46 protein-coding genes (1 of these 46 running past the window's edge) are annotated in these 57,671 nt (G+C 50.3%); 26 read left to right on the top strand and 20 right to left on the bottom strand.

Annotated features, from left to right (window positions below; translation table 11 throughout):
- The 10 genes from HMPREF3047_RS02690 to ftsZ all read left to right on the top strand — a co-directional run.
- A partial coding sequence (locus tag HMPREF3047_RS02690; RefSeq protein WP_070712115.1) for a tetratricopeptide repeat protein occupies positions 1 to 853 on the top strand: 853 nt, incomplete at its 5' end.
- 44 nt (positions 854 to 897) lie between these two features.
- Positions 898 to 2,235: a UDP-N-acetylmuramoyl-L-alanine--D-glutamate ligase gene (murD, locus tag HMPREF3047_RS02695; protein ID WP_070712116.1), complete on the top strand. Its 1,338-nt coding sequence runs from the start codon at positions 898 to 900 to the stop codon at positions 2,233 to 2,235.
- A gap of 243 nt (positions 2,236 to 2,478) precedes the next feature.
- A complete protein-coding gene (locus tag HMPREF3047_RS02700; protein WP_070712117.1) occupies positions 2,479 to 3,975 on the top strand; it encodes an amidase in 1,497 nt (498 codons plus the stop codon).
- Between the two features lie 271 nt (positions 3,976 to 4,246).
- Complete coding sequence (locus tag HMPREF3047_RS02705) at positions 4,247 to 5,509, top strand: FtsW/RodA/SpoVE family cell cycle protein (protein ID WP_070712118.1); 1,263 nt, start codon at positions 4,247 to 4,249, stop codon at positions 5,507 to 5,509.
- 4 nt (positions 5,510 to 5,513) lie between these two features.
- The gene (murG, locus tag HMPREF3047_RS02710) at positions 5,514 to 6,581 is read left to right on the top strand and encodes an undecaprenyldiphospho-muramoylpentapeptide beta-N-acetylglucosaminyltransferase (protein WP_063076124.1); all 1,068 of its coding nucleotides are present in this window, start codon (positions 5,514 to 5,516) and stop codon (positions 6,579 to 6,581) included.
- Positions 6,582 to 6,746: 165 nt separating this feature from the next.
- Positions 6,747 to 8,156 (top strand): UDP-N-acetylmuramate--L-alanine ligase, encoded by a 1,410-nt coding sequence (gene murC, locus HMPREF3047_RS02715; RefSeq protein WP_070585180.1) that lies wholly within the window; start codon positions 6,747 to 6,749, stop codon positions 8,154 to 8,156.
- An 87-nt stretch (positions 8,157 to 8,243) separates the two neighbouring features.
- Positions 8,244 to 9,158 carry a D-alanine--D-alanine ligase gene (locus HMPREF3047_RS02720; protein WP_070712119.1) on the top strand — a complete coding sequence of 305 codons (915 nt, stop codon included), beginning with the start codon at positions 8,244 to 8,246 and terminating at the stop codon, positions 9,156 to 9,158.
- The gene (locus HMPREF3047_RS02725) at positions 9,148 to 9,867 is read left to right on the top strand and encodes a cell division protein FtsQ/DivIB (RefSeq protein ID WP_070585175.1); all 720 of its coding nucleotides are present in this window, start codon (positions 9,148 to 9,150) and stop codon (positions 9,865 to 9,867) included. Before HMPREF3047_RS02720 ends, HMPREF3047_RS02725 begins: the two co-directional genes overlap by 11 nt.
- A 74-nt stretch (positions 9,868 to 9,941) precedes the next feature.
- Entirely contained in the window at positions 9,942 to 11,189 is a 1,248-nt protein-coding gene (gene ftsA, locus HMPREF3047_RS02730; RefSeq protein ID WP_070585172.1) for a cell division protein FtsA, read from the top strand.
- A 253-nt stretch (positions 11,190 to 11,442) separates the two neighbouring features.
- Complete coding sequence (gene ftsZ, locus HMPREF3047_RS02735) at positions 11,443 to 12,642, top strand: cell division protein FtsZ (RefSeq protein WP_070585169.1); 1,200 nt, start codon at positions 11,443 to 11,445, stop codon at positions 12,640 to 12,642.
- A gap of 119 nt (positions 12,643 to 12,761) precedes the next feature.
- On the opposite strand, the gene ispH is transcribed toward ftsZ, so the two are convergent.
- From ispH to carA, 14 genes are all read right to left on the bottom strand, one after another.
- The gene (ispH, locus tag HMPREF3047_RS02740) at positions 12,762 to 13,730 is read right to left on the bottom strand and encodes a 4-hydroxy-3-methylbut-2-enyl diphosphate reductase (protein WP_070712120.1); all 969 of its coding nucleotides are present in this window, start codon (positions 13,728 to 13,730) and stop codon (positions 12,762 to 12,764) included.
- A gap of 13 nt (positions 13,731 to 13,743) precedes the next feature.
- Complete coding sequence (gene lspA, locus HMPREF3047_RS02745) at positions 13,744 to 14,250, bottom strand: signal peptidase II (RefSeq protein ID WP_070712121.1); 507 nt, start codon at positions 14,248 to 14,250, stop codon at positions 13,744 to 13,746.
- Positions 14,251 to 14,398: 148 nt separating this feature from the next.
- Positions 14,399 to 15,298, bottom strand: a complete 900-nt coding sequence (glyQ, locus tag HMPREF3047_RS02750) for a glycine--tRNA ligase subunit alpha (RefSeq protein ID WP_003685919.1) — start codon at positions 15,296 to 15,298, stop codon at positions 14,399 to 14,401.
- Positions 15,299 to 15,379: 81 nt separating this feature from the next.
- Positions 15,380 to 15,562 (bottom strand): DNA gyrase inhibitor YacG, encoded by a 183-nt coding sequence (gene yacG / locus HMPREF3047_RS02755; protein ID WP_003682475.1) that lies wholly within the window; start codon positions 15,560 to 15,562, stop codon positions 15,380 to 15,382.
- A complete protein-coding gene (gene coaE, locus HMPREF3047_RS02760; RefSeq protein ID WP_070712122.1) occupies positions 15,559 to 16,179 on the bottom strand; it encodes a dephospho-CoA kinase in 621 nt (206 codons plus the stop codon). Before coaE ends, yacG begins: the two co-directional genes overlap by 4 nt.
- Complete coding sequence (locus HMPREF3047_RS02765; RefSeq protein WP_070712123.1) at positions 16,179 to 17,066, bottom strand: prepilin peptidase; 888 nt, start codon at positions 17,064 to 17,066, stop codon at positions 16,179 to 16,181. Before HMPREF3047_RS02765 ends, coaE begins: the two co-directional genes overlap by 1 nt.
- A 1-nt stretch (position 17,067) precedes the next feature.
- Positions 17,068 to 18,309 carry a type II secretion system F family protein gene (locus HMPREF3047_RS02770; protein WP_070712124.1) on the bottom strand — a complete coding sequence of 414 codons (1,242 nt, stop codon included), beginning with the start codon at positions 18,307 to 18,309 and terminating at the stop codon, positions 17,068 to 17,070.
- A gap of 80 nt (positions 18,310 to 18,389) precedes the next feature.
- A complete protein-coding gene (gene pilB, locus HMPREF3047_RS02775; protein WP_070712125.1) occupies positions 18,390 to 20,069 on the bottom strand; it encodes a type IV-A pilus assembly ATPase PilB in 1,680 nt (559 codons plus the stop codon).
- 392 nt (positions 20,070 to 20,461) lie between these two features.
- Complete coding sequence (locus HMPREF3047_RS02780; protein WP_070712126.1) at positions 20,462 to 21,523, bottom strand: DNA polymerase beta superfamily protein; 1,062 nt, start codon at positions 21,521 to 21,523, stop codon at positions 20,462 to 20,464.
- Between the two features lie 14 nt (positions 21,524 to 21,537).
- The gene (locus HMPREF3047_RS02785) at positions 21,538 to 22,296 is read right to left on the bottom strand and encodes a nucleotidyltransferase domain-containing protein (protein WP_070712127.1); all 759 of its coding nucleotides are present in this window, start codon (positions 22,294 to 22,296) and stop codon (positions 21,538 to 21,540) included.
- 91 nt (positions 22,297 to 22,387) lie between these two features.
- The gene (carB, locus tag HMPREF3047_RS02790) at positions 22,388 to 25,603 is read right to left on the bottom strand and encodes a carbamoyl-phosphate synthase large subunit (RefSeq protein ID WP_004518862.1); all 3,216 of its coding nucleotides are present in this window, start codon (positions 25,601 to 25,603) and stop codon (positions 22,388 to 22,390) included.
- Between the two features lie 25 nt (positions 25,604 to 25,628).
- Positions 25,629 to 26,381: an LEM-3-like GIY-YIG domain-containing protein gene (locus tag HMPREF3047_RS02795; protein WP_049344526.1), complete on the bottom strand. Its 753-nt coding sequence runs from the start codon at positions 26,379 to 26,381 to the stop codon at positions 25,629 to 25,631.
- A gap of 277 nt (positions 26,382 to 26,658) precedes the next feature.
- Entirely contained in the window at positions 26,659 to 26,916 is a 258-nt protein-coding gene (locus HMPREF3047_RS02800) for a SemiSWEET family transporter (protein WP_049225703.1), read from the bottom strand.
- 136 nt (positions 26,917 to 27,052) lie between these two features.
- Positions 27,053 to 28,183 carry a glutamine-hydrolyzing carbamoyl-phosphate synthase small subunit gene (carA, locus tag HMPREF3047_RS02805; RefSeq protein WP_070656162.1) on the bottom strand — a complete coding sequence of 377 codons (1,131 nt, stop codon included), beginning with the start codon at positions 28,181 to 28,183 and terminating at the stop codon, positions 27,053 to 27,055.
- A 481-nt stretch (positions 28,184 to 28,664) separates the two neighbouring features.
- Between carA and pilC the strand changes: the two genes are divergently transcribed.
- Complete coding sequence (pilC, locus tag HMPREF3047_RS02810) at positions 28,665 to 32,240, top strand: PilC family type IV pilus tip adhesin (RefSeq protein WP_070712128.1); 3,576 nt, start codon at positions 28,665 to 28,667, stop codon at positions 32,238 to 32,240.
- A gap of 277 nt (positions 32,241 to 32,517) precedes the next feature.
- Here pilC and HMPREF3047_RS02815 read toward each other — a convergent pair whose 3' ends face one another.
- From HMPREF3047_RS02815 to tal, 3 genes are all read right to left on the bottom strand, one after another.
- Complete coding sequence (locus tag HMPREF3047_RS02815; protein WP_070459495.1) at positions 32,518 to 33,252, bottom strand: LytR/AlgR family response regulator transcription factor; 735 nt, start codon at positions 33,250 to 33,252, stop codon at positions 32,518 to 32,520.
- Between the two features lie 238 nt (positions 33,253 to 33,490).
- Positions 33,491 to 34,378: a tRNA glutamyl-Q(34) synthetase GluQRS gene (gene gluQRS / locus HMPREF3047_RS02820; protein WP_070712129.1), complete on the bottom strand. Its 888-nt coding sequence runs from the start codon at positions 34,376 to 34,378 to the stop codon at positions 33,491 to 33,493.
- A 152-nt stretch (positions 34,379 to 34,530) separates the two neighbouring features.
- Positions 34,531 to 35,586 carry a transaldolase gene (gene tal, locus HMPREF3047_RS02825; RefSeq protein ID WP_070712130.1) on the bottom strand — a complete coding sequence of 352 codons (1,056 nt, stop codon included), beginning with the start codon at positions 35,584 to 35,586 and terminating at the stop codon, positions 34,531 to 34,533.
- Positions 35,587 to 35,720: 134 nt separating this feature from the next.
- Between tal and HMPREF3047_RS02830 the strand changes: the two genes are divergently transcribed.
- The 7 genes from HMPREF3047_RS02830 (at position 35,721) to raiA (ending at position 41,098) form a co-directional block, all read left to right on the top strand.
- The gene (locus HMPREF3047_RS02830; RefSeq protein WP_070459486.1) at positions 35,721 to 36,695 is read left to right on the top strand and encodes a KpsF/GutQ family sugar-phosphate isomerase; all 975 of its coding nucleotides are present in this window, start codon (positions 35,721 to 35,723) and stop codon (positions 36,693 to 36,695) included.
- 66 nt (positions 36,696 to 36,761) lie between these two features.
- The gene (locus HMPREF3047_RS02835) at positions 36,762 to 37,298 is read left to right on the top strand and encodes a KdsC family phosphatase (protein ID WP_003686818.1); all 537 of its coding nucleotides are present in this window, start codon (positions 36,762 to 36,764) and stop codon (positions 37,296 to 37,298) included.
- Positions 37,295 to 37,876 (top strand): LPS export ABC transporter periplasmic protein LptC, encoded by a 582-nt coding sequence (gene lptC, locus HMPREF3047_RS02840; protein WP_070712131.1) that lies wholly within the window; start codon positions 37,295 to 37,297, stop codon positions 37,874 to 37,876. Before HMPREF3047_RS02835 ends, lptC begins: the two co-directional genes overlap by 4 nt.
- On the top strand, positions 37,857 to 38,387 hold the full coding sequence (gene lptA / locus HMPREF3047_RS02845) for a lipopolysaccharide transport periplasmic protein LptA (RefSeq protein WP_070712132.1): 531 nt from the start codon (positions 37,857 to 37,859) through the stop codon (positions 38,385 to 38,387). The genes lptC and lptA overlap by 20 nt, the downstream gene beginning before the upstream one ends.
- Positions 38,388 to 38,457: 70 nt before the next feature.
- Entirely contained in the window at positions 38,458 to 39,192 is a 735-nt protein-coding gene (lptB, locus tag HMPREF3047_RS02850) for an LPS export ABC transporter ATP-binding protein (RefSeq protein WP_063069323.1), read from the top strand.
- A 186-nt stretch (positions 39,193 to 39,378) separates the two neighbouring features.
- Positions 39,379 to 40,734, top strand: a complete 1,356-nt coding sequence (gene rpoN, locus HMPREF3047_RS02855; protein ID WP_070712133.1) for an RNA polymerase factor sigma-54 — start codon at positions 39,379 to 39,381, stop codon at positions 40,732 to 40,734.
- Positions 40,735 to 40,783: 49 nt separating this feature from the next.
- A complete protein-coding gene (gene raiA / locus HMPREF3047_RS02860) occupies positions 40,784 to 41,098 on the top strand; it encodes a ribosome hibernation-promoting factor, HPF/YfiA family (RefSeq protein WP_070712134.1) in 315 nt (104 codons plus the stop codon).
- A 61-nt stretch (positions 41,099 to 41,159) separates the two neighbouring features.
- Here the strand turns inward: raiA and HMPREF3047_RS02865 are convergent, their stop codons facing one another.
- Both HMPREF3047_RS02865 and pgi read right to left on the bottom strand, forming a co-directional pair.
- Positions 41,160 to 42,449 carry an AmpG family muropeptide MFS transporter gene (locus tag HMPREF3047_RS02865; RefSeq protein ID WP_283122339.1) on the bottom strand — a complete coding sequence of 430 codons (1,290 nt, stop codon included), beginning with the start codon at positions 42,447 to 42,449 and terminating at the stop codon, positions 41,160 to 41,162.
- A 205-nt stretch (positions 42,450 to 42,654) separates the two neighbouring features.
- The gene (pgi, locus tag HMPREF3047_RS02875) at positions 42,655 to 44,295 is read right to left on the bottom strand and encodes a glucose-6-phosphate isomerase (protein WP_070712137.1); all 1,641 of its coding nucleotides are present in this window, start codon (positions 44,293 to 44,295) and stop codon (positions 42,655 to 42,657) included.
- Between the two features lie 251 nt (positions 44,296 to 44,546).
- On the opposite strand from pgi, the gene HMPREF3047_RS02880 reads away from it, so the two are divergent.
- From HMPREF3047_RS02880 to HMPREF3047_RS02910, 7 genes are all read left to right on the top strand, one after another.
- Positions 44,547 to 45,590, top strand: a complete 1,044-nt coding sequence (locus HMPREF3047_RS02880) for a LacI family DNA-binding transcriptional regulator (RefSeq protein ID WP_070645886.1) — start codon at positions 44,547 to 44,549, stop codon at positions 45,588 to 45,590.
- Positions 45,591 to 45,785: 195 nt separating this feature from the next.
- Positions 45,786 to 47,108: an MFS transporter gene (locus HMPREF3047_RS02885; RefSeq protein ID WP_070712138.1), complete on the top strand. Its 1,323-nt coding sequence runs from the start codon at positions 45,786 to 45,788 to the stop codon at positions 47,106 to 47,108.
- Positions 47,109 to 47,316: 208 nt separating this feature from the next.
- The gene (gene parC / locus HMPREF3047_RS02890; protein ID WP_070712139.1) at positions 47,317 to 49,620 is read left to right on the top strand and encodes a DNA topoisomerase IV subunit A; all 2,304 of its coding nucleotides are present in this window, start codon (positions 47,317 to 47,319) and stop codon (positions 49,618 to 49,620) included.
- 70 nt (positions 49,621 to 49,690) lie between these two features.
- A complete protein-coding gene (locus HMPREF3047_RS02895) occupies positions 49,691 to 51,277 on the top strand; it encodes a two-component system sensor histidine kinase NtrB (protein ID WP_070712140.1) in 1,587 nt (528 codons plus the stop codon).
- Complete coding sequence (locus tag HMPREF3047_RS02900) at positions 51,270 to 52,898, top strand: sigma-54-dependent transcriptional regulator (protein ID WP_070712141.1); 1,629 nt, start codon at positions 51,270 to 51,272, stop codon at positions 52,896 to 52,898. The genes HMPREF3047_RS02895 and HMPREF3047_RS02900 overlap by 8 nt, the downstream gene beginning before the upstream one ends.
- Before the next feature lie 48 nt (positions 52,899 to 52,946).
- Entirely contained in the window at positions 52,947 to 53,699 is a 753-nt protein-coding gene (locus tag HMPREF3047_RS02905) for a class I SAM-dependent methyltransferase (protein WP_070585113.1), read from the top strand.
- A gap of 102 nt (positions 53,700 to 53,801) precedes the next feature.
- Positions 53,802 to 54,485 (top strand): 2,3-diphosphoglycerate-dependent phosphoglycerate mutase, encoded by a 684-nt coding sequence (locus HMPREF3047_RS02910; protein ID WP_003679823.1) that lies wholly within the window; start codon positions 53,802 to 53,804, stop codon positions 54,483 to 54,485.
- Positions 54,486 to 54,621: 136 nt separating this feature from the next.
- Here HMPREF3047_RS02910 and HMPREF3047_RS02915 read toward each other — a convergent pair whose 3' ends face one another.
- The gene (locus HMPREF3047_RS02915) at positions 54,622 to 55,413 is read right to left on the bottom strand and encodes a DsbC family protein (RefSeq protein WP_070712142.1); all 792 of its coding nucleotides are present in this window, start codon (positions 55,411 to 55,413) and stop codon (positions 54,622 to 54,624) included.
- Between the two features lie 134 nt (positions 55,414 to 55,547).
- On the opposite strand from HMPREF3047_RS02915, the gene HMPREF3047_RS02920 reads away from it, so the two are divergent.
- On the top strand, positions 55,548 to 57,671 hold the 5' portion of the coding sequence (locus tag HMPREF3047_RS02920; RefSeq protein WP_070712143.1) for a primosomal protein N'. It continues 66 nt past the right edge of the window; only the first 2,124 of its 2,190 coding nucleotides appear in the window; it begins with the start codon at positions 55,548 to 55,550; its stop codon lies beyond the right edge, outside the window.

Genomic DNA, 57,671 nt, shown 5'->3' on the forward strand with positions numbered 1-57,671 from the left:
CGATGCACAGGCAGTGCAGTGGTATCGCAAGGCGGCAGAACAAGGGAATGCACAAGCTCAATCTAATTTGGGCTGGGTTTATGTCAATGGTCGAGGAGTCCGTCAAGATGATACACAGGCAGTGCAGTGGTATCGCAAAGCGGCAGAACAAGGGGTTGCAGAAGCCCAATATAATTTGGGTGTGGCGTATGCAGAAGGGCAAGGAGTCCGTCAAAACGATGCACAGGCTGTGCATTGGTATCGCAAGGCGATAGAACAAGGGCTTGCAGAAGCCCAATATAATTTGGGTGTGATGTATGCCAATGGGAAAGGAGTGCACCAAGACGATGCACAGGCAGTGCAGTGGTATCGCAAAGCGGCAGAGCAAGGACTTGCAGAAGCTCAATCAAATTTGGGTATGATGTATGCCAATGGGAAAGGAGTACGCCAAGACTATGCACAGGCTGTGCATTGGTATCGCAAAGCGGCAGAGCAAGGGTATGCTGCTGCCCAATATAATTTGGGTGGAATGTATGTTAAAGGGCAAGGCGTCCGTCAAGATTATGCACAGACAGAGCAGTGGTTTCGCAAGGCAGCAGAACAAGGGTATGCCAAAGCCCAATATAATTTAGGTTTGATGTATGTTCAAGGGCAAGGCGTCCGTCAAGATGATACACAGGCAGAGCAGTGGTTTCGCAAGGCGGCAGAACAAGGGCATGCCAAAGCCCAATATAATTTGGGTGCGATGTATGCTAATGGACGAGGAGCTCGGCAAAATCCAGTGATTGCCAAAGAGTGGGTTGGTAAGGCTTGTGATAACGGACTACAACAAGGTTGTGATGCTTATCGAAAATTGGATCAGGAAGGATATTGAATCCTTATTCAAAGGCCGTCTGAAAAACTTAGGATAAAACCAAAATGACTTTCCAAAACAAAAAAATCCTCGTCGCCGGACTTGGCGGCACGGGTATTTCCATGATTGCCTATCTGCGCAAAAACGGCGCGGAGGTTGCCGCGTATGATGCGGAGCTGAAACCGGAGCGCGTGTCGCAAATCGGTAAGATGTTTGACGGGCTGGTGTTTTACACGGGCCGTCTGAAAGATGCGCTGGACAACGGTTTCGATATTCTGGCGCTCAGTCCCGGCATCAGCGAGCGGCAGCCGGATATCGAGGCCTTTAAGCGAAACGGCGGACGCGTGTTGGGCGACATTGAATTGTTGGCGGATATTGTGAACCGCCGCGGCGATAAGGTGATTGCGATTACCGGCAGCAACGGCAAAACCACGGTAACGAGCCTGGTCGGCTATCTTTGCATCAAGTGCGGGCTGGATACCGTTATCGCGGGCAATATCGGCACGCCGGTTTTGGAGGCGGAATTGCAGCGCGAAGGCAAAAAGGCGGACGTGTGGGTGTTGGAGCTTTCCAGCTTCCAACTGGAAAATACCGAAAGCCTGCGCCCGACTGCGGCGACGGTGCTGAACATTTCTGAAGACCATCTCGACCGCTACGACGACTTGCTCGACTACGCGCATACCAAGGATAAGATTTTCCGAGGCGATGGCGTGCAGGTTTTGAATTCAGACGACGTGTTCTGCCGCGCCATGAAGCGGGCAGGGCGCGAGGTGAAATGGTTTTCGTTGGAACACGAAGCTGATTTTTGGTTGGAACGCGAGACAGGCCAACTGAAACAAGGCGATGAAGATTTGATTGCTACGCAAGACATCCCGTTGCAAGGTTTGCACAACGCCGCCAACGTTATGGCTGCCGTGGCTTTGTGCGAGGCCGTCGGTTTGCCGCGCGAAGTATTGTTCGAACACGTTAAAACCTTCCAAGGCTTGCCGCACCGCGTCGAAAAAATCGGCGAGAAAAACGGCGTGGTGTTTATCGACGACAGCAAAGGCACGAACGTCGGCGCGACCGCCGCCGCGATTGCCGGTTTGCAAAATCCGCTCTTCGTGATTTTGGGCGGTATGGGCAAAGGGCAGGACTTCACGCCCCTGCGCGACGCGCTTGTCGGCAAGGCAAAAAGCGTGTTCCTGATCGGTGTCGATGCGCCGCAAATCCGCCGCGATTTGGACGGCTGCGGTCTGAATATGACCGACTGCGCCACTTTGGAAGAAGCGGTTCAGACGGCATATGCCCAAGCCGAAGCGGGCGATATCGTGTTGCTCAGCCCGGCTTGTGCGAGCTTTGATATGTTTAAAGGCTATGCGCACCGTTCGGAAGTGTTTATCGAAGCGTTCAAAGCTTTGTAAGGCCGTCTGAAAGATGAAAAGAGGGTTGGTTTTACCGTAAACCATGTGTGTCATTGTCTCAAAGGTCGTCTGAAAACGTTAAGGCAGTTTCAGACGACCTTTTTGCAGCAACGGTAAACTTGTTCCTTGCCTTTATCCGGTGTTACTGTTTCTTAAAATTTGCCTATGCGGGCAAACAGCGAGGCGGAGGGCAGCTATGCCTGACCGACAAAACGTGTGTTTATCAATCCGAAAGGAAAACCCATGAATTTTCAAGACTACATCCGTTACGATGCCGTCGGTTTGGCAGAGCTGATCCGTAAAAAAGAAGTCTCCGCCGATGAAGTGTTGCAGGCTGCTTTAAACCGCTTGGACGAAGTCAATCCCAAGCTCAATCTGTTGGCGCACGATTTGCGCGAACGCGCGGCGGCGTGGCAGGGGTCGTCTGAAAATGCCGATACGCCGCTGGCGGGCGTACCGTTTTTGCTCAAAGACTTGCTGGCGGATTGGGAAGGCGCGCCGACATGGTCGGGTTCGCGTATGATGCAGCATTACATTGCCAAACAAAACAGCGATTTGACCCAAGCCTATCTCGATGCGGGGCTGCGCGTGTTCGGCAAAACCACTACGCCCGAATGGGGCGCGTATCCCGTTACCGAAACCGAAATTTACGGCATCACGCGCAATCCGTGGCATTTGGATTACACCGCGGGCGGCAGCAGCGGAGGCGCGGCGGCGGCAGTGGCTTCGGGCGTCGTACCCGCAGCGCACGGCAGCGACGGTGGCGGCTCCATTCGCTTACCCGCGCACAACTGCGGCGTGTTCGGGCTGAAACCCACGCGCGGCCGCAGCAGTTACGCGCCGAACGCATCGGAGGCATGGCAAGGTTTGGTATGCGACCATGTGTTGACCCGCAGCGTGCGCGACAGCGCGGTTTTGCTGGACATCGCCGCCCAAACCCAAGCCCGCGCCCTGTATGCCTGCCCGCCGCCGCCCGAAAACGGTTTTGCAGACAGCCTGAAACTAGAAACAGGTCGTCTGAAAATCGCTTTTTGGAAACAGACATGGTTTGGCGGCGGTAACGACGAAGGCACGGAAGCCGCGTTCGCCCATAGTTTGAAACTGATGCAAGACACGGGACACGAATTGGAAGAAGCCACGCCCGATTTTGTGCCGCCCGAACAATTAAACCGAGCCGCCCGCATCATCGTCATGGGTGAAACGGCAAAACTGTTCTACCAATATCAATACGAAACCGGACAAAAACTGCCGCACCGCCTGCTTGAGCCGACAACGTGGGCAATGATTGTGCAGGGGCGGCAAATCAGCGCGGGCGAAATGGCTTGGGCGCGCGACGTGATGTTGGCGCAGGAACGTGCCGCCAAAGCATTTTTTACGCGCTACGACGTGTTGATGACGCCCGTCTGCCCGCGCACCACGCCGAAAATCGGCGAGATGATGCCGCCACCCGCCGCGCAAAAAGCCATGCGCCTGCTGTTCGGCACGCTGCGTTTGGGTTTTCTGTTGAAAAACAACCCGTTTTTGGAAAAAGAAGCCGCCACGACGCTGCAATACGTCGGTTATACGTCGCCGCTGAACATGAGCGGCAACCCCGCCATGAGCGTGCCGCTTTACCGGCATAACGGGCTGCCTGTCGGTACCCAGTTCGCCGCCGCACACGGGCGCGAAGACACGCTGCTTAGCCTCGCCGCGCAGTTGGAACAGATACAGCCGTGGGCGGAAATACCGCAGTTGGCTTAGGGTTTGCATGGGATAAAAAGTAGCCTATTTCCCTGAAGAAAAGATTTATACAAGGCCGTCTGAAAACATAAAAGCGTTTTCAGACGGCCTTTTGCCGATATCAAAGGGTAGGGGAGGGCGCAAAGAATGTCGGAATCTGACATCTTTAAAGAATCTGAATTGTTGGTTTGGAAATAAACCTTTAAAATAACGTTAATTCATTTTTTCAGACGGCCTCTTGCCCATTTGCAGGCCGTCTGAATATTTTATTCAAGCCGTTACGGATGTTTTCATGATTAGTCTTTCCAAAATGCTTGACCGGCCGATTGCGCGCGATGGTCGGAAGTTTGATGTTTCTCTCTTGTGGATGGTCGTCTTAATGACGGTCTTCAGCCTGATTATGATTTATTCGGCTTCGATTGCGTATGCGGCATCGGAAGGGGGCAGCCAGTTTTCTTTTGTGTCTAAGCAGGCAATGTTTATCCTGTTTACGGTGGCCATATGCTTGCCGCTTTTCCTGCTGAAGATGAGTTTCTGGCGGCGGATTATTCCGTTTTATTTTGCTGTTTCGGGTTTGCTGTTGTTGCTGGTTTTGTTTGTCGGCCGCGAGATTAACGGCGCGACGCGCTGGATTCATATCGGGCCGCTCAACTTGCAACCGACTGAATTTTTCAAATTGGCGACGGTCTTGTATTTGTCCAGCCTGTTTACGCGTCGTGAAGAAATGTTGCGTGATTTGGATTCTTTGGGTTGGTCGTCTTTGTTTACCGGTATTGGCGATTTGGTGTGCAGCCCCTTTAAAAGTGAAGCTTGGGTAAGGGTAAAGGAACGCTTCCGTAAGTTTAAGACCTTGATTCTGCCGATTATGTTGGTGGCGGTCGGTTTGGTTTTGATTATGGGTCAGCCGGACTTTGGCTCGTTTGTCGTGATTGTCGTGATCACCATGGGTATGCTGTTTTTGGCAGGCTTCCCGTGGAAGTATTTTGCTGTATTGGTGGCAACCGTTGTGAGCGGTATGGGCTTGCTGATTTTGGCCGCGCCCTACCGTATGGCACGTGTGGCGGCGTTTTTGGACCCTTGGAGCGATCCTTTGGGTAAAGGCTATCAGCTGACCCATTCCTTGATGGCGATTGCGCGCGGCGGCTGGTTTGGCGAGGGCTTGGGCGCAAGTTTGGAAAAACGTTTCTATCTGCCTGAAGCGCATACGGACTTTATTTTTGCCGTCATCGGCGAGGAATTCGGCTTTTTCGGGATGCTGGTTTTGGTGTTCTGCTATGGCTGGCTGGTGTGGCGTGCGTTTTCCATCGGCAAGCAGGCGCGTGATTCGGGCTTGATGTTCAGCGCGTATATTGCTAACGGTATCGGTATTTGGATTGGTATTCAAAGTTTCTTCAATATCGGTGTAAACATCGGTATCCTGCCTACTAAAGGCCTGACTTTGCCGTTTATGTCTTACGGTGGTTCGGCTGTCTTTATCATGCTGGTGTGCATTACTTTGTTATTGCGCATTGATTATGAAAACCGCCAAAAAATGCGCGGTTATTCGGTGGAGTAAAACCATGAGCGGTAAAACTTTTATGCTGATGGCCGGCGGTACGGGCGGCCATATTTTCCCTGCATTGGCGGTTGCTGAGTCGCTGCAAAAGCGCGGCCATCATGTGATTTGGCTGGGCAGTCAGGATTCGATGGAAGAGCGTATCGTGCCGCAATACGGCATACGCTTGGAAACGCTGGCCATTAAAGGTATACGCGGCAATGGCATCAAGCGCAAGCTGATGTTGCCGTTTACGCTGTATAAAACTGTCCGCGCGGCGCAGCAGATTATTAAGAAACACCGTGTCGAGTGCGTTATCGGTTTTGGCGGTTTCGTTACTTTCCCCGGCGGCTTGGCGGCAAAAATTTCCGGTGTGCCGATTGTGATTCATGAGCAAAACGCCGTAGCCGGTTTGTCCAACCGCCAACTGTCGCGTTGGGCAAAACGTGTTCTGTATGCTTTCCCGAAAGCCTTTCAACATGAAGGCGGATTGGTGGGTAACCCTGTCCGTGCCGATATTGCGGCATTGCCTGTTCCTGAAGAACGCTTTGAAAACCGTCAAGGCCGTCTGAAAGTTTTGGTGGTGGGCGGCAGTTTGGGTGCGGATGTGTTGAACAAAACCGTTCCGCAAGCTTTGGCATTATTGCCTGAGGCTGCCCGTCCGCAAATGTATCATCAGTCCGGCCGCAATAAATTGGGCAACCTGCAGGCGGATTACGATGCATTAGGTGTGCAAGCCGAGTGCGTGGAATTTATTACCGATATGGTATCCGCCTACCGCGATGCCGACTTGGTGATTTGCCGTGCCGGTGCGCTGACGATTGCCGAGCTGACGGCTGCTGGTTTGGGTGCATTGCTGGTGCCGTATCCGCATGCGGTAGATGACCACCAAACAGCCAATGCGCGTTTTATGGTGCAGGCCGAAGCCGGTTTGCTGCTGCCGCAAACTCAACTGACGGCAGAAAAACTGGCCGAAATCCTCGGTGGATTAAACCGTGAAAAATGCCTGAAATGGGCGAAAAATGCCCGTACCTTGGCGTTACCGCACAGTGCGGACGATGTGGCGGAAATTGCCATATCTTGTACCGAATAAGCAGGCAGACTTTGTTCAAGGCCGTCTGAAAAGTTAATTAACGGCGTTTCAGACGGCCTTTATTGCTTTTGTTAAAATTCCTTTACAATAAAAGCATAGCGCAGAAGCGGATAGCCCTTTAAAATAACGCCTTTACGCACTAAAAACCAACCGGAACGCAACGTTATGATGAAAAATCGAGTGACCAACATCCATTTTGTCGGAATCGGCGGCGTCGGCATGAGCGGTATTGCCGAAGTTTTACACAATTTGGGCTTTAAAGTTTCCGGTTCGGATCAGGCGCGTAATGCCGTTACTGAGCATTTGAGCGCTCTCGGCATCCAAGTTTACCCAGGTCATACTGCCGAACACGTCAATGGTGCCGACGTGGTCGTTACCTCTACTGCGGTCAAAAAAGATAATCCGGAAGTTGTTGCCGCGTTGGAACAGCAGATTCCCGTGATTCCGCGCGCGTTGATGTTGGCAGAATTGATGCGCTTCCGCGATGGTATCGCCATTGCCGGTACGCACGGTAAAACCACAACCACCAGCCTGACCGCTTCTATTCTCGGCGCGGCAGGACTCGATCCGACTTTCGTTATCGGCGGCAAGCTCAACGCAGCAGGTACCAACGCCCGTTTGGGTAAAGGCGAATACATCGTTGCCGAAGCCGACGAATCTGATGCCTCTTTCCTGCACCTGACCCCGATTATGTCCGTCGTGACCAATATCGATGAAGACCACATGGACACTTACGGCCACAGTGTTGAGAAACTGCATCAGGCGTTTGTGGATTTCATCCACCGTATGCCGTTTTACGGTAAGGCCTTCTTGTGTATCGACAGCGAACACGTCCGCGCGATTTTGCCCAAAGTGAGCAAGCCTTACGCGACTTACGGCTTGGACGATACTGCCGATATCTATGCAACCGATATTGAAAACATCGGCGCGCAAATGAAATTTACCGTTCATGTCCAAATGAAAGGACATGAGCAAGAGCCGTTTGAAGTTGTTTTGAATATGCCCGGCCGCCACAACGTCCTCAATGCGTTGGCGGCTATCGGCGTTGCGCTGGAAGTTGGCGCATCGGTTGAAGCGATCCAAAAAGGCTTGCTCGGCTTTGAAGGTGTCGGCCGCCGCTTCCAAAAATATGGCGACATTAAATTACCAAACGGCGGAACCGCTTTGCTGGTGGACGATTATGGCCACCATCCTGTCGAAATGGAAGCAACCCTTTCCGCCGCACGCGGTGCATACCCTGAAAAACGCTTGGTCTTGGCTTTCCAACCGCACCGCTATACCCGTACACGCGATTTGTTTGAAGACTTTACCAAAGTCCTCAATACCGTTGATGCTTTGGTGTTGACCGAAGTTTATGCCGCAGGCGAAGAGCCGATTGCCGCGGCCGATTCCCGCGCCTTGGCGCGCGCCATCCGCGTATTGGGCAAACTTGAGCCTATTTACTGCGAAAACGTTGCCGACTTGCCGCAAATGCTGCTGAATGTTTTGCAGGACGGCGATGTTGTGTTGAATATGGGTGCCGGCAGCATCAACCGCGTTCCGTCTGCATTGGTGGAATTGTCAAAACAATCATAATAAACAGGCATATTTGCCTTTGAGGACAGATAGGTCGTCTGAACAATATTCAGACGGCCTGTATCAGTATTTAAGAAAGTGGAAATTATGCAGAATTTTGGCAAAGTGGCCGTGTTGATGGGCGGCTTCTCCAGCGAGCGCGAAGTTTCGCTGGACAGTGGCGCCGCTATTTTGGCTGCCTTGAAAAGCAAAGGCATCGATGTCCATGCGTTCGACCCCAAAGAAACCCCGTTGTCTGAATTGAAAACACAAGGTTTTCAGACGGCCTTCAATATTCTGCACGGCACTTTCGGCGAAGATGGCGCGATTCAAGGCGCGTTGGAGCTGATGGGTATTCCTTACACCGGCAGCGGGGTGGCTGCTTCCGCGCTGGGTATGGACAAATACCGCTGCAAACTGATTTGGCAGGCTGTAGGCTTGCCTGTTCCTGAGTTTGCCGTATTGCATGACGACAGCGACTTTGATGCCGTTGAAGAAAAATTGGGCCTGCCGATGTTTGTGAAACCCGCCGCGGAAGGCAGTAGCGTCGGTGTGGTAAAAGTCAAAGAAAAAGGCCGTCTGAAAAGCGTTTACGAAGAATTGAAACATTTGCAGGGTGAAATTATTGCCGAACGCTTTATCGGCGGTGGCGAGTATTCTTGCCCGGTATTGAACGGCAAAGGCCTACCGAGCATTCATATTATTCCGGCTACCGAGTTTTACGACTACGAAGCCAAATACAACCGCGACGATACGGTTTATCAATGCCCGTCGGAAGATTTGAGCGAGGCGGAGGAAAACCTGATGCGCGAACTGGCTGTGCGTGGCGCGCAGGCGATTGGTGCGGACGGCTGTTCGCGCGTGGACTTTCTGAAAGATACGGACGGTAAACTGTATCTCTTGGAAATCAATACCTTGCCTGGTATGACCAGCCACAGTTTAGTGCCAAAATCTGCAGGCCATACCGGCGTAGATTTTGCTGATTTATGTATTGAGATTTTGAAGACCGCTCATGTGGGATGATGCAGGCGCACTGGGTCGGCTGACCCGCCGGCTATTGGTGCTGATGACCTTTCTGTTGATAGGTTCGGGCATAGCTTGGCTTTACAATTCCAAATATTTCCCGGTGAAACAGATTGCCATTCAGGGCAAGCTGAAATATGCTTCCGGCAAAGAATTGCAAACCGTTGCACGAGAGCATATCAGGGGTAATATGTTCCGCGCCGATATTGATTCGGCGCAGGCCGCTTTTCAGGAATTGCCTTGGATTGACTCGGCAATGGTACGCCGCCGTTTTCCGGAAACCGTGGAAATTATCCTGACCGAGCGTGTGCCGGTTGCACACTGGCGCGCTGGCGGCTTGGTGGACAGTAAGGGTAATGTGTTTGCTGCAAGCCTGAAACAGGACCTGCCTATATTTGAAGGGCAGCAGGGGACAGGCAAAGACATGGTCAAACATTATGCGGACTTTTCCGGTATTTTGAGCCCGTTGAAACTGACCATCAAAGAATTGATCTACACGCCGCGTTCGGCATGGCTGCTTGTATTGAACAATGGCATTACCGTGCGCTTGGGGCGTGAAAACGAAATCAAACGTTTGCAGCAGTTTGCCCAGATTTGGCCATCGCTGCTGCGTAAAAAACAAAGTCGTATCGAGTATGTCGATATGCGTTATAAGGATGGTTTTTCAGTCCGTTACAGGCCGCCTGAAAACCCTTCCGACAGTGAATAGCCGATTAGACGTGAAGCAATCTTGTTTCAAAAATAATCAAACCGTCAGTCAGACAACATAGCGAACGAGCAATTATGGAACAACAACAAAATAAATATATCAGTGCCTTAGACATTGGTACGTCCAAGGTCATCGCCTTAATCGGTGAGATTCGGGAAGATAACGAAATCCACATTGTTGGCTTGGGTCAAAGCCCTTCACGCGGCCTGCGTGCAGGTATGGTGACCAACATTGACGCCACTGCGCAAGCCATTCGTCAGGCGGTAGAAGATGCCGAGCTGATGGCAGATACCAAAATTTCCCACGTCGTTACCGGTATTGCCGGTAACCATATCCGCAGCCTGAATTCACAAGGCGTGGTCAAAATTAAAGATGGCGAAGTATCGCAAGCCGATATCGATCGTGCCATCGAAACGGCCAAAGCCATCAATATTCCGCCTGATCACAACATCTTGCATACCGTGGTTCAAGAGTACATCATCGACAACCAACCTGGTGTGAAAGAGCCTATCGGCATGAGCGGCGTGCGTTTGGATACCCGTGTACACATCATTACCGGTGCGAACACTGCTTTGCAAAATATCCAAAAATGTATCCAACGTTGTGGCCTGCAAATGGATCAAATCATGCTTCAGCCTTTGGCAAGCGGTCACGCCGTTTTGACTGAAGACGAAAAAGATTTGGGCGTGTGCGTTATCGATATCGGTGGCGGTACAACCGACATCGCGGTTTATACCAATGGCGCAATTCGCCATACTGCGGTGATTCCCGTTGCCGGCGATTTGATTACCAAAGACTTGGCACAAGCCTTGCGTACGCCGCACAGTGCAGCTGAGTACATCAAAATCCATTACGGTGCTGCGATTCCGACTATGGACGGCTTGGATGAAATGATTGAAGTTCCTAGCGTTGGCGACCGTCAATCACGTCAAATTTCACGCCGTGTATTGGCTGAAATCATCGGCCCGCGCGTAGAAGAAATTTTGGAATTGACGCTGAACGAATTGCGCCGCTCCGGTTTCCCTGAAGAAGTGCTGACTTCCGGTATCGTTTTGACCGGTGGTGCTTCTATGTTGACCGGTATTGTTGAGTTGGCGGAAGAAGTCTTCAATCTGCCAGCGCGTATCGGTGTTCCACAAGAAATGGGCGGTGTATCTGAGCGTATCCGCAATCCACGCTATTCAACCGCCATCGGTCTTTTGCAGGCTGCAAGAGGAGAGGAAGACGGCGCGCCGGTGACAGGTGCCATTGTGGTTCATGATCAGGCTGAAAAAATCAGTCTGTGGGCAAGACTGATGAAATTCGTTAAAGACAATTTCTGATAAAAGTTTTCAGGGCAGGCGGTGTAGCAACCGTTTGTCCTGAATATTTAAGTGAGATTAAACGGTTTTAAATAATTGCTAAGTGAATAATTTAAAACTTGTATATTTTCTGTTAAAAAATGTAGTAAAAATATAACGCTGACAGCCGAATGGTAAGAAGATTTTTGCCAGTATCTGGATACTTCTTATATAATACGGATAATGAGTTATTTTTGAACCGTCCTTAATAAAGCGGGGCGCGGAGGATTATTGAATGGAATTTGTTTACGACGTAGCAGAATCAGCAACGAGCCCTGCTGTTATTAAAGTTATCGGTTTGGGTGGCGGTGGCTGTAATGCCATCAACAACATGGTTGCCAACACCATTCATGGTGTTGAGTTCATCAGTGCCAATACCGATGCGCAATCATTGGCTAAAAACAATGCGGCTAAACGCATTCAATTGGGTACAAACCTGACTCGCGGTTTGGGTGCCGGTGCAAATCCTGAAATCGGTCGCGCCGCTGCTCAAGAAGATCGCGAAGCCATCGAAGATGCCATCCGCGGTGCAAACATGCTGTTCATCACTACCGGTATGGGTGGTGGTACAGGTACCGGCTCTGCTCCTGTTGTGGCTGAAATCGCTAAAGAAATGGGTATCCTGACCGTTGCGGTTGTGACTCGTCCGTTTGCTTACGAAGGCAAACGCGTACATATCGCTCAAGCAGGTTTGGATCAACTCAAAGAGCGCGTCGATTCCCTGATCATTATCCCGAACGACAAATTGATGACTGCCTTGGGCGAAGACGTGACCATGCGTGAAGCTTTCCGTGCGGCAGACAATGTACTGCGTGACGCGGTTGCCGGTATTTCCGAAGTGGTTACTTGCCCGAGCGACATGATCAACTTGGACTTCGCCGACGTGAAAACCGTGATGAGCAATCGCGGTATCGCCATGATGGGTTCAGGTTTCGCGCAAGGTATCGACCGTGCCCGTTTGGCTACCGATCAAGCTATCTCCAGCCCGCTCTTGGATAACGTTACTTTAGATGGCGCACGCGGTGTATTGGTAAACATTACCACTGCTCCTGGCTGCCTGAAAATGTCTGAGTTTAACGAGATTATGCGTATCGTCAACCAAAATGCACACCCTGAAGTGGAATGCAAATTTGGTGCTGCCGAAGACGAGAGTATGAGCGAAGACGCTATCCGTATTACCATCATTGCTACCGGCTTGAAAGAAAACGGTACTGACAACCAACTGCGTGCTGCTGCCCGTACCCAACAATTGGTACGCGGTGCGGAAGAAGCGCCCCAAGCTCAAAGCCAAAGCAATGCTGAAAGCCTGGTTCGTACTAACCGCAATATCCGTTCTATGAACCTGACTGCGGCTGATTTCAGCAACCAGTCTGTGCTGGATGACTTTGAAATTCCTGCTATCTTGCGCCGTCAGCAACATACTTCTGATAAATAATCAGGATCATGTATGAAAAGACCTGCCTTTAAGGCGGGTCTTTTTTATTAGTAAAATATACTTAAGGCCGTCTGAAAATTTTCAGACGGCCTTAAGTTCAAATAAAGCAAATAACAAACTTACCCTTTATTGAGAATTTGTTTGTTTTCGCCCTCACGACGCAATTCTTTGGGCAAGACAAATACAATGCTTTCTTCTGCGCCTTCACCTTCGCGTATGGTCTCGTGTCCCCAGTCTTGAATAGTTTGTAATACTTCTCTGACCAAGACTTCAGGCGCAGATGCCCCGGCAGTGACACCGACCTTGGTTTTGTTTTCAAACCATTCTTTTTTCAGATAGGTAGCATTATCGACCATATAGGCATCAACTCCGCGCAATGCGGCTACTTCACGCAAGCGGTTGCTGTTGGAAGAATTGGGCGAGCCGACAACAATCACGAGATCGCATTCTTCGGCTAATTCTTTAACAGCAGTTTGGCGATTGGTTGTAGCGTAGCAAATGTCTTCTTTGTGCGGATTGCGGATATTGGGGAAGCGTTGATTCAAAGCTGCAATAATGTCTTTGGTTTCGTCTACCGATAAAGTGGTTTGGCTGACGTAGGCCAGTTTGTCAGGATTTTTGACGTTCAGTCCGGCTACATCTTCCACTGTCTCAACCAGAAACATTTTGCCCGGAGGCAATTGTCCCATCGTACCTTCCACTTCGACGTGGCCTTTGTGGCCGATCATAATGATTTCGTAATCTTGCTCATCGAGGCGGGCTACTTCTTTATGAACTTTGGTTACCAGAGGGCAGGTAGCATCAAAAACGCGGAAACCACGTTGTGCCGCTTCTTCCTGTACGGCTTTGGATACGCCGTGAGCAGAGTAAATCAGTGTGGCGCCCTTTGGGACATCCGCCAAGTCATCGACAAATACGGCACCTTTTGCCCGAAGATTATCCACGACGAATTTGTTGTGAACGACTTCATGGCGGACGTAAATGGGCGCGCCGAACTCTTCGAGTGCACGTTCAACAATGCTGATGGCACGGTCAACACCGGCACAGAAGCCGCGTGGATTGGCAAGGATAATGGTTTTTTGAGTCATGTGTGTTCCGTTTTCAGACGGCCTTTGTGTCGTTTGAAGGTGTTTTTTTGTGCAGCAAACCGTCTATTACCAAGCAAACTGCGCCAACGCAGATAAAGCTGTCGGCAATGTTAAATGCGGGATAGAACCAGTTTTGCCAATAGAAAAGCAGAAAATCGACAACGTGGCCGTGAATCAGACGGTCAACCACATTGCCAATTGCGCCACCGATAATCATGGCTGCCCCTAGTTTGCCCCAGCGTCCAAACTCATCGCGCCAGATGGCACGGGCCAAATACAGGCTGATGACGACGGCCAGACCTAAAAAGAAGAATTTTTGCCAGCCGCCTTGGTCGGCCAAAAAGCTGAATGCCGCGCCTAGATTATAGGCAAGCGTCAGGTCAAAAAAGTCTGGAATGATATTGAGGCGTTCGCCTTCGGTAAAGTGTTTCAAGATTTCCCATTTGCTCAGTTGGTCAAGAATGATGGCAACGAGGGAAAGTAAGAAAAAGGGCGTTTTTGCAGAAGAGGATGAACTCATGTTTTCAGACGGTTTATGTAATAAAGGGCTTATTTTACCTGAAAGCAGGCAGGAAGTGTTTGCGATGGCATCGACGTTAAGGTCGTCTGAAAATAGAAACGCCGCCACTTGAATGCATCAAAGGGCGGCGTGGTAAGTATGTGCGGACTTATTGGTTTTTAAGCAATGGGAAGCCCAGTTTCTCGCGGCTTTCAACGAATTTTTGAGCAACGATACGGCTCAGCGCACGAATACGGCCGATGTAGGTTGCGCGTTCGGTAACGGAAATGGCGCCGCGTGCATCCAAGAGGTTGAACGTATGGCCGGCTTTGAGTACAAGCTCGTAAGCAGGCAGGGCAAGACTGGTGTCCTCAACTGCAAGTAGGCGTTTGGCTTGTTCTTCATAGTCGTTGAATTGGCGCAAGAGCCAATCGGCATCGCTGTATTCGAAGTTGTAGGTGGATTGTTCGACTTCGTTTTGATGATAAACGTCACCGTAAGTGACGATGTTGCCATCAAGGGTTTTTGCCCAAACGAGGTCGTACACGTTTTCTACGCCTTGCAAATACATGGCGAGACGCTCGATACCGTAGGTGATTTCACCGAGTACAGGGGAGCAGTCGATACCGCCGACTTGTTGGAAGTAGGTGAATTGGGTTACTTCCATACCGTTGAGCCAAACTTCCCAACCCAAGCCCCAAGCACCGAGAGTAGGGTTTTCCCAGTCGTCTTCGACAAAGCGGATGTCGTGTACTTTAGGGTCGATACCCAATTCGCGCAGGGAATCGAGGTAGAGGTCTTGAATATTGGCGGGAGCTGGTTTGAGCGCAACTTGGAATTGATAGTAATGTTGCAGGCGGTTGGGGTTGTCGCCATAGCGGCCGTCTTTGGGGCGGCGGCTGGGTTGAACGTAAGCGGCAAACCAAGGCTCCGGGCCTAATGCGCGCAGGCAGGTGGCTGGATGCGAAGTACCGGCACCGACTTCCATATCGAAAGGTTGGATAACGGTGCAGCCTTTGTCTGCCCAGTAGTTTTGTAATTTAAAAATAATTTGTTGGAAGGTGAGCATGGTGGATGGAATAGATTGGAATAAAGAGGGTATTTTACTGTTTTGAGCCTGTTTTGGATAGGCTGAAGGAAGCAGAGCAGTTTATTTGCCGTCCAATAGGTCTGAAAAGGGGTCGTCTTCCGAAGAAACGGTGTATTTTTCTTGTGCCCATTCTCCTAAATCAATGAGTTTACACCGTTTGCTGCAGAAAGGGCGGTAGGGGCTGTCGGTGTTCCAAACGACTTCTTTGTGGCAGGTCGGACATTTTACAACAGGAGCAGTCATGCAGTTTCTTTCAGTGATTGTGCAATGGATTGATAGTATTGATGCAAGCGGGCAACCTTGATTTTTGCTTCTTCCAAGCTATGGGTATTGTCTAATACATCGTCGGCATGAAGCAGTCTGTCAGATTGAGAAGCTTGGGTGGCCATGATTTGACGCGTTTGTTCTTCTGAAAAACCATTGCGTTGATGTACGCGTTCGATTTGGACGGACTCTGGAACATCTACAACCAAAATACGGTCGGTCTCCGCTTTAAATGCCGGATTCTCAATCAAAAGCGGTACATCGACAATGCCGTAGGCGTATGAGGCAAGTTGTTGTTTCTGCTGTTGGATTTTGTTTAAGATTAATGGCAGAAGCAGATTTTCCAGTTGTTTCTTGGATTGAGGCCGTCTGAAAACTTCTTCCCGTAAAGCCGTACGATTCAGACGGCCTTTGCTGTCAAAAACCTCATCGCCGAAAAGCTGGCGGATGGCTGGAAGCGCTTCACCGTTTTCAGCGGTCAGTGAGCGGCTGATGGCATCGGCATCGATAATGGGTACGCCAAGTTCGGCAAACATTTGGGCGATAGATGATTTGCCGCTGCCGATACCGCCGGTCAAGCCTATCCATAATGTCATTATCGGAATCCTGATTGTATGAGCCACCATTGTACCAGTTGGGTAATAGGTGCATTGGCAACCAAAATAATCCATCCTGCTACAGCGAGGCTGGGACCAAAAGCAAAATACTGACCTTTACCGACGCGGGCGATGAGTGCGCCTAACAGCCCGACTAAGGCAGCCATGAAGATCAGAACAGGCAAAATTCCTACGCCCAGCCATGCACCGAGTGCGGCCAAAAGTTTGAAGTCGCCATTGCCCATACCGATTTTACCGGTCAGAAGTTTATAGACGGCGCATAAAGCATAAAGGCTCATATAGCCTGCGATTGCACCCCAAACGGCTGAATGTAGGGGCACGAATGTATCGTTCAGATTAAACAGCAGGCCGATCCAAATTAGGGGCTGAGTCAGGCTGTCGGGCAAATATTGCGTATCAGCATCGATAAAGGTCAGCGCAATCAATATGGCAGTCAGAATGAATCCGCCAATAGTCGCCCATGACCAGCCGTATTGCCATGCGACAATACCGAATAAGACACCTGTCAGCAGCTCAATCAACGGATAGCGTATGCTGATATGGGTTTTGCAGGCGTGGCATTTCCCACCTAGGAAAACATAGCTGAGGATGGGTATATTTTGCCAAACTCTGATCGGACTTTTGCATTTTGGGCAGCGTGAATCCGGTTTACGCAGATTAAATGGCTGTTTTTCTTCGTCTGTCAGCTCGATGCCCAAATGCTCTTTGGAAAATTGTGTCCATTCACGCTCCATCATTATCGGCGTGCGATAAATGACGACGTTCAGAAAGCTGCCAATCAGTAATCCCAAAATAACGGCTAAAGGAATAGCGAATGGGGCAAGAACGGAGAGGGCGTCGATGGCAGAGTAAATACTATCAAGCATATCAACCTACGACATTACCCAAGTTAAACAGCGGCAGATACATGGCAATCAGTAAAATACCGATGAGCGAACCCAATACCACCATGATGATAGGTTCCATCAAGGCAGATAAGCGGGAGACGGAGTTGTCTACTTCATCTTCGTAGAATTCGGCTGCTTTGTTCAGCATATCATCCAAGGAGCCAGACTCTTCGCCGATGGCCGCCATTTGGATTACCATATTGGGGAACATATCCGTGCTTTGCATACTGGATGTCAGCGACAGACCTTGTGTTACCTTGGCACGGATGTCTTGAGTGGCTTCTTCATAGAGAATATTGCCGGATGCGCCTGCAACTGAATCTAATACTTCCACCAAAGGAACGCCGGCTGCGAAGAGGGTGGAAGTCGTACGCGCCCAACGGGCAATGGTCGCTTTTCGGACAATGGTACCGAAGATAGGCAACCTCAAAATCAGAGCATCGATTCGTTTTTGGAAGGTAGGCGATTTTTCATGGAGTTTGTACAGGCCGAAGGCGGAAGCAATCAAAAGGATGATCATAATCCAGCCGTAATCGACAAATAAATCAGACAAGTTCATGACGAGTTGGGTAAGGCCTGGCAGCTCTGCACCCATATTGGCATAAACTTCTTTAAAGGCTGGCAGCACAAACATCATCATGATGAAGATAAGCGCGATGGCCACCACGATAATGGCAATCGGGTAGGTCAGCGCGGTTTTAACCTTTTTCTTAATGGCTTGGGTTTTTTCTTTATAAACAGCCAGTTTGTCCAATAGGCTTTCCAATACGCCGCCGGACTCGCCTGCGCTGACCAGGTTGCAATAGAAACGGTCGAAATATTTTGGATATTTGGAGAACGATTTGCCTAATGCGCTACCTTGTTCGACATCGGAGCGAACCTGCATCAGCATTTCGGTCATGCTCGGATTGGAGTGGCCGCGAGCAACGATTTCAAAAGCCTGCATCAGCGGCAAGCCTGCCTTCATCATCGTTGCCAGTTGGCGCGTAAACACCGTGATGTCTTCTTGGGTAATACGGCGTTTGCGTGCGGTTTTGACTTTGCTGATACGCAAAGGACGAATGCCTCTGCGCTGGAGTTTTTTGCGCGCCTCTTCTTCATCTTTGGCAACTACTTCGCCGCGGACAAGACGTTCGGTCTCGATGTTTTTTCCTTCAAATGTAAAACGCTTACCTTTGCTTCTTGAACCGAACAGACTTCTTGTTTGCTCTGCTTGAGCCATGAGTTATCCCTTGTTAGTAAGAAATAAAGCGGACTGTTTCCCCGTGCCGCTTTATTGTAATTTTCGAAAATATGGCAGTTTTAGTCATTGGTATGAGCGGTTACTTCTTCCAACGAAGTCAGGCCCTGCATGACTTTCATGAGGCCGGCGCGACGCAAGTCTACCATGCCTTCCTGATAGGCCATGTTCATGATATCAACTTCCGTACCGTTGTTCATAATGACTTTTTGCATTTCATCGCTGACCGGCATGACTTCATAAATACCGACGCGGCCTTTAAAGCCTTTACCGCGGCAGCTGTCGCAGCCAACCGGGCGGTAGAGCTTCCAATCTTGAGCTAAGTCTGCATCGGTAAAGCCGGCCTTTTTCAATGCCGGAACCGGCGGGCGCTCCACTTCGCGTTTGCAGTTTGGACACAGTCTGCGCAACAGCCTTTGCGCCATAATCAGGCTGACCGAGCTGGCGATATTGAAAGGCGCGACACCCATGTTCAAAAGGCGAGACAGCGTGGCCGGTGCATTATTGGTATGCAGGGTAGAGAAAACCATGTGGCCGGTTTGGGCGGCTTTAATGGCGATGTCGGCGGTTTCCAAATCACGAATCTCACCGACCATAATAATATCAGGATCTTGACGCAAGAAGGATCGGAGTGCGGCGGCAAACGTCAGGCCTTGTTTTTCATTGACGTTGACTTGGTTGACGCCCGGCAGGTTAATCTCGGCCGGATCTTCTGCCGTTGAAATATTCACATCTTCCGTGTTCAAAATACTCAGGCAGGTATAGAGCGAAACGGTTTTGCCCGAACCTGTCGGACCGGTAACCAATACCATGCCGTAAGGGCGGTTGATGGCCTCAAGCAGCATTTCTTTTTGGAAAGGCTCTAAACCGAGCTGGTCGATATTGAGCGATGTACCATCGGAATTTAGGATACGCATCACCACTTTTTCGCCAAACAATGTCGGCAAAGTGCTGACACGGAAGTCAATCGGACGGCCGTGTTTATGGAAGGCAATTTGAATTCTGCCGTCTTGCGGAATACGTTTTTCAGAAATATCCAAACGCGCCATCACTTTGATGCGCGATGCCAACTGACCGCGTACGGCGACAGGCGGCTGTACGACTTCGCGCAACTGTCCGTCCACGCGGAAACGGACGCGCGCCATTTGTTCGTAGAATTCAAAGTGGATGTCTGATGCACCTGCGTTTAGGGCATCGGATAAGGTTTTGTGGATGAAGCGGGGGATAGGGCCGTCTTCAGCCTCTTCATTATCGATATAAAGTGATTGAGATTGCTGCGTTGCTTCATGTTCTTCGTTGATTTCTTTCAGAATAGTGGTCGAACGCTGACCCAACCATTCCAGCAAGGAGCTGAGTTGGTCATCGGGAACCACTACCAAGTCGACACTTAAACCTGAAGCAAAAGCAATTTTTTGAAAGTTTTGGATTTGGGTCGGATCGGATACGGCGAAATAAACCTTGCGTCCGCGTTTGAAAATCGGAATGCAACGGTTTTGTACCATTTGCTCTTCCGTCAGAATGTCGCTGACTACATTATTGCGCGGGTAGTAGCGCAAATCCAAAAGGGGATAGCTGAATACGCGCGCAACCAATTCGCCCAAGGCTTTAGGGGTGATGATGCCGTCTGAAAACAAGTCGGGCAGGATTTCTTTGCCCGATTGTAAAAGGCTGTTGTAATGTTCCGCTTGTTGATTTGAGATGGTCTGGCTTTGAACCAAAACACGCAATAATCCGACACTCATTTTATTTTCCGTTTCTTGTGCAGTTTTCCCTTTAATTTAGAGGAAAGCCGTATTATTTTATCATTATTATGATTAAAGCATATGTTTAATTATGCAAATCTGCTTAAGTTGCAAAGACATGCTTCTGCTTTAATTGTATTTTTCTTTCAGACGGCCATTATAAAGCAAGGAGAATAGGCGTTAAACTCAATATTTTGGGATGATGATGAAAAAACAACAATTTTGTCGTATGAATCCAATCAATAACGAAATTATATTTCATGTTGCTATTGCTTGTTTGGAGATGGCAGAAAAGGTTGTTTTGATGGATAGACGGTTGGAATTTGAAATATGAAAAGGCCGTCTGAAAAGAGGAAACACATAATTTCAGACGGCCTCTGTTTTTGATTCTCTTATCCGTAAATCTTGGTTCGGATTTCAATAAGGGCATTGATTGCCAAACTGCTGTTTACAGCTTCCGGTAGATCGGACTGGGCGAACAAATTTTCCACTTCGTTAATCAATGTTTCTGCACGCGCCAACAGTTCATTGTAAGGAAAAGAACCGCGCTTGATGGCCAGCAATTCGTCACGATTGGGACGGCGTGGACGGATTTCGCCATGAAGGGCAATATCGCGCGCAGTTTCAAGCAGGCGGAAGGTGTGCATCATATTTTTTGCATCGTAACCTTGACCGTGTGCCTGCGTGCCTTGATAGCGTGTTTCGTTGCGTTCTGCCAGCCATTGTTGATAAGAGGCATATTCGCGGCAGTAGCTACTGTATCCGTCTTGGTTGAAGGATAGATGGGCAAGCGGTGTTTCTCCTTCTGGAATGGGGCTGAGTGAAAGTGTTGTGGCTTCGGGTTTGGGTGCAATACCGTGGTAGCCAAGTGTGCCGTCGGCATCGTAAAACAGCGCATAAAGTTCTCGGGCGTGGGCTATTTTGATTAAGCCTACACGCCTTTGCTCCATTCCGCGTTGTGCAAGCCAGTACTGTAACGGTACGGTTTGCCTGCCTTCTATGATGTAGCAGAAATCAAGGATGCTTTTCTTTTCAGACGGCATCGGATTGCTGATTTTTTTATTCAATCCCCGTGCTTTTTTGATTTGTCCGTAGGCATAACCTGCAAAACTTTGCTGACAGGTTTTGGAGATAAACCATTCGGTTTTGAACGCATCCATCAATGGCGAACGGTATCGTACACAGTCGGAAGGGGAAGCCAGCAGCTCCAGCGTGTTCGGATTGCTTTGCAGCAGCAATTCGATAAACCGTCCCAGTTCGTAATACACAATATCGTTGGTTTCATTGCTGATTTGAGGGATGTATTCCATGCCGTAAAACATGGATTTGGGCAGGTAAAACACGCCTTTGATGTCAGTATCGGACTCAGGCGTTGCCAAACCGTAGGCGCGGCTGCCGGAAACGGCTTCGAGCAGAATCAGATTTTGCGTGTGCAAGTCTTCGAGGATCAGCATATTCAGACGGCCTTTTACGGATAAATGGTTGCCAAGGTGGAGCGGAACAATTCGTTCAAAGGCCCGCTATCGGCAGGTTCGGCAGCAGGGGCAGACAAGGCAGAAACTTCGTTATATAGATCAATAGTCAGCTTTTGCAGCTCTGGCGATAATGTGTGCAGATAACTTTCGTCCTGACCTGCTTTTAATGCAACCAGATCAGTAATTTGGGTGGCACAATTTGTCTGCCACTCATTCATCAACTCGACCAAAGTCATTGGCGGAATACCGCCTTGTTTCACTGCCCAGCGTGCCGCCAATAAAGGGCGTAAGACGTAAAACCATTTCTTCAATTTAATCGGTTGCGCCAAATCCATGTTTCTCAAAGCGTTGCCCGCGATGCCGCGATAATGGTGCAACAATGCGGCGGCTTGGACGTATTGGGGCGCAAGTTCGTTCAGACGGCCTATGAATGCCTCATCTTGTGTATAAACAATCGGCGAACGCAGCCATTCCAGCAATACGGCATTGCTTTTTCTCAACAGGCGCAAAGCCTTGCGGATATCCCAACCGCCTACGTCAAACCATTTGTTTTCAATAAATTCAAACGTATCTTTTGCTTCATCAATTTGCAGATAATGTTCTTGCGGGCGGATATAAATGGCGCGAACATCATAATCGCTGTCGGGCGAAGCAAAGCCCCATGCGCGGCTTCCACTCTCCGCCGCCAGCAGAAAGTGCAGCGGTTCGGCAAGTGAAATTTGAGCCAGTTTTTCTTGAATAGTTTGTTTCATTACGTTTTCCTTATTTTTGCAGAAAGGCCGTCTGAAACTGAGCAATCAGGTTTCAGACGGCCTTTTAGCTATTTAAATCCGATAGGATTGATTAGGCTTTATTTTTCAGGCGGCCATGCAATTCCTGTACGCTGTACACGCCCAAGTGTTCGCGGCTTTTTGCGCCTTCGCTCATGGCTTCGCCGCCGGCGATGGTGGTGTATTGCGGTACGCGTTGGGTGAGGGAGGTGCGGCGGATGCTGTGGCTGTCGGTAACAGATTGTACTGTGCTGCCGACGGTGTTGACCACCAGGGCGATTTCGCCGTTTTTAATGGCGTCCACGATGTGTGGGCGGCCTTCCTGTACTTTATTGACCGCTTGCACGATGATGCCGTGTTCTTTCAAGTATTCGGCGGTACCGCGTGTGGCGCAGACACCGTAGCCGAGTGCTTGGAAGTTTTGTGCGGTTTTGACGATGAGCGGTTTGTCTTCGTCGCGTACGGCAAGGAAGATTTTGCCGGTTGTGCTCAAGCGTTCGCCTGCGCCGAGTTGGGCTTTGAAGTAGGCTTCGCCGAAGCTTGCGCCCACGCCCATGACTTCGCCGGTAGAGCGCATTTCTGGGCCGAGAATGGTGTCCACACCCGGGAATTTGATGAATGGGAACACGGCTTCTTTAACGGCGTAGAAGTCCGGGATGACTTCTTTTTCTACACCTTGCTCTTTCAGCGAAATGCCTGCCATCACGCGTGCACCGACTTTGGCAAGCGGTACACCGGTGGCTTTGGATACGAACGGTATGGTACGGCTGGCGCGTGGGTTTACTTCCAGTACGAAGACCACGCCGTCTTGTACGGCAAACTGTACGTTCATCAAGCCGACCACGCCCAGTGCGTATGCCATAGCTTTGGTTTGACGGCGGATTTCGTCTTGAATCTCTTCGCTCAAAGAGTATGGAGGCAATGAACAGCCGGAGTCGCCAGAGTGGATACCTGCTTGTTCGACGTGTTGCATAATGCCGCCGATCACGACGTCTTGGCCGTCTGAAACGCAGTCTACGTCCACTTCGATGGCGTTGTTCAAGAAGAAGTCGAGCAATACAGGGCTGTCTTCGGAAACTTGTACGGCTTCGCGCATGTATTTTTGCAACTCTTCGGTAGAGTGAACAATCTGCATGGCGCGGCCGCCGAGGACGTAAGAAGGACGGACAACCAACGGATAACCGATTTCTTCGGCCTTAACGAGCGCTTCTTCTTCGTTGTGGGCGATGCGGTTAGGCGGTTGACGCAGACCTAAGTCGTTCAATACTTTTTGGAAGCGTTCGCGGTCTTCGGCGGCGTCGATGCTGTCGGCAGATGTACCAATGATGTTCACGCCGTTTTCAACCAGCGCGTTGGCGAGTTTGAGCGGGGTTTGACCGCCGTAATGCACAATCACACCCCATGGGTTTTCGGTGCGGACGATTTCCAATACGTCTTCCAATGTCAGCGGCTCGAAGTACAGGCGGTCGCTGGTGTCGAAGTCGGTGGATACGGTTTCGGGGTTGCAGTTGACCATGATGGTTTCAAAACCGGATTCGCGCAGGGCGAGTGCAGCATGAACGCAGCAGTAGTCAAATTCGATACCTTGGCCGATACGGTTCGGACCGCCGCCGAGAATCATCACTTTTTTACGGTCGGAAGGACGGGATTCGCATTCTTCCTCGTAAGTGGAGTAGAGGTAGGCGGTTTCGGTGGCAAACTCGGCGGCACAAGTGTCGACGCGTTTGTAAACCGGATGCAGGTTCAGTGCGTAGCGGTGTTCGCGGACTTCTTTTTCGCTTACGTTCAACAATTGTGCCAAACGTTTGTCAGAGAAGCCTTTGCGTTTCAGACGGCGTAAAGCGGCGTAATCCAAATCTTGCAACTGGCCGTCTGAAACCGATTTTTCTTCTTTCACCAAGTCTTCGATTTGCGCCAAGAACCAAGGATCGATGGCGCAGATTTCGTGGATTTCTTCCAGCGTGAAGCCTGCGCGGAACGCATCGGCTACAAACAGCATACGCTCAGGGCCCGGGTTGGCCAGTTCGCGGCGTATTTCCGCTTTGTCTTCGCTGCGCGGATTGAAGCCGCACAAGCCTGTTTCCAAACCGCGCAAGGCTTTTTGGAAGCTTTCTTGAATGGTACGGCCTATTGCCATCACTTCGCCCACAGATTTCATTTGCGTGGTCAGGCGGTCGTCTGCGGCAGGGAATTTTTCAAACGCAAAACGCGGGATTTTGGTCACGACATAGTCGATGGAAGGCTCGAACGACGCAGGGGTGCGACCGCCGGTAATGTCGTTGCGCAACTCGTCCAGCGTAAAGCCGACAGCCAGTTTGGCCGCTACTTTGGCAATCGGGAAGCCCGTTGCTTTAGATGCCAACGCAGAAGAACGGCTCACACGCGGGTTCATCTCAATGACAATCATCTCGCCGTTTTCAGGGTTCACCGCAAACTGAACGTTTGAGCCGCCCGTGTCCACGCCGATTTCGCGCAATACTGCCAACGAAGCATTACGCATGATTTGGTATTCTTTGTCAGTCAATGTTTGTGCAGGCGCAACAGTAATAGAGTCGCCGGTATGCACGCCCATCGGGTCAAAGTTTTCAATCGAGCAGATAATGATGCAGTTGTCGTTTTTATCGCGTACAACTTCCATTTCGTACTCTTTCCAGCCGAGAACGGACTGCTCAATCAGCAATTCATGCGTAGGCGACGCATCAAAACCGCGTTCGCAAATTGCCAAAAATTCGTCTTTATTGTAGGCAATACCGCCGCCCGAACCGCCCATGGTGAAAGAAGGACGAATCAGCGTCGGGAAGCCGACCTGTTCCTGCGCCGCCAAGGCTTCGTTCATCGTGTGGCAGACAAAGGATTTCGGGCAGGAGAGGCCGATTTTCTCCATCGCCTCCTTAAAGCGGCCGCGGTCTTCCGCCTTGTCGATCGCGTCTTCCGTTGCGCCGATTAACTCGACATTGTATTTCGCCAACACGCCGTTGCGCGCCAAATCCAGCGCACAGTTCAGCGCAGTCTGGCCGCCCATCGTGGGCAGAATCGCGTCGGGCCGCTCTTTGGCGATAATCTTCTCCACCGTCTGCCACATAATCGGCTCGATGTAGGTAACATCCGCCATTTCAGGGTCGGTCATAATCGTGGCGGGGTTGGAATTCACCAGAATGACTTTATAGCCTTCTTCACGCAAAGCCTTGCAGGCCTGTGCGCCCGAATAGTCAAATTCGCAGGCTTGACCGATAACGATAGGGCCGGCGCCGATGATAAGGATGGATTTTAGGTCGGTACGTTTGGGCATGGTGTTTTACCTTAGAGATTTCAGGTTATTTAAAACTATATTTAACGGGATTGCTGGCACCCCGTTTACGATATTCTTCAGGCAGCCTTTTACGTTGGTATTTTTGGCGGACTTCATCATTTTTAGAAAGTGATTCGCCGTGAAAACCAAAACGTCCTACTATGGTTTCATTAAGCTCAGGAAAATTTTCCTTAGTAGCTGGCAGCCATTCATGCGCTTGTAAAACATCCACAATTAAGCCTTTTTCAACCGCCAAGATGTAATGCGCACGTTTTGCCCGCTCAACATCAAGCCGCCAGGCTAGGCGAACAGCATCATAAGCCGATTTTTCTTTATCTAAAGAACGATTAATATTAATAATCAATAGATTATGATCGCTGTCAAATTGTGCAACAGGTGCATCGTATTTATCTTGTATTTCAGATACATGCATCGAACCAAATTCACTATTGCCATGTCCGCTTTGTTCATTTGATAGCCCCGGATAGGCATCTATTAAAGCAGCTTCTACTTCAAAAGCGGTTTTCTCATTCATGCCATGTCGATGAATGACATGGATAACTTCCAATTTGGCTTTTTGGATAGCGCGAATCCTACTATATTTTAAATTCAGTTCATCTTCGCCATCTTCCGCTATTTTCAAACATTGTTTCAAATGTTCAAAAACCCGGTTGTCTTTGCCTTTGCCTACATAAAAAGTTTCACCATTTCTTGGGTCAATTAAGCGGTAAACGTAATATGCAAGGGCTTTGCAAACTTCAGATGAAAACTTGTCCATATTCTTTTTTCCTCAAATGTATTTAGATAGCAAGCTATTAGCTTGTATGCAGGGTGCGTGCGATACGCACGCGTTCTCCATTTTCCCTGCACTTTAACCCATCGCGTGCGTGCCTTGCGGTACATATTAAAGGCCGTCTGAAAAAACGCTCGCGGGGTTTGTTCCATCTGCCTTGCGATAAAAAACTACCTGAAAAATTCCTGCTATTGATATTTTGGCCACTTTTTTCAGACGACCGTTTGCGTTTTTATTTTGCACAGGCCGTCTGAAAACTTCCTTAAAAACTAGTGATAAATGTAATCAAACCCAAAATAATGCCTGGGGCGTTTGCCAGTATGATGGGGTAGTCGCGTTTTTCTTTCAAAAAGCCGTAGGCAAACCATAATGTGCAGTTGATGGCGGCGACGAGGGGTTGCAACGGCGAGCCGGGGTTGCCGGCAAGGTTGTTTTGGATTTGCGGGATATAAGAAACGTACATACCGACGCCGGCCAGGGTGGCGGTGACGGAAAGAATGTGCATTTGTTTTTCAGTCATTGGTTTTCCTTTCTGATTAGACGATTGGGTTTTCAGGCTGTACAGATGTTGAGAGGGGGCTGAATTTATATTTTTGAAGTTTGGTTTTCAGACGGCCTGTTGTCGAGTTGAGTGTGGCCGTCTGAAAAAATCAGCTTTATTGTTTTGCTGCTTTGATATTGTCAATGAATTTGTCGAATAGATAGCCGACGTCTTGCGGGCCCGGGCTGGCTTCGGGGTGGCCTTGGAAGCAGAATACAGGTTTGTCTGTCAGTTCGATGCCTTGCAAGGTGTTGTCGAACAAGGATTTGTGGGTAATGCGTGCGTTGGTGGGCAGAGTGTCGGCATCGACGGCGAAACCGTGGTTTTGGCTGGTGATGACGACTTTGCCGCTGTCTAAATCTTGTACAGGGTGGTTGGCACCGTGATGGCTGAAGCGCATTTTCAGGGTTTTGGCGCCGATGGCGAGGCTGATCAGTTGGTGTCCTAAGCAAATGCCGAAAATCGGTTTGCCGCTTTCCATCAGTTTTTGTACGGCTTTGATGGCGTAGCCGCAAGGCTCGGGGTCGCCGGGGCCGTTGGATAGGAATACGCCGTCAGGATTGAGTGCCAAGACGTCTTCCGCGCTGGTTTGTGCGGGAACGACGGTCAGGCGGCAGCCGCGTGAGGCGAGCATGCGCAGGATGTTGGTTTTGACACCGAAATCGTAGGCGACGACGTGGTAAGGCTGTTCGGAAGGTGTAACGAAACCTTTGCCCAATTCCCATTCGCCTTCGGTCCATTCGTAAGTTTCTGTGCAGGAAACTTCTTTTGCCAAGTCTTTGCCGACCATGCTGCCGAATGCGGCAATCAGTTCTTGTGCTTTTTCAACCGTAGCGTCCGCACCGGTCAAGATTGCACCGCCTTGCGCGCCTTTTTCACGCAACAGGGTGGTCAGGCGGCGGGTATCGATATCGGCGATGGCGACGGTTTTGTTGCGTACCAAATAGTCGTGCAGGCTTTCGGATGCGCGGAAGTTGCTGTGCAAGAGCGGCAAGTCGCGGATAATCAAACCGGCGACGTAAACGCAGCGGCTTTCTTCATCTTCGGCGTTGGTACCGGTGTTGCCGATGTGTGGATAGGTAAGGGTAACGATTTGTTTGCAGTAGGAAGGGTCGGTCAGGATTTCCTGATAGCCGGTCATGGAAGTGTTGAACACGACTTCGCCGGAAGTCGAACCTTCGTAACCGATTGATGTGCCGTGAAATACGCTGCCGTCAGCGAGAACGAGAAGAGCCGGAGTGGTCATGATGGAATCCTGTTTGCCTGATGATGGTCGGTTCGAAAAAATGGGTCAGGCCGTCTGAAAAATAAAAATTGTTTACAAAAAAGACAGCCTTCGGAAATCTCGGCTAAAAAAAAACACGCTCCGCAGCTTTGATTTTGCTGTGTAACGTGCTTTTTCAGACATAGCGGTCTATGCCGTAGAAGCAGTGTATTTTAAGTCAAAGTAATAGGAATTTCAAGCGTAGAGCCAATAATCGATAATTTAAAAACGTTTTATCTTTACGGTACAGTCCCTTGCTTTTGGAATGCCTGATGAATAAGGTTGAACTAAATATTCAGTCAGGCCGTCTTAAAACTGAGCAGGCGGATTGTTTCATTTTTGTTGTGCTTGAAATGCGCGCTTAGGGAAATTCAGCCGAATCAAACATGAAACAGGCTGTTTATGCTAAAATCGTAGCCCCATAAAAAATAAAAACAACGTCATTTTTAACTGAGATTATCCGATGAAAAAAGAACACATTATGCAAAACGCTCCATCAGGCCGCCATCGCCTCATTCATGCAAGCATCGCTTCCGCTTTAGCCCTCATTAGCTTTTCCGTTCAGGCAAATACCCAGCAATCTAAAGAAAAGAATGGTTTTGCCGAAATTCCGTTTTACCTGAAAAACGTAAACGAGCCTATTGGCCAGCCCAAAGTCAAGCATAATATTATGTTTTTGATTGATGATTCGGGCAGTATGTTGGCTGATGCCAAGGGTGAATATCGTGTAGATGATAAGAATAGAAAAATCAATATTGCAAAATCGGCATTAAAGCAGGTTTTGGAGCGGTATAAAGATCAGTTTAACTGGGGCTTGCAGACTTTACATAATAATCCTCGGTATTGGAAATGGGATGAGGAAAAAAGGAAAAAGGATAATGCTCTTTACGCATATGTAAAACTGTCTAAACCCGACGATACCAAAGGCGATATGAAGGATACTGAAGGCTTTACGGATGGTTCTGCCGATCGGAACTGGGAATATGTCAGTAAGAAGGTAGATGAGATGTTGGCTTACCAAGCTACGCCGACAACGCGCCGTTATTATGAAGTCGTCAAAAATTTTGTTATACCGAATATCAAATACCGCTGTCAGAAATCTTATGTTGTCGTGGTTTCTGATGGCGATGCCAATATGAGTTGTAGCAATCAGGCCTCTGGAGAAAATCCAAGTAATTCTGACAATACTAATTTCAATTATGACCGAAAATATTATTATTCAAACTATTACCGTGCTATTGATCGTAGCTCGGATGAGGTCTATGAATATTTCGGGCCGTCTGAAGTAAAAGCTTATGAAAAAAAACATGGGGAAGGCAAATATTTTTCAGGAAACGGCCTTGAAGGATATTTTGATCTGCCAAATTATGATCCGAGATTGAATACTCTTGAAGGGGAGAAAAAGTTTCAATGCCAATATACTGATTATGCAAAAGATGATTCAGGGGATTGGGTGCTTTTAGGTGAAAAAGATGGTAAACGAGAAGTCAAAGGCATTGGCGAAATTATTGTTCCTTATTGGGATAGGAACTATGAGGATGAAAAACGCGGTATGCGTTTCTTTAGCCAGACTTTGGCAGAAAAAGATATTAAACCTGCGATTAAGTCAGAAAATCGTCTAGATGCTGCGATTAAGCCAGAGGATCGTCGAGATGCTGCAGGCAAGAGCTGGGATGGTGATCCAAGCGATCCTAAGGGCGTAGATTATAGCAAGCAATTGGTTCAGACTTTTACCGTGGGCTTTGGTGAGGGAATCTCTAAAGTCGGGAGAGATTATCTGGAAAAGGGTGCCAGTCGCCCAGACTGGTATTTTAATGCCGCAAAACCTGAAAAGTTGCTTGAGGCCTTTAAAACCATTATCGACAATATTGAAACTGACAGCAAAATAATGAAATTTGAAGGGGCAGCTTCAACTGCGCCGGTGACGACCAGTACAGGTATTCCCAATATGGCTGCAACGGTTCATTTGAATACCGGCTCTTGGAGCAGTCAGTTGCGGTTTTATAAATTAAACCGCAATGGTACGCCTATCAATACGACAGAGTTTGACCAGCCATCATTTAATAACCGCCTCACTTTGGTTAATGATGGCAGGAAAACCTATTTCATCGATAGCGTTGCAGATAATGAGGCTGAAAATTCTGATTTTGGCATTTCAGACGGCAGTGCAGAAGATAAGTTGGAATGGAAAAATGCATTGCTGAAATGGACTGGCCGAGTAGGTACTGATGAAGCCATTAAAGCGGATGCAGGAGCAAAAGATTATAGCCAGTCTTATCGTGTCCGTCCGACTGACCCTAATGATCCAAATAAAGATGAACGTAATTTGGGCGATATTTTAGACGGTTCGGTTGCAGCTATTGGGAATAAGGATAAAGGCCGTCAAGAGTTTTTGGTCGCCGCTGCCAATGATGGCATGGTACATATTTTCCGTCGTAATGATACGTCAAGCAATCCTTATGACCTGAAACTCAGCTATATCCCGGCAAGCATGGAGCGCGAGGACGAGAAAGGTCAAGCGACAACTTTGGGTAAAGTCCTGAAGGATATTGCTCGTGAGGGCTATGGTTCCACAAAAGGACAACCACACCGCTATATGGTCAATGGTGGTTTTGTTCTCCGTCAAACGCCTGATAAGAAGCAAACCTTTATGTTTGGTGCGATGGGTCAGGGTGGACGCGGTGCGTATGCGTTGAATATTGGTGCAGTGGCTGACAGTGTTCGTAGTAGTAGTTGGAATACGACTGTACCTTTGTTTGAAACTGCAAAAGGCACTGGCAATAAGCTGGGTTATACCATTGGTTCGACACAAATCGGCCGTGTTTCCATCAAGCGCGATACTACTCCGGTTAATCTGGAATCGAATGTGCGTTATGCGGGCTTTTTGGCCAGCGGTTATCGTACTGAAGACGTGAATAGTGAGGATAATGACACGGCTTTATATGTCTATGATATGACAGGGAAAGAGGCAGGGACGAAAAATACTGGCACTAATGTTTCTTTTTCTAAAGAAGCCGGCAAGCTCTTGCGCAGAATTCCTGTTCACAATGGCAAAGGGGGCCTCTCTACCCCCACTTTGGTAGACACCGATTTTGACGGTATTGTCGATATTGCTTATGCAGGTGACCGTTACGGTAATATGTTCCGCTTCGACTTGAGTGGTGAAACACCGTCTGAATGGTCGGCACAAATGATTTTCCAAGGCTCGGGTAATCAACCGATTACGTCTGCGCCTGCGGTCTCCCGTCGCGGTAAAGACAAGTATGTCGTTATTTTTGGTACGGGTAGCGAGATTTATCAGAATGAACTAGAAGGTACCAACGGACAAATCAATGCCGTTTATGGTATTTACGACGATGTGTCTACTGATGAATCTAAAAAAGCGGTTTTGGCAAACAGCAGTGAGTTGGAACAGCAAACCAGAGAAAGTGACGGCGAACACATTTATGTCAGCAATAATAAGGTTGGTGAAGGCAAAAAAGGCTGGAGTCTGACTTTAGGTCCGAATGAACGTGTGACTGTCAAACCGACGATGATTTTGCGTACAGCTGTTCTGACCATCCGTAAGTATGAAACCAAAACAATTCATCCCGATTCTTCCGGTACCGATGTTTGTTTGCCGGACAGTAAGTCCGAACAAACGACTGCGAAAACGATTATTCTGGGCGTAAATGCCGAAAACGGCGGACGTTTAGGCTTGCGTGATGCGCGTATCTCCAGTAAGGATAAGGATCGCACATTTTTCAAACGTGAAAATAATGGTCAGATTTATTACGCCAACGGTATGACTTTTGATGGCGTTATCAATTTTACTTATCTGAATTCCAGCAAAGCCGACGATTCTCCGGTAACTGCCGATGGCGATAGCGGCGGCACGGGTACGGATAAGGAGCTGAACGCTACGCCGAGCGTGCCAAACAATAAATGTTTCGCAACCAAGGGTGATCGCAGTCTCTTGTCTAACCAACTGGTCAGCCTGAAAGTAGAAGGCCGTACATGCGGACTCAAACGCATCAGCTGGCGTGAATTGTTCTTTTAATTGGTAAGGCTTAAGCATCGAGGCCGTCTGAATTTTTTCAGACGGCCTTTTCTGTTGAGTAGTAGTAATTCAAAAATGTTGGATTGGTGGATAGAAAAGCTTGTTTGAGGGCAAAACAAGCTTTGATCAAATTGAAAGCTTGGATAGAGCTAAACGACAGATTTGGACTATTCTTTTTTTAAATTTCTACCATTTGGCTGATAAGTTAAAAGGCCGTCTGAAAAGTATCTTTTCAGACGGCCTTTGATTTAAAGAGAACGAGTCAAGGAGCGCATTGTTAGATGCTGTTTTTAATGATTTTCCGCAGGGTGGAGAGTTGCCGGCGGCTGACGGGCAACGGGGTCGGAATATCGAGAATTTTAGCGCTCCACGTGGATGCGGATTCATCGTTTTCGTCATCGTCCAGTCGAATCAGACTGTCTAGGGTGTGGCGGAAGACGAGGGCATTGCGGTGGATGCGGATGACTTTATCGCCCAGCAATTCTTCCCAGTAAACCAATGTTTTCGGTAATTCGTAGCTTTGGCCGTCACCGGTAAACAGATAGACGGTTTTGTGTTCCGCCATCAGGTAGCGCGCCTGTTGCCATGGGATTTCAACCATGCGTTCGCGGTTGTACACTTTGAAATGGGTGAAACTGTCTGCTTTTTCGCGGTTTTTCTCGATGATGCGGTCAAGCGCGGTTTGCAGGCGGGTCATTTTGATTGGTTTGAGCAGATAGTCTGCGGCAGCCAGCTCAAACGCGCGCAGGGCGTGTTCTTCGTAGGCTGTGGTGAATACAATTTCCGGCTGGCGTTTGGCGGTACGCTTAATGCGTTCGACAAACTCGAGACCGTCGATTTCCGGCATGCCGATGTCGGCAAAGACGATGTCGACTTCGTGGACGCTCAGCCACTCCAATGCTGGCATGGCATGGTGAAAGACGTTGAGCAGTACGACATTGCACTCTTCCAATAATACACGTAAGCGTTCTGCTGCTAATACTTCGTCTTCTACAATAATGGCACTTGGCATAGCGGTATTCTTTTTGTTGTATCGTGGGAGAACTGCCGCGCTTTATCGTCCTTAATAACGCGTCAGCCGTATGTTGTTGTAAGCTTGAAATTATCAGTTTGTGACAATTTTAGGAAATTTTTAAAATATACATGATTTTTCGCTTCTTGGGCATGGTTTGGGATGAATCGGAAGATTACTTACATAATTTTATGAAATATTGTAATACCTAGAGTAATTTTGTTGTAATCATGCTAATTCAGTCCGTGATAATGGACGATTTTGGGATTTTGTCCATTTGCCAGTGCACCACCGCCCAATCGAGCAATTCTTGAGGACGGTTCACTGTAGGTGCATCGGGTAGGTTGAGGTAGGTTAGGACTTGGCGGAGAAGCTGTTCTTTTTGATTCAAATCCAAAGCCGGAGCAAGGGTTTGTTTCGACCATTTTTGCCCTTGGTTGTTGGTCAGTAGGGGAAGGTGGGCGTAGGCCGGGGTGGGAACGCCTAGGCATTGTTGCAGATAGATTTGGCGCGGCGTGGAAACGAGCAAGTCCTGACCGCGGACAATATGGGTTATTCCTTGATCGGCATCGTCGGCAACCACTGCAAGCTGATATGCCCAATAGCCGTCGGCACGAAGCAGGACAAAATCGCCGATGTCGTGTACCAGATTTTGTGCGTAATATCCGACAATGCCGTCTGAAAAACCGATTACGCGATCGGGAACTTGAATGCGCCATGCCGGCGTTTTGTTTTGCGTGTCGGGTCTTTGCTGAGGATTGCGGCAACGGCCGTTATATACAAATCCGTCTGCGCCATGTGTTGCCGCCGCCTGCCAGTCTTTTCGGCTGCAATAGCAGGGATACACCAGCCCGGCCGCTTTGAGGCGGTCGAGGGTGTCTTGATACAGGTCGTAACGGCGGCTTTGATAGGCGACTTCGCCATCCCACTCAAAACCGAAAGCTTCGAGCGTGCGCAAAATATCGGCAGCGGCGCCGGGCATTTCGCGCGGTGGGTCAAGGTCTTCAATGCGGACCAGCCATTTGCCCTGATGAGCGCGCGCGTCGGCATAGGAGGCGACGGCAGTCAGTAGGGAGCCGACATGAAGCAGGCCGGTAGGGCTGGGGGCGAAACGTCCTATATACATGGCAGGGTGGTTTTGTAGGGCAGGGGCAGTATGCCTGCACGGTATTCAAATCGTGATAGAAAAGGGCGTGCCGTACACGCCCGAATTTGGGTTTCAGACGGCCTGAGACTTTTCAAAATGATTTAAGTTTCTCGGCCGTCCGTTCAATCCGCTTAAGCCAAGGGAGCAAGCAGTTTGGCGAAAGCGTCTTCAAATTGTTTCAAACCGTCTTCCTGCAAACGCGTTGCCAAAGTTTCGACATCAATGCCGAGTTTGGCGGTTTCGGCAAGCTGCGCTTGGGCTTCGTCCACACCTTCGGTCAAAGTGGCTTTAGCGGTACCGTGGTCGATAAAGGCTTTGAGTGTGGCATCGGGAACGGTGTTGACGGTATGGGCGCCAATCAGGCTGTCAACGTACAAAGTGTCAGGATAGGCAGGGTTTTTCACGCCGGTAGATGCCCACAGAAGTTGGACGCGGTTGGCACCTTTTTCTGCAAGTGCGGCAAATTCGCTGCTGCCGAAGTATTGCGCCCAATCTTGATAAGCGGCTTTGGCCAGCGCAATGGCGACTTTGCCTTTGAGGTGGTCGGGCAGGGTAGCGTCCAACGCGGCATCGACACGGGAAATAAAGAAGCTGGCGACAACTTGGATATGGGAAACGTCATGCCCTGCCTCCAAACGTTTGGCAATGCCGCGCGCGTAGGCCGCATAGGCTTTAAGGGTTTGGGTGCGGGAGAAAAGCAGGGTCAGGTTGACGCTGATGCCGTCTGAAACAAGGGTTTCGAGTGCTTCGATGCCTTTGTCGGTTGCCGGTACTTTAATCATGGCATTTTTGCGGCCGATGGCGGCGTGCAGACGGCGCGCTTCTTCAACCGTGCCTTGTGCGTCTTTGGACAACTCAGGCGAAACTTCGAGGCTGACGAATCCTGTTTTGCCGCCGGTAGATTCGTGTTCGGCAAGACATACGTCGCAGGCGGCTTGTACGTCGGCAACCGCCATGGTTTCGTAGCGTTGTTTCGGGGTCAGGTCTTGTTGTTTGAGCGCGGCTACTTCATCGGAGTACAGGGCATCTCCGGCAAAGGCTTTTTGGAAAATGGCAGGATTGGAAGTTACGCCACACACACCTTGTTTCAGCATTTCTGCCAATTCGCCGCTTTGTACCAGCGAACGGGAGAGATTGTCCAACCAGATTTGTTGTCCTAATGCTTTAACGTCCGATAAAATAGTCATCTCTGATTCCTTTTACATAATAGGTTTGTTTGTGAAGTGGCGGTAATGCTACGCCGATTCGATGAATTTGAACAGTTTACAGCCGATTAATTTGGGCAAAACAAACCTAAATTCAAGCACGAAAGGTGGCTTTGATGGCGGAAAACACACTTTATCTCGACTGGGCGCGCGATGTATTGGATACGGAAGCCGAAGGTTTGCGTGAAATTGCGGCGGCTTTGAACCATGATTTTGTCCGTGCGGCAGAAGCGTTGTTGCACTGCAAGGGCAGGGTCGTCATTACAGGCATGGGCAAGTCCGGACACATCGGCCGCAAAATGGCGGCAACCATGGCTTCGACAGGCACGCCTGCGTTTTTCGTCCATCCTGCCGAAGCGGCGCACGGCGATTTGGGCATGATTGTGGACCACGATGTCGTGGTTGCCATTTCCAATTCCGGTGAAAGCGATGAAATTGCGGCGATTATTCCGGCGTTGAAACGCAAAAACATCACGCTGATCTGCATTACAGCCCATCCGACTTCGACCATGGCGCGCCATGCCGATATCCATATTACCGCGGCAGTTTCCAAAGAAGCTTGTCCGCTCGGCCTTGCACCGACTTCCAGTACGACCGCCGTGATGGCGTTGGGGGATGCGCTGGCAGTGGTATTGCTGCAGGCGCGTGCGTTTACGCCGGACGATTTTGCTTTAAGCCATCCGGCCGGCAGCTTGGGTAAGCGCCTGTTGCTGCGCGTGGCGGATATCATGCACAAAGACGAAGCCCTGCCTGCCGTTTTGTTGGGTACGCCGTTGAAAGAAGCCATTGTCCGCATGAGTGAAAAAGGCTTGGGCATGTTGGCGGTAACCGATGCCGAAGGCCGTCTGAAAGGCGTATTTACCGATGGCGATTTGCGCCGTCTGTTTCAAGAACGCGACAGCTTTGCCGGTTTGAAAGTGGACGACATCATGCACGCCTCTCCGAAAACCATCTCTGCCGATCGTCTCGCCACCGAAGCTTTGAAAGCTATGCAAAGCGGCCATGTGAACGGTTTGCTGGTGGTCGAAGAAAACGGCGTACTGATTGGCGCACTGAACATGCACGATTTATTGATGGCACGAATTGTCTGAAACGACGGCAAAAACGTTTTCAGACGGCCTTATGCTAGAATAGGCCGTCTGAAATAAGGAAACCTTATGCAAAACCTCTCTTCCGACCTGCAACAACGCGCTTTAGGTATCAAACTGCTGATACTGGATGTGGACGGCGTTTTGACCGACGGCCGCATTTTTATCCGCGACAATGGCGAAGAAATCAAATCGTTCCACACTTTGGACGGACACGGTTTGAAAATGCTTCAGGCCAGCGGCGTGCAAACAGCGATTATTACCGGCCGCGATGCGCCTTCCGTCGGTATCCGCGTGAAGCAGCTCGGTATCAACTATTACTTCAAAGGCATTCACGACAAACGTGCCGCCTACGCCCAATTACGCGAACAGGCCGGTGTGGAGGAGCATGAGTGCGCCTTTGTCGGCGACGATGTTGTCGATTTGCCCGTGATGGTGCGTTGCGGATTGGCGGTCGCCGTCCCCGAAGCGCATTGGTTTACTTTGCAATATGCCCATTATGTAACCCGACGATCCGGCGGCGCAGGCGCGGTGCGTGAAGTGTGCGATTTGATTATGCAGGCGCAAGGTACGCTTGAACCTGCTTTGAAAGAGTATGTACGATGAAAATCAGATGGCGTTACGGAATCGCCTTTCCGCTGGTGTTGGCCGTTTCACTTGGCGCACTGGCGGCGTGGCTCGGCCGCATCAGCGAAGTGCAAGTCGAAGAAGTCGTCCTCAATCCGAATGAGCCGCAATATTCGATGAAAGGCATCAACGGCAAACGTTTTGACCAAGAAGGCCGTCTGAAAGAAAACCTGAGCGCAGTTGATGCCGTCCAATATCCGAATAGCGCGGATGTGCATTTGTACAAACCGCATCTTTCGTTTTACCGCGACGGCAGCCTGTTGTACGAAGTCGGCAGCGACAAGGCTGCGTACAATATTCAAAACAAAAAAGTCGTTTTTGAACAAAATGTCGTCTTAAACAAAGCGGCAGATGCCAAGCGTTTGGCCGGCATCGTCAAAACTGAACGTTTGAATGTCGATACCGAAGCGCAATACGCCCATACCGACAGCCCCGTTACTTTCCAATACGGACAGTCCGGCGGTCAGGCAAACGGCATGACTTATGACCACAAAACCGGTTTGCTGAATTTCCCTTCCAAAGTGAAAGCCACAATTTATGATACAAAAAATTTGTAAAACCTTAGCCCTTGTTGCCGTTTTTGCCACCAGCCCGGCCTTTGCCCTGCAAAGCGACAGCAAGCAGCCGATTCAAATCGAAGCCGACCAAGGCTCGCTTGACCAAAACAACCAAAGCACCACCTTTTCCGGCAACGTCATCATCAAACAAGGCACGCTCAATATCCGTGCCGGCAGCGTAACCGTTTCACGCAACGACAAAAGCGAGCAGTTGATGAAAGCCACCGGTTCGCCCGTCAAATTCAGCCAAGAGTTGGACGGCGGCAAAGGCGTGGTCAACGGCCAAGCCAATACTGTAACGTATTCTTCCGCAGCCAGTCTGGTTACCCTGTCCGGCAATGCCAAAGTACAGCGCGGCGGTGATGTGGCCGAAGGTGCGGTCATCACTTACAACACCAAAACCGAGGTTTACACCATCAACGGCAGCGCCAAATCCGGTGTGAAATCCGCCGCCAAATCCGGCCGCGTCAGCGTTGTCATCCAGCCGTCCAGCACGCAGAAAAACAAATAAGAAAACACACAAAAAGGCCGTCTGAAAAAGGTTCAGACGGCCTGAGGTCAATATCGAAAGTCAACAGAATATGAGCGCAAACAACAGCCGTCTTGTGGTTCAAAACCTGCAAAAAAGTTTCAAAAAACGCCAAGTCGTCAAAAGCTTCTCCCTTGAAATCGAAAGCGGCGAAGTCATCGGCCTGCTCGGCCCCAACGGCGCGGGTAAGACCACCAGTTTTTACATGATTGTCGGCTTGATTGCCGCCGATGCAGGCAGCGTGATGTTGGACGGACAAGAGTTGCGCCACCTGCCCATTCACGAACGCGCCCGCCTCGGCGTCGGCTATCTGCCGCAGGAAGCCTCGATTTTCCGCAAAATGACCGTGGAACAAAATATCCGCGCCATTTTGGAAATCAGCATAAAGGACAAAAGCCGCATCGATGCCGAACTGGAAAAACTGTTGGCAGATTTGAATATCGAGCGCCTGCGCAACAACCCTGCGCCATCTTTGTCCGGTGGCGAACGCCGCCGTGTCGAAATCGCACGCGTGCTGGCCATGCAGCCGCGTTTCATTTTGTTGGACGAACCTTTTGCCGGCGTTGACCCGATTGCCGTCATCGATATTCAGAAAATCATTGAGTTCCTCAAATCACGCGGTATCGGCGTATTGATTACCGACCACAACGTGCGCGAAACCCTCAGCATCTGCGACCGGGCATACATTATCAGCGACGGTACGGTATTGGCTTCAGGCAAGCCGGATGATTTGGTCAACAATGAACAAGTCCGTTCGGTTTACTTGGGTGAAAATTTCAAATATTGAATGCATATTTGACGGCAATCGTAAAACCGGTTTCACATGAGGCTCTCATTTCAATTGAGGGTATCTGTAAATATTGAAATAATTACTAAGAATACAAATATAATACCTATAACCTAGTTTTTCAGACGGCCCTCCGTACAAAGGCCGTCTGAAAAACTATCTATACACTTCGAAAAAAAAAACACTATGTCTTCACTCGTCCTTAAACTCAAACAGACCCAGCAGCTCAACCAGCGGCTGCAGCAGTCTTTGCGCATCTTGCAGATGTCGGGTCTTGAGCTTGAGCGCGAAGTGGAAGACTGGTTGTTGGACAATCCTCTGCTTGAGCGTCCGGAAACTGATGAGTTTGCCGATAGCGGGCTCAACCGTGCGGTAACCATGCCGCGCGCAGGTCAGCAGTTGAGTGGCGACGATGCCGAAGATATTTGGAGCAACATCGCCGAAGAAGAGGATTTCAAACACTATCTGCATGCCCAAGTGTGCGAGCATCCGCTCTCGCAAGTGGAAGCGGCCTATGTTCACGTTTTGATTGATTTTTTGGATGAACAAGGCTACCTCACTGACAGCCTCGAAGAAATCATCGACCACACGCCGTTGGATTGGATGTTAGACGAAGAAGCCCTGCAAAATGCGCTGGATGTATTGCAAACCTTTGAGCCGCCCGGCGTAGCGGCTGCCGATTTGACCGAGTCGCTCATGCTGCAATTAATGCGTTTGCCGGCTTCTCCGGCTAGACAAATGGCCGCGCATTTGGTGCAAAGTTCGCTTCAAGAGTTAGGCAAAAACCGCAAACAAAACGTTCTGCGTTTCCGCAAACTCTATCCCGATACCGACAGCGAAACCATAGAAGCCGCGCTCGATATGATTGCCGAGCTCAATCCCTATCCGGCCTACGGTTTCGCCTCTGCCACGCCTACGCCTTATATTCAGCCTGACGTTTGGGTCAAAGAGGGCAAGGACGGCTGGGAAGTCATCAGCAATGAGGCGGCTTGGCCGAAGCTGCAGCTGAATCAGGAGTATTGCGACCTGATGAAATCAGCGGAAGAGGGCGCACCGGAGTGGAAGGAAAAAATCAACGAAGCCAAACAGCGCATTGATTCTTTGGAGCTGCGTAAAAGCACTGTCCTCCGCCTTGCCGAGTATATCGTCAAAAATCAGGAAGATTTTTTCATCTTCGGAGAAATTGGACTGTCGCCCATGCTGATGAAAGATGCCGCCGCCGAATTGGGTTTGGCGGAAAGTACCATTTCGCGCGCTGCCAACCAGAAATATTTGTCTTGCCCGCGCGGCCTGTTTGCGTTACGCTATTTCTTCACACAGGCAGTCAATGCCGACGATGACGGCGAAGGGTTCAGCCAAGGCGCAATCAAAGCCGTATTGAGCCAGTTGATTGAAAGTGAAGACAGCAGCAAACCCTATTCGGACGAGACCCTCGTTAAATTATTAAAACAACGCGGCATTGAAATCGCCAGACGTACAGTTGCTAAATATAGAGAATCATTAGACATACCACCGGCACACAAACGAAAATTTACCGAGTAGATATATTCCGATCCGTTTTGACGGACTAATCAACCGAAGGAGCTGTATCATGAATCTGAAAATCACCGGTCTGAATTTTGATGTTACCGAAGCCATCAAAAACTACGTTTCCGACAAGTTGGCACGAATCAGCCGCCACGCCGACAACATCATTTCCGTGACCATTACGCTCTCGGTGGAAAAAGTCAATCAAAAAGCTGAAGCCGATGTCCATCTGGCAGGCAAAGATTTGCACGTTGAAGCGATTGAACAGGATATGTACGCCGCAATTGATGTTTTGATGGACAAACTCGACCGCGCTGTTTTGAAACATAAAGAAAAAAGCAGCGATGTCCGCAGCACTGTCAAACCTGAAGCAGAATAAAGTTTTTATATGATAAAGGCCGTCTGAACTATTCAGACGGCCTTTTGTTTGTTAAGGAGATTTAGCCTTGCAAACGGGTATTCGCTTTGTCGCCATTCCATGGTGCCACTTTAAACAGCAGCAACATGCCGGGTATGCCCAAAGCAAAACACAGCCAGTAGAAATTGAAGTAACCCATCGCTTCAATCAGATAGCCTGCCGAAGCATTGATAAATGTACGGGGAACAGCTGACAGGCTGGTAAAGAGGGCCAATTGTGTGGCCGTGAAAGCAGGATTGGTTTCACGGGCCATATAGGCGACAAATGCCGCTGTACCCAGACCTACGCCCGCTGCTTCTGCACCAATCACGGCCGCAAGCATCATTTGCTCTGTCAGTGTGATGGTTTCAAACTTGCCAAAATTTGCCAACCAGGCAAAGCCTAGAATCGTTACCCATTGGGCTACGCCGAAAACCCACAAAGCCCTGTTGATACCGAGCTTTATCATCCAAATACCGCCTACAATACCGGCAATGACAGCAGGCCATAAGCCGGCATTTTTGGCAATGAGGCCGATGTCGGTTTTGCTGAAGCCTATGTCCAGATAAAACGGTGTAGCCAAAGAAGTGGCCATGCTGTCGCCCAGTTTGTAGAGAAAGATAAACAGCAATACCAATATGGCCTGTTTGATTCCTTTGCGGGAGAAGAACTCACTAAAAGGGTCGGAAACCGTTTGGGCAAATGTACGCGACACAGATGGTGGAATGTCAGGCTCTTTGGCTAAAAACAGGGTCATCAGCAGACCGGGCAGCATAAATAGTGCAGTAATGATGAATACGTTGTGCCAAGGCATCAAGTCGGCCAAGATCAAGCTGAGCGAGCCGGGTACCAAAGCGGCGATACGGTAGGCATTGACGTGGATAGAGTTGCCTAAGCCTAATTCTTCATCTGACAAAATTTCGCGGCGAAATGCATCCAATACAATATCTTGGCTGGCAGAAAAAAAGGCGACCACCAACGATAAGCCCATAATTACATATAAATGCTGAGCAGGATTTAGGAAGGCGTAAACGAGCAAGGTCAGCAGCAAACCAACTTGCGTAACCAGCATCCAACCGCGTCGCCGTCCTAAAAAAGGTAATCTGACCAAATCAATGACGGGAGACCAGATAAATTTCCAAGTGAAAGGCAGTCCGATAAGTGCCATCAGGCCGATGGTTTTCAAATCAACATGTTCGCTGCGCAACCATGCCGGAATCAGGTTGATCAGAAAATAAAGCGGCAACCCCGAAGTGAAGCCTGTAAAGATACAAATCAGCATTTTGCGCGAAAAAATCTTGCGCCAAGTGCTGGGTTGGGGTGCGGTTGTCATAGTGGAATCAATAAAAAAGAAAAGGGATATTGTAGCAAAGATGGGGGATATGGCGAATCAACTTCTGCTATCTTTATTGAATAATAAAAGGTCGTCTGAAACTGAATGGATAAAGTTTCAGACGGCCTTTTGTTGGAACAAGCCGATAGGGTTTTGAAATGTCCGTAAGACAAGCAGATATGTTTGTTTTACGGATATTTTATTTTCAGACGGCCTTCGATGCTGCGTTGCAGTTGCGGTAGAAGGCAATCAGACCGTTGGTGGAGTTGTCGTGTGCCGGCGTGCCGCGTTCGAGTTCGGGCTCGATGGTTTTGGCCAGTTCTTTACCGTATTCCACGCCCCATTGGTCGAAGGGGTTGATACGCCAAATCACGCCCTGAACAAAGGTGCGATGTTCGTAGGCTGCCATCAGCATGCCGAGGTTGAAAGGCGTCAGGCTGTCGATGAGCAGGCTGTTGCTCGGACGGTTGCCGGGGAATTCTTTTTGCGGCGCAAGACGGTCGCGTTCGTCTTGGGGCAGGGCGGCTAATTCGACTTGTACTTCGTCTAAGGTCTTGCCTTTCATCAGCGCTTCGGCTTGGGCAAAGGCGTTGGCAACGGTAAAGCGGTGTTGGCGGTGGTTGCCGTAGATTGTGGTCATGGGGACGATAAAGTCGACGGGGATCAGACGCGTACCTTGGTGTAGAAGCTGGAAGTAGGCATGTTGGCAGTTGACACCTTCATCACCAAAGACAATGCCGCCGGTGGTGCAGGAAACGGGTTGGCCGTCTGATGTACGCTGTTTGCCGAGGCTTTCCATATCGAGTTGGTTGAGCCATGGGGTAAAGAGGCGCATGTTGTGGCTGTATGGGACAACGGTTTGGCCGTCTGAATATTGGAAGTTGTTGTACCAAACATTGATGAGCGCCATCAGGACGGGAATGTTGCGGCGGAATGGTGTTTCGAAGAAATGGGTATCCATCGCGTGTGCGCCGGCCAGCATTTTGCGGAACGCTTTTTCGCCGACGGCAACCATCAGAGGCAGGCCGATGGGCGACCAGACGGAATAGCGGCCGCCGACCCAGTCGGACATGGCGAAGACTTTGTCGGGGGAGATACCGAAGTTTTGGGCAGCGGCCACATCGGCGGAAATGGCGCAGAAGTGGCGGTAGATGCCGGAATCAGGCAAACCTGCATCGCGGTACCAAGTACGCGCCGCATAGGCATTGAGCAGGGTTTCCGGTGTGCGGAACGATTTGCTGGCAATGCTGAATACGGTGGTTTCGGGGTTGAGGCCGAGAAGGGTTTGGGTCAGGTCGGCATCATCGGAGTTGCTGACAAAGTGGACGCGGATGTTTTGCCAATAAGGTTGCAGCGCCTGTGTGGCCATGCGCGGACCCAAATCGGAGCCGCCGATACCGATGTGAACCAAGTCGGTAATGGGTTTGCCGGTAATGCCTGCGTGGGTGCCGTCTAGGAGTTGGCGTGCGAATTCGAGGGTGCGGTTGAGTTCGTGATGAACTTTGGACACGATGTTTTCGCCGTCGACGTAAATGGGTTGGGCATTGGCCGGCAGGCGCAGGGCGGTGTGGAGGACGGCGCGGTGTTCGCTGGTGTTGATTTTTTCGCCGCTGCTCATGGCCTGCATATATTGTGGCAAATCGGCTGCTTCGGCCAGTTGGCACAATAAATCAAGGGTATTTTCATCTAGGCGGTTTTTACTGTAATCAAATAACAAACCATACAGAATTTCGTGCATATTATTGAAACGTTCGGCATCTGCGGCGAAGCGTTCGCGCAGGGTAATGTGTTGCGTATCGGCATGATGGGTTTCCAAGGCCTGCCATGCGTCTGAGTATGAGGACATCTCGTTTCCTTAGTATGTAACGGTAAACAAGCAGGGTATCTATTTTCTGCTTTTTATAGTTGTTTGTAGTTTAACAAATTTGCACAACTTTTGGGAGGTGGTAGGGTCGGTTTTGCTTAAGAAATGTATGCAAAATGCAATAGAAATGGTTGATTATCATCAAGTTTCTGTAAAAAAGGGGGTATGACACCGATGTCTGCTGTGTTATCCTATGTAACATTATTGAAATCCTGTCGGGGCGGGTTCGTAAGATGGCTACAATTTATGATGTCGCTGCTTATGCCGGGGTGTCTCCCAAGACGGTCAGCCGGGTAATTAACGGCGATGCGCCGGTCAGCGATAAAACCCGTTCCAAAGTAGAAACAGCGATTGCCGCTTTGGGCTATATCCCGTCTTCTGTGGCGCGGATTATGCGGTCCCACCGTTCTGGCTTGGTCGGCCTGATTACCGGCGCCATTTCGCGGACGGGTGAGAATACGGGCGGACACGGCATTCCGGATATGTTCTTGATTAAGGGCATTCAGCAGCAGATTCGCGCACAAGGCAAGATTTTGATGATTGCCGACATCGACAACAAGTCGGGGCAGCCCGGTCAGATGGAGCCGCTGATTCGTACCTTTATGGAGCATCGTGCCGAGGGGATTTTATATGTGGCAGGTTTCCATCAGGAAGTATTGCTACCGGAAGTGCCCAACCGTTGTCCGATGGTGTTGGTCAACTGTTTTGATTTGGCAGGTACGCCGTCGGTTTTGCCGGATGACGAAGCAGGGCAGTATGGCTTGGTGCGCCGAATTATTCAAAGCGGACACAAACGGATTGCTTATGTGACTTTGCAGCCGGGCGTAGAAGCAACGAGATTGAGATTGGCCGGATACCACCGGGCTTTGGCAGATGCGGATATTGTCTTCGATCCTGATTTGGTGCAAACTGGTTATCCTGACTTCAGCAACGACAGCGGGTCTTTGATTTCGGCTATTTTGAAGCTGCTGTCTTTGCCGCTTCCGCCGACGGTAATTTGCTGCGGTAACGATGAAATGGCAGTGCGCGTGTACGGGATTTTGAGGACGCGCGGCGTGCGGGTTCCCGAGCAAGTTTCGGTTGCCGGATATGATAACCACAGCGCGATTGCGGAAACGCTGTTTCCGCCGTTGACCAGCACCGAGCTGCCTTATCTGCGTATGGGTGAAATGGCGGCGGATTTGCTGTTCCAATACATCGAACATCCGGCCGGTACGGCTCAGCCCGTCAAGGTCGTTGGGGAAACCATCTGGCGTCAGTCTGTGATGAATAAATAGTTTCAGACGGCCTAAAAATAAGCTTCAAACAACACAAACACACATCAAAACAAGATTATATAAACGGTCAAAATAAAGGCCGTCTGAAAACAGGGTTGCCTCATTGAAAAAGGCGGCCCAATACAATAAGAGCGTCATACCGCTGAAATTGGAGTTTGTTGTTTCCATAGTTTATTATCCAGGAGTAGCCTTCCTATGAAAATCTCCCCACAAGTGGCGATGACACTTCGCCAGATTATGCTGATGAACTTCGGTTTCTTCGGCATTCAATACAGCTTCGGGTTGCAGCAGACTGCGATTAACCCGATTTTCAGCTTTCTTCATGCCGACCCGAGCCAATTGCCGATTTTGAATATGGCAGGCCCGATTACCGGTTTGCTGGTGCAGCCGATGATTGGTGCGATGAGTGACCGCACTTGGGTGCCGGGATTGGGTCGCCGCCGTCCGTATTTCTTGATCGGCGCCATCGGTTGCAGCCTCTGCCTCTTTATTTATCCGCACGTTACCGCCTTGTGGGTGGCCGTATTGCTGCTGTGGCTCTTGGACATCAGCAACAACACGGCAATGGAACCTTTCCGTGCCTTTATTGCCGATACCGTTCCTGAACAACAGCAATCCACCGGTTTCTTGATGCAGTCCGTGTTTACCGGCTTGGGCATTACCCTGGCCAACGTTTCCCTCTACATCTTCCAACAAATCGGCTGGTTGCAACAAACTTCCGAAGCAGGCATTCCGTATTGGGTATTCGGTTCGTTTTATATTGGTGCGGTCTGCTCCATCGGTTCGGTTTTGGTTACCGTTTTATCAACAGCCGAACGCGAGCCCAGCCCTGAAGAAATGGCGGCCATTAAAGCCCAGCCGAGCGGTCCGGCCCATGCTGTTAAAGATATTGTCGTTGCCGTGCGCGAAATGCCGACTGCCCTGTGGCAACTGGCTTTGGTGTATCTCTTTCAATGGTACGCGCTCTTCATCTACTGGCAATATATTTCCCACAGTATCGTCCAATCTGTCTGGGACTCGACCGTTGAAAATACCGAAGCGTATAGCCAAGCGGTTGCATGGACCGGCCTGGTAAACGGTTTCTACAACGTGGTAACCTTTATCTCCGCCTTCGGCCTGATGTGGATGGCGCGCAAATACGCCGCCAAATATGTTCACGCCTTTGCCGTAACCCTTGCCGCGCTGGCCTTGCTCACCATTCCGCACATCGGCAACAAATACCTGATGTTTGCGCCGATGATTGGTTTCGGTGTCGGTTGGGCAAGTATGATGGGCGTGCCGTTTATGATTGTGGTCGGTTCTATTCCGAAAGAACGTTACGGCGTGTACATGGGTATTGTGAACATGATGATTGTGATTCCAATGCTGATTGAAACCGTATCTTTCGGCTGGGTGTACAAAACCTTCTTGGGTTCAAACCCTGCCAACGCGATGACTTTTGCCGGTGTTTCCCTGGCCATCGCCGCCGCGTTGACCTTAACCATTAAAACTGCGGCCAAATCGGCTACTGCAGAATAACGAAGTTTTGATTTAAAACCAAAATGAAAAGGCCGTCTGAAACATGAAAGGGTTTCAGACGGCCTTTTTGGTCGAAACAAATCATATTTGCCGACTTGATTCGGTAAGCCTTATTGCCGCCGAGCTACCGTTCATCACTCAAATTGGCTATGACTGCCGATTTTGCTTTACAATATCCTTCTTTAATTGATTTCGTTTTACCATCCTGATGACAGAACACATTTCCGCTCCAAGTCCATCTCCTGTCGGCGAAGACTACCTGCTGTTAGGTCAGTACGCCGAACGCGCCTATCTCGAATACGCCATGAGCGTGGTCAAAGGCCGCGCGCTGCCTGAAGTTTCAGACGGCCAAAAGCCCGTGCAGCGGCGTATTTTGTTTGCCATGCGCGATATGGGTTTGACGGCGGGGGCGAAGCCGGTGAAGTCGGCGCGCGTGGTCGGCGAGATTTTGGGTAAATACCATCCGCACGGCGATAGTTCCGCCTATGAGGCGATGGTGCGCATGGCGCAGGATTTTACCTTGCGCTACCCCTTAATCGACGGCATCGGCAACTTCGGTTCGCGCGACGGCGACGGGGCGGCGGCGATGCGTTACACCGAAGCGCGGCTGACGCCGATTGCGGAATTGCTGTTGTCCGAAATCAATCAGGGTACGGTAGATTTTGTGCCGAACTACGACGGTGCGTTTGACGAACCTGTACACCTGCCAGCCCGTCTGCCTATGGTCTTGCTCAACGGCGCATCAGGCATTGCGGTGGGCATGGCGACTGAAATCCCATCACACAATTTAAACGAAGTCACGCAGGCGGCGATTGCGCTGTTGAAAAAGCCGACGCTGGAAACCGCCGACCTGATGCAATACATTCCTGCGCCCGATTTTGCCGGCGGTGGTCAAATCATCACGCCGGCGGATGAATTACGCCGCATTTACGAAACCGGCAAAGGCAGCGTGCGCGTGCGTGCGCGTTATGAAATCGAGAAGCTGGCGCGCGGACAGTGGCGCGTGATTGTGACCGAGCTGCCGCCGAACGCCAATTCCGCCAAAATCCTTGCTGAAATCGAAGAACAAACCAACCCGAAACCGAAAGCAGGCAAGAAGCAGCTCAACCAAGACCAGCTCAACACCAAAAAGCTGATGCTGGATTTAATCGACCGCGTGCGCGACGAATCAGACGGCGAACATCCTGTGCGCCTTGTATTTGAACCAAAATCCAGCCGCATCGATACCGATACATTCATCAACACGCTGATGGCGCAGACTTCGCTGGAAGGCAATGTCTCCATGAACTTGGTGATGATGGGTTTGGACAACCGTCCCGCGCAGAAAAACCTGAAAACGATTTTGCAGGAATGGCTAGATTTCCGCATCGTAACCGTAACACGCCGTCTGAAATTCCGTTTGAACCAAGTGGAAAAACGGCTGCACATCCTTGAAGGCCGTCTGAAAGTCTTTCTGCACATTGACGAAGTGATTAAAGTCATCCGCGAATCAGACGATCCGAAAGCCGACCTGATGGCGGCGTTCGGATTGACCGAAATCCAAACCGAAGACATTTTGGAAATCCGCCTGCGCCAGTTGGCGCGTTTGGAAGGTTTCAAACTCGAAAAAGAATTGAACGAATTGCGCGAAGAACAAGGTCGTCTGAATATCCTTTTGGGCGACGAAAACGAAAAACGCAAGCTGATTATCAAAGAGATGCAGGCGGACATGAAGCAGTTTGGCGACGCGCGCCGCACGCTGGTGGAAGAAGCCGGACGCGCCGTGCTGACGCAAACCACCGCCGACGAACCCATCACGCTGATCCTGTCGGAAAAAGGCTGGATACGCAGCCGCGCCGGACACAACCTCGATTTGAGCCAAACCGCGTTCAAAGAAGGCGATCGTCTCAAACAAACCCTTGAAGGCCGCACTGTTTTACCCGTCGTCATCCTGGATTCATTGGGCAGAACCTACACGCTCGATGCCGCCGAAATCCCCGGAGGACGCGGCGACGGCGTACCGGTTTCATCCTTAATCGAGCTGCAAAACGGCGCGAAACCCGTCGCCATGCTCACCGGCCAGCCCGAACAGCATTACTTGCTTTCAGGCAGCGGCGGCTACGGCTTTATCACCAAGTTGGCCGATATGGTCGGACGCGTGAAAGCGGGTAAAGTGGTGATGACCGTGGACAGCGGCGAAACCGTCCTGCCGCCGGTTGCCGTCTATGCTTCTTCGCTGATCAATCCCGACTGCAAAGTCGTACTGGCCAGCAGCGACCACCGCCTCTTGGCGTTTTCCATCGGCGAGCTTAAAGTCATGCCTAAAGGCCGCGGTTTGCAGCTGATGTCGTTGGCTGATGGTGCATCTTTGGAACACATTATGGTGACGACTTCTCCTGAATTTACCGTTGTATCGGTCGGCCGACGCGGTGCAGAACATCAGGAAAAACTGCGTATTGCCGATATTGACGGCAAACGCGGTAAAAAAGGCAAGGTATTGGAAATATCAGGCCGTCTGAAAAGTTTGTCCTGAAACAAGAACAAATATATCTAAATAAATTAAATTTATACGACATTGCATGATAATAAAAAAAGGTTCATTTATGAACAGAGCCAATCTTCAAGAACTGGGTAATCTGAGGGAGCGGATTCCCGGTGTAATCAACATTGCCCGAATAGCCATCGTCTTACCGCTTTTGGTTTTGCACGCTTTCGGCAGCTACACGGGTGGCAACCTGATTGGCATTTCGTTGCCGGACGTTGAGTTTTATATCTGGGTAACGCTGTATTTCCTCCTGATTATGCTCTCCGTGTTCCGCCCGGGCTGGCAGTGGCAGTCTTTGGATTTGCCCAATGCCAGTGCCGTGGTCGACATCACCATGATGATGGTTTTGGTGTATATCTCCGGCGGTACGGCTTCCGGTTTCGGGATTTTGGTTTTGCCGTTTGTTGCTACGTCGTGTCTGCTTAGTTATGGCCACTACCCTATGCTGTATGCAGGCTATACGGCCATGCTGTTTATTTTGAACCTGTTTTTAGACGGCAGCATGCGTTTCGATTCGTTTAATTGGGACGCGAAATCAATGGTGAATTCTTCGATGCTGATCGGCGCAGGCTATCTGGTGGCGATGCTGACATCGTTTGCTGCCCGTTATCTGGAGCAGGCCACAGAGTCCGCCAGCCGTCATCAACTGGCCTACCGCCGTATTAGCGGCTTGAACCATTTGGTTTTGAACCGCGTACAGGAAGCGGTTGTGGTGATTGATGCGACCCAACGCGTGTGGCTGTTTAACAAACAGGCAAAAATCTATTTCCCCAGCCTGATTATCGATCAGCAGGAAATCGTGTTTGGCGAACTGGTAGCACGTTGGCAGCGCCAACCCGACAAACCTTTTGAAACCGATATCCATATTTTCCAACACGCCATGCACGTTCGAGCCGTTCCGCTGATTCAGGAGCAGACCGAGCTGCTGATGTTGTATGTCCGCTCATTGCGTGAAGTGGCTGCGGAGGCCATGTCCACCAAGCTGACTTCGCTCGGACAGTTGACTGCCAACCTTGCCCACGAAATCCGCAACCCGATGTCCGCCATCCGTCATGCCAGCGATTTGTTGCAAGAGGGTGATGAGGCAGATCCGCTCAAGGCCAAGCTCTACAACATCATCGACAGCAATATCCAACGTATCGACAAGATGTTGGAAGACGTATCCCTGCTTAACAAACGAGACAACATCAGCCGCCAGCCGATTAATCTGATGAAATTTTGGTTGGAATTCAAGCAGGAATTTACCTTAAACAATCCCGATGCCATCGGCTGTCTGCGCATGAATATGGACGGCAACAACCTGACCGTATTGGTTGACTCCATGCACTTGCAGCAAGTGATGTGGAACTTGTGCAACAACGCTTGGCGACACAGCCGTCAGGACGAAAACGCCATTACCGTTCTTATCCGCTCTAGCGGCAGGATGCATATTTCCATCGTAGTGGCGGACAACGGCAAAGGCGTGCCGCCCGATGTACGAAATCATCTGTTCGAGCCGTTTTACACCACCGAAAAACAAGGCACCGGCTTGGGGCTTTACGTCGCACGCGAGTTGGCACACGCCAATATGGGGCAGCTGCATTATCACCCTGAAATGAACGGGTTTGAACTGATTTTACCGAAGGAGCAAGCGCAGGATGAATAAATTGCAAGAGCCGGTTTTGGTTGTCGATGACGAGGCAGACATCCGCGACCTGATGGAAATGACCCTGATGAAAATGGGTCTGCGCGTCGATACTGCGGCTGGTGTTGAAGAAGCCAAAGACAGGCTAGACAACAACGATTATTCACTGGTGTTGACCGATATGCGTATGCCCGACGGCTCAGGCCTCGAGGTTGTCCAATACATTGATGAACTGATGCTCGACACGCCCGTCGCCGTGATTACGGCTTTCGGTAATGCCGACCAAGCCGTTGAAGCCTTGAAAGCAGGGGCGTTTGATTATCTGCAAAAACCGATTACGCTGTCGCAGTTGCGTTCATTGGTTAAATCGGCAGTATCGGTTTCCGACAATACTGCCGAACCCACGCCGTCTGAAAAAGTCAAATCGCAGCCTGCGCCTGTTTCTGCCGCCCTGTATAAACCCGAACCTCAGCCGGTCAAGCCTGTCGTTACGCCTCCTAAGAGTGTACAGAGCGAATTTAACCGGCCTTTGACTGTTCCGGAAGGGCTCAATTCCTTAAAAGAGCGTTTTTCGGCTGGCAGCATCAATCATGCTCTGCAACAAGATGCACCTATATTGGAAGGCGAGGACGATATGCCGCGCCTGTTGGGTACTTCGCCGCAAATGGTCGAAGTGCGCCACCTGATTCGCAGATTGGCCCACAGCCTTGTTCCTGTTTATATCTCCGGCGAGTCCGGTACGGGTAAAGAGCAGGCGGCGCGCACGATTCACGAGCTGTCCGACCGCGCTGACAAACCGTTTATTGCCGTCAACTGCGGAGCCATTCCTGAAAACCTGATGGAAAGCGAATTTTTCGGCTACAAAAAAGGCAGCTTTACCGGCGCGGATCAAGACCGTTTAGGTTTTTTCCAACACGCTGACGGCGGCACTTTGTTCCTTGACGAAGTTGCCGATTTGCCGCTTGCCATGCAGGTCAAACTCCTGCGCGCCATTCAAGAAAAAGCCGTGCGCCGTATCGGCGATGCGCGGGAAACCTCTGTGGATGTGCGCATTATTTGTGCAACCCATAAAAACCTCGAAGCTTTGGTTGAAAGCGGCGCATTCCGTCAGGACTTGTATTACCGCCTCAACGTTGTCACCCTGCACATGCCGCCTTTGCGCGAAATGCGCGAAGACTTGGGCGCACTGATTCTGTATCTGTTGTATAAACACCGTCACGGCAATCAAACCTACAAACTCAGCCCGAAAGCCCAAGAAGCCCTGTTGCATTACAGCTACCCCGGCAACTTCCGCGAGTTGGAAAATATCCTTGAACGCGCCGTTGCGTTGACGGTAGGCCAAGTGATACAAGTGGACGACTTGCAGATTCAAAACGCCCCACAGGTTAAGGCTGAACGCAGCGGCTTTTCCTTTGACGATATTGCCGAACCTGACGCGCGCGAAACCACGCTCAATCACAGCCCCATTCCGCCGTTTGATCCGCGTACCATGCAGATACAGGATTACCTCGACCAAGTGGAACGCAGTATCATCGAGCAGGCTTTGCAGCAAACCCGTTACAACCGTACCCAAGCCGCCAAACTTTTGGGCATCAGCTTCCGCTCTATGCGCTACCGCATGGAACGCTTGGACATCAATTAAAACGTTCAGACGGCCTGAGTTTTCAAGGCCGTCTGAAACATAAGCCTTATGTACAAGATTTATTTTGACGAAACCGCATCTGCCGAACTTCGCAGCCTTACCGAGCCGTTCGGGTTGACCGTTATCGACCGGCAGCCTGAAGAAGGCAGTTTCCTTATCGCTGACGAAAGCGGCATCAGTTTGTGCCGCGCCGGTGAAAAAGGCCGTGTCCGCGTTGATTTTGATGGCGGTGCCGCCCATTATCGGCGCACTAAAGGCGGAGGCGAGTTGATTGCCAAAGCAGTCAACCACACTGTACAACCGACTGTCTGGGACGCTACCGGCGGACTGGGGCGCGACAGTTTTGTGCTTGCCTCGTTGGGTTTGAATGTACACACTTTTGAACAAAATCCTGCGGTTGCCTGTCTACTTTCAGACGGCCTCAATAGGGTGGGGCAAAGTGAAGAGACACGGGAGATTGCCCAACGCATTACTTTGCATTTCGGCAATTCCGTTGATTTGATGCAGGAATTGGCAATGGAAAACGGTATGCCCGATGTAGTGTACCTCGACCCGATGTATCCGGAGCGTCGCAAAACCGCAGCTGTGAAAAAAGAAATGGCTTACTTTCACGACTTGGTCGGCTCGGCACAAGATGAAGCCGAGTTATTGGATGCGGCATTGAATACCGCCAAAAAACGCATTGTCGTCAAACGCCCGCGCTTGGGCGAATTTCTCGACGGGCGCAAACCTGCTTATCAATACACAGGCAAAAGCACGCGGTTTGATGTTTACCTTCCGACAAGGCCGTCTGAAGACTAGAAGCAAACTTGCAACATATCAAAAGAAACCGCCGACGTTATCAGCGCGGCGGCAAAGTGTGCTATAAATACCTTTTCCCAAACTTCATTGGAGCAAACTATCATGGAATTAGTATTCATCCGTCACGGACAAAGCGAATGGAACGCGAAAAACCTTTTCACCGGCTGGCGCGACGTTAAGCTGAGCGAGCAAGGTTTGGCAGAAGCCGCAGCAGCAGGTAAAAAGCTGAAAGAGAAGGGCTACGAGTTCGACATCGCCTTTACCTCCGTTCTGACCCGTGCCATCAAAACCTGTAACATCGTTTTGGAAGAATCCGACCAACTGTTTGTTCCACAAATCAAATCATGGCGTTTGAACGAGCGCCACTACGGCCAGCTGCAAGGTATGGATAAAAAACAAACCGCAGAAAAATACGGCGACGAGCAAGTCCACATCTGGCGCCGCAGCTACGACACCCTGCCTCCGCTGCTCGATCCTAAAGACCCTCACTCCGCCCACAACGACCGCCGCTATGCTAACCTGCCTAGCGATGTCGTACCTGATGGCGAAAACCTCAAAGTGACCCTCGAGCGCGTTCTGCCTTTCTGGGAAGATCAAATCGCTCCGGCCATCTTGAGCGGCAAACGTGTATTGGTTGCGGCACACGGCAATTCCCTGCGCGCGTTGGCCAAACACATCGAAGGCATTTCCGACGAAGACATCATGGGTTTGGAAATCCCAACCGGTCAGCCGCTGGTGTACAAATTGGATGAAAACCTGAAAGTAATTGAAAAATTCTACCTGTAAGGTAAAGGGAAAAAAGGACGTGTTGGACACGTCCTTTTTTATATTTGTCTGTATTGAGGCCGTCTGAAGGCAGTTGATGGCGGGCGACATGAAAAAAGGACGCGTAAAGCGTCCTTTATGGAGATTAAACCCTGTATTACTGGTTTTTCTCGATGATTTCTTTGAGGTGAGGCATAGGGCTGTAACCGCTTTGGCTGCGGCCGTTAGGGAAGACTACGGTCGGCGTGCCGTTGAAGCCGAATTGTTCGCCCAATGAAGTGGTTTCTGCAACAGGGTTTTCGCAGTTTGCTTTGCCGCTTGGGAATTTGCCTTTGCGCATCCAGTCGATCCATGCCTGGGTCGGATTAGGTTGACACCACAACAGCTCGGCTTTGCGCGCGGCATCAGGGTGCAGGCTTGGAATCGGCATCATGAAGGTATAAATCGTGATGTCAGTCATTTTCTCAAACTCATGCTCCAAGCGTTTGCAGTACGGGCAGTCCGGATCGGAGAAAACAGCGACTTTCAGTTTGCCGTTGCCGCGTACTTCTTTAATGGCTTTATCCAAAGGCAGGGAAGCGAAGTCGATTTTGTTCAAATCGGCGGCGCGTTCTTCAGTCATGCTTTGGCGCGTGTTGACGTTGATGAGGTCGCCAACAAGCATATAGTCGCCTTTGGCGTCGGTATAGATGATTTGTTTGCCGCTGACGACAACTTCATAAATGCCTTTAATCGGTGTTTCACTGACGCTCAAAACTTTCAAATCTTGGGCGGCATAGACTTTTTCCAAACGCGCTTTCAAAGAAGCGGCAACGGATTTGTCGGCAGGCGCTTCCGCTTTGGCGGCCGGAGCAGGCGCTGCGTTGGCGTTGGATACGGCAGGTTGACCGCATGCCAACAAAGGAAGGACGGCAAACGGCGTTAAGATTTTGATTAACTTGGTTTTCATGCGAGAGACTTGCGTGTGTTGAAATAAGGCATTGTATCAAACCTCCGTCATGTCTGCATTGTACTAAGGCTCAAATTATCGTCTGAAAATAGCTTTCGGCTGTTAAAATACGAAAAAATGATTTGATTGTTTGTATGTTCTACCATCGTATTGCCGTAAACGTGCCGCTTTCAGACGGCCTTTTGACTTATTCCTATTCCGAGCTGCTTCCTCTGGGAACGCGGGTGCTTGTGCCTTTTCGTAATAAAACCGTTGTCGGGATTGTGTGGGAAAAGGATATTGCGCCCGATATGGATACGGCGCGGATTTTGAGTGTTCAGATGGCCTTTGTAGAAGAAAAGCCGTTGCCTCAAAGCTGGCGTGATTTGTTGGCGTTTACGTCGCGTTATTACCACTATCCGACGGGGCAGGCGGTATTTGCCGCATTGCCGCAAGGTTTGAAGGAAACGCGCGCGGTAGAAATGCCGCAGCCGCCGTTGTTTTATGCTTTAAACGAAGCAGGCAGGGCGCAAACGCCGCCGCCGGCGCGGTTCAACAAAAAAGCGGCTTTGTGGGGCGCGCTGCTGTCGGGTGGAATGACGATGGCGGCGTTGAAGCAGGTGAACGCGCAGGCGGCGAAATTAATCGAAGATTGGGCGGAACAGGGTTGGATTGAAACGACGGAAGCGGCAAAGTCCGTTTTAGAGTCGTGCCACAGGCAGGCTTCGCACTCTGAATTTGTGTTGAATGCCGACCAGCAGAAGGCTTCCGATGAAATTCAGACGGCCTTTGGTAAATTTCAGCCATTTCTGCTGTACGGCATTACCGGCAGTGGCAAGACCGAGGTGTATTTCGATGCGATGGCGAAAGTGTTGGCGCAGGGGCGGCAGGTGTTGTTTCTGTTGCCAGAAATCAATCTCACGCCGCAGCTTTTGAAGCGGGTGGAAAACCGTTTTGCCGACGTGCCGACCGCCGTGTTGCACAGCCAGATGGCTGCAGGCAAGCGCACGCAGGATTATCTGCGCGCGATGTTGGGGCAGGCGAAGCTGGTCATCGGCACGCGGCTGGCGGTGTTCACGCCTTTGCCTGATGTCGGGCTGATTGTGGTCGATGAGGAACACGATGGCTCGTTCAAACAGGACAACGAATTGCGCTACCATGCCCGCGATTTGGCGGTGTGGCGGGCGAAGCAGAGCGGCTGTCCTGTCGTGTTGGGCAGTGCCACGCCCAGCTTGGAGAGCTGGCACAAGGCGCAAAGCGGCGCGTACCGCCTGCTGCAACTGACCGAGCGCGCCCATGCCGCCGCGCAACTGCCGCAAGTAGAAATTCTCAACGTAGGCCGTCTGAAACTTGACAACGGCTTCTCGCCGCAAGCCTTGCAGCTTTTAAAACAGAATTTTGAAGCAGGTGGCATGTCGCTGGTGTACCTCAACCGGCGCGGTTTCGCGCCCGCGCTGTTTTGCGGCGACTGCGGCCATACCTTCGGCTGTCCAAACTGCTCCGCTAAAATGGTGCTGCACCAACGCGCCCGCCAACTGCGCTGCCACCATTGCGACCACCGCGAACCCATCCCATTCAAATGCCCCGACTGCGGCAACCAAGACCTGACCGCCGTCGGCCACGGCACGCAGCGCGTCGAAGAAACCCTGCGCGCCTTCCTGCCCAAGGCTGCCGTCGTCCGTGTTGACAGGGACAGCACTGCGCACAAAAACGACTGGGCAGATTTGTACCGCCGCATCGCCGACAACGAAATCGACATTCTGGTCGGTACGCAGATGCTCGCCAAAGGTCATGATTTCGCGCGGCTTAACCTCGTTATCGTATTGAACGCCGACGGCAGCCTGTATAGCGCGGACTTTCGTGCGCCGGAAAGGCTGTTTGCAGAGCTGATGCAGGTGTCCGGAAGGGCGGGGCGCGCCGACAAACCCGGCAAGGTGTTGATACAAACCCAACTGCCCGAACATCCCGTCTTCGCCGCCGTCAAAGCGCAGGACTACGCCGTGTTTGCCGAAAACGAATTGAACGAGCGGCAAATGTTCGCCATGCCGCCTTTCGGTTTCCAGACCGCCGTCCGTGCCGATGCGCCGCATGTTGCCGATGCGATGGAATTTCTCAACGCCGCCAAAGAAACCCTTGCCCCGCTTTTGCCCGAAAGCGTCTCCCAGTTTGGTGCCGCTCCGATGCTGATGGTGCGCCTCGCTGAACGCGAACGCGCGCAAATCTTCCTTGAATCAACATCCCGACAGGATTTGCACCGCGCCGTAAGTTTGTGGGTGCAG

Source organism: Neisseria sp. HMSC075C10, from assembly GCF_001815615.1.
In the GTDB taxonomy this organism is placed as follows: Bacteria; Pseudomonadota; Gammaproteobacteria; order Burkholderiales; family Neisseriaceae; genus Neisseria; species Neisseria subflava_A.

What these genes read in the sequence shown, in the direction of transcription:
- HMPREF3047_RS02905 (WP_070585113.1), top strand. Translation starts at nt 52,947, where the DNA reads ATGTACAAGATTTATTTTGACGAAACCGCATCTGCCGAACTTCGCAGC.
- tal (WP_070712130.1), bottom strand. Translation starts at nt 35,586, where the DNA reads ATGACTATTTTATCGGACGTTAAAGCATTAGGACAACAAATCTGGTTG.
- HMPREF3047_RS02725 (WP_070585175.1), top strand. Translation starts at nt 9,148, where the DNA reads ATGTGGGATGATGCAGGCGCACTGGGTCGGCTGACCCGCCGGCTATTG.
- pilB (WP_070712125.1), bottom strand. Translation starts at nt 20,069, where the DNA reads ATGAGTGTCGGATTATTGCGTGTTTTGGTTCAAAGCCAGACCATCTCA.
- HMPREF3047_RS02765 (WP_070712123.1), bottom strand. Translation starts at nt 17,066, where the DNA reads ATGCTTGATAGTATTTACTCTGCCATCGACGCCCTCTCCGTTCTTGCC.
- pilC (WP_070712128.1), top strand. Translation starts at nt 28,665, where the DNA reads ATGAAAAAAGAACACATTATGCAAAACGCTCCATCAGGCCGCCATCGC.
- lptA (WP_070712132.1), top strand. Translation starts at nt 37,857, where the DNA reads ATGATACAAAAAATTTGTAAAACCTTAGCCCTTGTTGCCGTTTTTGCC.
- yacG (WP_003682475.1), bottom strand. Translation starts at nt 15,562, where the DNA reads ATGACTGCTCCTGTTGTAAAATGTCCGACCTGCCACAAAGAAGTCGTT.
- glyQ (WP_003685919.1), bottom strand. Translation starts at nt 15,298, where the DNA reads ATGCTCACCTTCCAACAAATTATTTTTAAATTACAAAACTACTGGGCA.
- HMPREF3047_RS02900 (WP_070712141.1), top strand. Translation starts at nt 51,270, where the DNA reads ATGAATAAATTGCAAGAGCCGGTTTTGGTTGTCGATGACGAGGCAGAC.
- lptC (WP_070712131.1), top strand. Translation starts at nt 37,295, where the DNA reads ATGAAAATCAGATGGCGTTACGGAATCGCCTTTCCGCTGGTGTTGGCC.
- ispH (WP_070712120.1), bottom strand. Translation starts at nt 13,730, where the DNA reads ATGACTCAAAAAACCATTATCCTTGCCAATCCACGCGGCTTCTGTGCC.
- HMPREF3047_RS02895 (WP_070712140.1), top strand. Translation starts at nt 49,691, where the DNA reads ATGAACAGAGCCAATCTTCAAGAACTGGGTAATCTGAGGGAGCGGATT.
- parC (WP_070712139.1), top strand. Translation starts at nt 47,317, where the DNA reads ATGACAGAACACATTTCCGCTCCAAGTCCATCTCCTGTCGGCGAAGAC.
- coaE (WP_070712122.1), bottom strand. Translation starts at nt 16,179, where the DNA reads ATGACATTATGGATAGGCTTGACCGGCGGTATCGGCAGCGGCAAATCA.
- HMPREF3047_RS02885 (WP_070712138.1), top strand. Translation starts at nt 45,786, where the DNA reads ATGAAAATCTCCCCACAAGTGGCGATGACACTTCGCCAGATTATGCTG.
- ftsA (WP_070585172.1), top strand. Translation starts at nt 9,942, where the DNA reads ATGGAACAACAACAAAATAAATATATCAGTGCCTTAGACATTGGTACG.
- raiA (WP_070712134.1), top strand. Translation starts at nt 40,784, where the DNA reads ATGAATCTGAAAATCACCGGTCTGAATTTTGATGTTACCGAAGCCATC.
- murD (WP_070712116.1), top strand. Translation starts at nt 898, where the DNA reads ATGACTTTCCAAAACAAAAAAATCCTCGTCGCCGGACTTGGCGGCACG.
- HMPREF3047_RS02720 (WP_070712119.1), top strand. Translation starts at nt 8,244, where the DNA reads ATGCAGAATTTTGGCAAAGTGGCCGTGTTGATGGGCGGCTTCTCCAGC.
- HMPREF3047_RS02910 (WP_003679823.1), top strand. Translation starts at nt 53,802, where the DNA reads ATGGAATTAGTATTCATCCGTCACGGACAAAGCGAATGGAACGCGAAA.
- HMPREF3047_RS02800 (WP_049225703.1), bottom strand. Translation starts at nt 26,916, where the DNA reads ATGACTGAAAAACAAATGCACATTCTTTCCGTCACCGCCACCCTGGCC.
- HMPREF3047_RS02865 (WP_283122339.1), bottom strand. Translation starts at nt 42,449, where the DNA reads ATGACAACCGCACCCCAACCCAGCACTTGGCGCAAGATTTTTTCGCGC.
- HMPREF3047_RS02705 (WP_070712118.1), top strand. Translation starts at nt 4,247, where the DNA reads ATGATTAGTCTTTCCAAAATGCTTGACCGGCCGATTGCGCGCGATGGT.
- HMPREF3047_RS02915 (WP_070712142.1), bottom strand. Translation starts at nt 55,413, where the DNA reads ATGAAAACCAAGTTAATCAAAATCTTAACGCCGTTTGCCGTCCTTCCT.
- rpoN (WP_070712133.1), top strand. Translation starts at nt 39,379, where the DNA reads ATGTCTTCACTCGTCCTTAAACTCAAACAGACCCAGCAGCTCAACCAG.
- carB (WP_004518862.1), bottom strand. Translation starts at nt 25,603, where the DNA reads ATGCCCAAACGTACCGACCTAAAATCCATCCTTATCATCGGCGCCGGC.
- ftsZ (WP_070585169.1), top strand. Translation starts at nt 11,443, where the DNA reads ATGGAATTTGTTTACGACGTAGCAGAATCAGCAACGAGCCCTGCTGTT.
- HMPREF3047_RS02785 (WP_070712127.1), bottom strand. Translation starts at nt 22,296, where the DNA reads ATGAAACAAACTATTCAAGAAAAACTGGCTCAAATTTCACTTGCCGAA.
- HMPREF3047_RS02830 (WP_070459486.1), top strand. Translation starts at nt 35,721, where the DNA reads ATGGCGGAAAACACACTTTATCTCGACTGGGCGCGCGATGTATTGGAT.
- HMPREF3047_RS02815 (WP_070459495.1), bottom strand. Translation starts at nt 33,252, where the DNA reads ATGCCAAGTGCCATTATTGTAGAAGACGAAGTATTAGCAGCAGAACGC.
- HMPREF3047_RS02835 (WP_003686818.1), top strand. Translation starts at nt 36,762, where the DNA reads ATGCAAAACCTCTCTTCCGACCTGCAACAACGCGCTTTAGGTATCAAA.
- murG (WP_063076124.1), top strand. Translation starts at nt 5,514, where the DNA reads ATGAGCGGTAAAACTTTTATGCTGATGGCCGGCGGTACGGGCGGCCAT.
- lspA (WP_070712121.1), bottom strand. Translation starts at nt 14,250, where the DNA reads ATGAGTTCATCCTCTTCTGCAAAAACGCCCTTTTTCTTACTTTCCCTC.
- gluQRS (WP_070712129.1), bottom strand. Translation starts at nt 34,378, where the DNA reads ATGTATATAGGACGTTTCGCCCCCAGCCCTACCGGCCTGCTTCATGTC.
- HMPREF3047_RS02795 (WP_049344526.1), bottom strand. Translation starts at nt 26,381, where the DNA reads ATGGACAAGTTTTCATCTGAAGTTTGCAAAGCCCTTGCATATTACGTT.
- HMPREF3047_RS02780 (WP_070712126.1), bottom strand. Translation starts at nt 21,523, where the DNA reads ATGCTGATCCTCGAAGACTTGCACACGCAAAATCTGATTCTGCTCGAA.
- HMPREF3047_RS02770 (WP_070712124.1), bottom strand. Translation starts at nt 18,309, where the DNA reads ATGGCTCAAGCAGAGCAAACAAGAAGTCTGTTCGGTTCAAGAAGCAAA.
- HMPREF3047_RS02880 (WP_070645886.1), top strand. Translation starts at nt 44,547, where the DNA reads ATGGCTACAATTTATGATGTCGCTGCTTATGCCGGGGTGTCTCCCAAG.
- pgi (WP_070712137.1), bottom strand. Translation starts at nt 44,295, where the DNA reads ATGTCCTCATACTCAGACGCATGGCAGGCCTTGGAAACCCATCATGCC.
- HMPREF3047_RS02700 (WP_070712117.1), top strand. Translation starts at nt 2,479, where the DNA reads ATGAATTTTCAAGACTACATCCGTTACGATGCCGTCGGTTTGGCAGAG.
- murC (WP_070585180.1), top strand. Translation starts at nt 6,747, where the DNA reads ATGATGAAAAATCGAGTGACCAACATCCATTTTGTCGGAATCGGCGGC.
- lptB (WP_063069323.1), top strand. Translation starts at nt 38,458, where the DNA reads ATGAGCGCAAACAACAGCCGTCTTGTGGTTCAAAACCTGCAAAAAAGT.
- carA (WP_070656162.1), bottom strand. Translation starts at nt 28,183, where the DNA reads ATGACCACTCCGGCTCTTCTCGTTCTCGCTGACGGCAGCGTATTTCAC.